The sequence below is a fragment of the Sphingobacterium sp. JUb56 genome, assembly GCF_014191365.1.
Taxonomy (GTDB): domain Bacteria; phylum Bacteroidota; class Bacteroidia; order Sphingobacteriales; family Sphingobacteriaceae; genus Sphingobacterium; species Sphingobacterium anhuiense.
The window spans coordinates 4440702-4498372 of sequence record NZ_JACHWL010000001.1 but is presented as its reverse complement, the minus strand read 5'-3'; the positions used below and the strand labels follow the sequence as shown (position 1 = coordinate 4498372).

Sequence of the window (57671 nt, the reverse complement as noted above, 5' to 3'; positions counted from 1 at the left end):
ATTCAAGAATTAAATGCAGTTGGAACTTTTTCTCTACAGAAAAATGTTGTGAGTGGCTGGCCTTTGTGGATTTTATGGGGTATTGAGGCGGCTACCATTATTATCTATCCTATGGTATTAGCCTTTTCGGGTAAGACAACTGAACCTTTTTCTGAGAGGGGTAATGAATGGATGAGAAAAAGGGAACTGGAAAAACAAATTGCTTATATCCAAGATAAGCAGATACTCGAACAGAATTTGCAAAAAAAAGATTTTACAAGCCTACAAACGTATCTTCAAAGTGATGATTTGGGTGCTACGTTTGCAACTGTCACGATTTATGAATCTGACGCTGATAATTATCAATATATTTCAGTGGTTAATCATAAATTGGGCACAAATAAAAAGGGCGATATTGTTGATAATAAGACGAATGTCCTCACATACTTCAAGATTCCTGAACGTAGTCTTTAAAAATAGAAAAAGCGGATTAATCCGCTTTTTCTATTTAATAAGCTGGCCATTCTTTTCTTTCCAATCTTTCATGGAACCACTATAATTTTTAATCTTTTTTATCCCTGCTCTATAAAGGAGTGAAGTGGCTATAGTAGCACGATCTCCTGACTGACAGTGTAAATAAAGTTCTTTGTTGGTGTCAATTTTATGAAGATTTTCGGTTAAAGTTCCCACGAATAAATGTGTTGCATTTGGAAGATGTGCAGTTTTAAATTCATTCTCATTGCGAACATCTAGAATTTGTGCATTAGGATTATTTAAAGCATTATTCATTTCTTCGAAATCAATAATTTTCTGCTTTTCAAGAGGTAAGCCAAGTGTCGTTATTGTTTCGGGAGTGATAAAACCAATCGCCTGATCAATACCTATGCGCATTAGTTTTCGTGTAACGTCTTCTAATTGGTCTTTTGAAACAATGAGTATAAAAGGGTTATTATAATCTAATATCCAGCCAGCCCAATTGCTGAATGCTTTGTTATTTTGAATGTTAATGCTATTTGGGATAAATCCTTTTGCAAACTCTATTTTATGGCGTGTATCAATAACTGTTACATTATTTTGATAATGCGATACAAATTCATTCGTCTCTAATTCTTTGTAATTGGGTACGGATGTTAATAATGGACGCTTGATTTTGTTGAGTTTTTTCATCATTGCAAAATACTTTGGTGGTTCTGGCTGCCCACTTAACAGTTCTTCTACAAATCCCACTTCATTATTTCCAAATTGTAATGCCCAGTTTCTTACTTTTTCATATCCGACAGTTGTACTTGGGACTGCGCCTAAAGCTTTTCCACACGCTGATCCTGCTCCATGTGCAGGCCATACTTGGACGAATTCGGGAAGGTTGGCAAATATTTTCAAGGATTCGAACATTTGATGTGCTCCAATTTCTTTTGTGCCAATAAGTCCTGCCGCATTTTCTAATAGATCTGGACGACCCACATCGCCAACGAAGACAAAATCTCCTGTAAATAACATGACGGGTTCGCTCGTTGCTGGAGTATCGGTTAATAGGAAACTGATACTTTCAGGCGTATGTCCTGGTGTATGTAGTACTTTGAAAATAAGATTCCCTAATTTTATTTCATCTTGATGCTTTAACCCGATATGATCAAAATCATACTGCCACTCTGGCCCTCCTTCATCAGATAGATAGAGTTGAGCTCCTGTTAGCGATGCTAATTCTAATGATCCCGAAAGATAGTCGGCATGAATGTGGGTTTCTGCGATATGAGTTATTTTTAAATTGTTTTTTTCTGCAATTGATAGGTATGTGTCTACATCTCTTTTAGGATCTATCACAATTGCTACGCCTTTGGCTTGACAGCCAATAAGGTAACTTGCATGTGCTAATGATGATTCGAAAATGTGTTGGAAAAACATAATTTATTTCTTTATAAATTTATAAACTGACTGATTTCGGTACCTGCTATGGCAATGCCTATTGCTCCAAGAAAGTATCCAAATACTACTTTTAAATTTTCTGGCTTTAATTTCGTTTTCAATTGGAATCCAATCATCAATCCAATCAGTGTGATTCCTGTAAAGATAATTAATATTGCCCAATTGATTTGATCTAAGTGTCTGAAATTGCTGAGTAGACCGAATGTGGCGTTAATGGTAATAATGAATAGGGATGCCGCCGTGGCTTGTTTAATGTTAATTTTCATTAATAATACGAGTGCGGGTACGATGATAAATCCTCCTCCGGCCCCCACCAATCCAGTTAATAATCCAGTGATAAATCCGAGGGTTATTAAATGAGCTATAGTATTGCGTACTCTTCCAGAATTATTATTATTATTATTATTATTATTATTATTATTATTATTTCTTTTAAGCATTACAAATGCCGAGACTAAAATCAGTACTGAAAAGAAACTCATAATAATCTGATCTTTCGAGATAGTACTCTGATTGATAGGGATACTATTGGGAATATTTGGAAGTATATATTGCTTCGTAATGTACACCGCTAGCAGCGATGGAAGAATAAATAATGTTGTTGTTTTAAAATCAATTTCTTTTTTGTACACGTGTCCAATGGAGCCTATTAGTGATATTATGCTAATGGTAAATAAAGAATAATCAAGTGCCTGGATGGGCTCTATATGAAATAAGTAAACAAATATAGGTAGTGTTAAAATACTGCCGCCACTGCCCATAATACCCATTGTGAGACCTACAGCTATTGCTAATGTGTATCCGAGAATGAGTGATAATTCCATCATATTATTCCTTTTTTTTCAAAGGTATGGCCTTATTAAATCATAAAAGGTAACATAAGTTACCTTTGAGTGTTTTATTTTATTCATTAAAGTAGCCGGATATTATTTCTTTGCAATAGAATCCTCCCTTGGTTTTCTAATGATTTTAATATGCGCGATACCACTACACGAGATGTATTGAGGTCATTGGCAATTACTTGGTGTGTAATATCAATGTCTTGTGATTGAATGATTGTTGCTTTTTCTTTTAAGTAGTTCATGATCCGAACGTCCATTTGCAAAAAAGCGATGTTGTCGACGGTTGTTAGCATCTCATTGAGTCGATTGGAGTAGCTCTCCAAAATAAAATTTCTCCAGGATTTATAATGCCCCATCCAGCCATCTAGATATTGATTGGGTATCATAGCAACTATAGTGTCGGTATCAGCAATTGCTCTGATTTCACTTTTTTTTGCCCCAACACAACAAGCTATAGACATGGCGCAAGTATCTCCTTTTTCTAAAAAGTATAATAACAGTTCACCTTCTTTTTTGTCTTCGCGAATAATCTTGATGACGCCATCTAATAGAAGTGGCATAAATTTAATATACTGACCAATGTCTATGATTACTTCGCCTGCTTTAAATTTTTTGACGATGGCAACTTGTTCGATTTCTACGATCAATTCTTTCTCAAAAATTCCAGAAAATGCTTGTTGAACTGTGATCATTTGTTAGTGTTTAATGAGGTAACTTATTTCTTAAAAGGCCATATAACCACGTTCCCAGGAGTGCAAATACCAGTACAATTCCCATCGTCCAATATCCTGCTCCTAGGAGTGTAAACATTGGTCCGGGACATGCGCCGGTGAGCGCCCAGCCTAACCCAAAGATTGTTCCTCCAAGAAGGTAGCGTGTGATACTCCTGTTTTTATCTATGAATTGAATATCTTGGCCACTCGTATCTTTGATATTCTTACTTTTGATTATTTGTACAATTATAATTGCTGTGATTAAAGCTGTACCAATTATTCCATACATGTGAAATGATCTGAATTGGAACATTTCATATATGCGGTACCAGGAGGCGGCCTCTGACTTATACATGATGATACCAAAGAGTATTCCAATTAATATAAATTTTAACTGTTTCATAAGGATTTAGAAAATAAGTGGGAATATAAATTGAACCATGATGATCCCGCCAATAAAAAAACCGATAACGGCAATCAATGAGGGCAATTGAAAGTTGCTCAATCCGGAGATGGCATGTCCTGACGAGCATCCTCCAGCATAACGGGTCCCAAAACCAATTAATAAGCCACCAATGCTTAAGAGTAAAAATTGAAAAAGTGAGCCATCAAATAGAAAAAGACGGTCGGGCATATATTTTTGTAGATTTTCTATAATACCTAACGATTGAAGGTCAAGGACACTTTTGCTGTTAATATCAGGTGTGCTCCCATCACTTAGATAGAAATGCGCTATGAATCCCCCGATTATAGTGCCTAGTACTACTAATAGATTCCAAATCTGTGATTTCCAGTCAAACCGGAAAAAAGAGCTTGTTTTACCTGCCCCTGCTATTGAACACATTGTTCTTAAATTATTGGACATCCCAAAATCTTTGCCCTGTTTTAGTAATAAAAACATGATAAGGGCAATCAATGGACCTGATATATACCAAGGCCATGGTTTTTGAATAATTTCATACATAATAATCAATCCTAATGTGACACAAAGTAAAGGAAGAAAAAAGAGAAAGATTGTAACTTTAGTTACAATCTTTCTCTTTTTATGTATTTGTTACATGTCGTAATATTCTATTTTAATGTCTTTTAGTGATTGACAGAGATTCTTGAGATCATCTTCCGATTCGAATAACTTATTTCTCCAAGCTCTGACGTGCGCTCCGGTTTTTAATTTAATGATGATAAGATTGCCTCCCGATCGTCTTAAATTACGCACATAGTCTATGGTATTGAGCGGTATGATTTTATGAGAAGTGGGATCTTCTATTGTTAGAGATTCACTGTCAATAGTCCAAACTGTTGGTTTTCTTGAGCATTTTACGGCAATATACAAGACAAGAGGCAATGAAAATAAGGAGCCCATTATTTTTACTACTTCGGATAAAGGCAGTCTCGATACGATGTAAACAAGAGCTAGGACAAATAGCATCATGAGCAACATATATCTGCCCCGGTGTAATGTTGCAATCTTAAAGCTCAATTTTTCCATGTTATATTTTTAATGCAAAGAAACAGAAACCTGAGCTAAAACAAAAATGAGACAAGTAATTGCCTCATTTTATTATTATTACTCTGTTTCCATCTTTTGGACGAATTTTCCTTTATGGTCGATATAAAAAAAATCTTCTCCATTTTCTGAGACTAAAGATAACCCAGAATCGAACGGAGCTGCGTACTGATATTTAATGGGCGTGACAGGTTTGCCTTTTAAATCAATGAATCCATATTTTTCGTTCTGCATACAAAGCCAGAGATTCTCCCCACCGTTTGTTATAAATTCGAAAGCTGCACTAAGTTTTTTCTCCTGATGGTCAACTAGGTAATATAGTTCTTCTTCTGATATGACAGCTGTTCCATTTTGAAATTCGTGAATGAGTTCAAATTTAGTAGGAATGATTATCTTCCCAGTCCTGTCAATGACACCTGATCCAGTTTTTGTTGTTACGATGGCATGTTCATTGTCGAATTCACGGGCATAGCTGTATAATGCAGGAATAATGATATGAGCATTCGTATCCATAAATCCGTATTGGTCATTTTTTGAAAATAATAATGGACCATCTTCCGTTCTTGCTAAGTGTTCATATTGACATGGTATAACTTCTTTGCCTTCAAGATTTAATAGACCATAGCTATTATTAGAATCTACAGCTACGGCATATCCTGCAATGTATTCTTGAATAATGCTATATTTAGCAGGTGTAACTTGATTGCCATCCTCATCGGAGATACCAATGTATCCGGTGTTTTCGTCAAAATAGGATACTCTGTTTTCATCTAATTGAGTAGGTTCAAATGTGAATTGTTCTTCAGCTTTTTCGATAAGTTCAAAATCAGCAGGGATTTCAAATAATGAAGGATTTATTTCTGATGCTGTAACTTTAAAAGCTTGAATTCCCATTTCATAGGCTGATATGGATAATGCCGCGCCGGGGATCTTCTCTAAATAACCATATTCTCCCCAGTACATTTTAGGGAGAGCTTTCGTATACCAGACTTCAATAATTGGATTTCCTTCTTCTGTTTCAATTGGAAGTGTGATGATGGCTTTGTTACAGTTGTAGCCTGCAATTGATTTGGATTCTCCTGTTATAAATTCAACCTGTAGATCAGCTGTTGAGATGGGGTCTTCAGTATCAGTGACAGTTAATTTTCCTGATAACAGCTCCTCCTCATAATAGTTTTCATTATCGTAATCTAATGTATAGGCTTTGTGTTTGTTAAAGTCAGATATCTGAACTGTTTTATCCATAAATTTATTTTCTACTCGTAGGAAGTCGCGAGTGGAATAAAGATCTGCTACAGATTCTGCCTCTGCAACTCCGCCCATATGGAGAGCAAATTGAATTTTATACATTTTCTCCTGTGCATTGGAGAAATTAACAAAAATTAATAGCAGGATAAGTGTTTGAAAGTGTTTACTTTTCATTGTTTTTTCTATGAACTGCGAAATTATGCATTTTCTAAATTCTTTTAAGGGGTAAAGTTTGTTGCTGTGATTTTTTCGTTACAGCATTTCTTCAAATTGCTGTTTTAAATCGTTTCTGTATATTTGAAATTCAACCAAAACTAATTCTTTTATAATTCATGAAGAAGACCGCATTATTAATAGTTCTCTGTGTAGCAAAGGTGCTCGCTTTTGCTCAACAAAAGCCAAATATTGTTATTATCATTTCGGATGATCATTCGTACCAGACAATTGGTGCCTATGGTTCTACCTTGGGACATACGCCAAATATTGACAGAATCGCAACAGCAGGTATCCGTTTTAACAAGGCTTATGTAACGAATTCGATCTGTGGACCGAGTAGAGCTACTTTATTAACGGGAAAATATAGTCATAAAAACGGCTTTAAGGATAATGAAACATCAAACTTTGATCATAGTCAAGATTTGTTTGTTAAAGACTTGCAAAAGGTAGGTTATAAAACGGCCTGGATTGGAAAACAGCACTTAGGTAATGAACCTCAGGGTTTTGATTATTTTAGCGTGTTGGTGGGGCAGGGACATTATTTTAATCCGACTTTTGTGAACGCAAATAATCAAAGAGAGACCGTTAATGGTTATGTGTCTGATATTGTTACGGATAAGGCAACTCACTGGTTGGATTCTTTAGATAAAAGTAATCCATTTTGTCTTGTTATAGGCCACAAGGCTACCCATCGTACCTGGATGCCTGATCCGCAAGATTTTGGCAAAAATGATGAAAAGGAATTTCCTCTTCCTGCAAATTTTTATGATGATTATGAGGGACGATTGCCTGCCGGGGGGCAAGAAATGTCAATTGACAAAGATATGCAGATGGGATATGATCTTAAAATGTACAACTCTGTAGCTGCAATGAAGAAGGAAGGCAATTTTTCCCGTATGAATGACGATCAGTGGCGTAAATACTTGGCCTATTATAAGCCTATCAAAGAGCAACTGGATATGAAGCAACTTTCTGGAAAAGCTTTGGCAGAATGGAAATATCGTCGTTATATGATTGATTATTTGAATACTGCTGAATCTATGGACCGTAATATTGGTCGCGTGCTGGATTATTTGAAGGAACATGACTTGGAGAAGAATACAATTGTTATTTATTTGTCGGATCAAGGTTTTTATATGGGCGAGCATGGATGGTTTGATAAACGATTTATGTATGAGGAGTCTTTCAGGACTCCAATGATTGCTAAATTTCCTGAAATGATTGCCAAAGGGACGGTATCCGACGCTCAGATTATGAATGTTGATATTGCTCCAACGTTGCTGCAGTTGGCAGGAGTGAAGAAACCCCAGGAGATGCAAGGTCAATCATTTGTTGATGTGCTCACTGGAAAAGATAAACGGGGACGTCAAAATTTGTACTATCATTATTATGAAAATGGAGAACATGCTGTTTCACCTCATTTTGGTGTGAGCGATGGACATTACAAACTGATCCGTTTTTATAAACGTTTCAATTCTTGGGAGTTATATGATCTTACTCAAGATCCATCTGAAATGAAAAATATTTATACTACTGCTCCCGCAAAGATTGTGAAGGATCTGAAAAAGAAATTAAAACGTGAAATCATGAAAGTGGAGGATCATGATGCATTAACTATCTTTAATAAAAAATTATAATGAAATTGGTAAACCACTATATTATTAGTCTGCTGACTTTAGTTGGCTCTGTTACTCAGGTAGCGGGACAGCAACAGAAACCTAATGTTGTTCTGATCTATGTTGATGATCTGGGATATGGCGACCTAGGAAGTTATGGCGCTACAAAATTAAATACCCCCAATCTGGATGCTTTGGCTTCGGAAGGAATCAGATTTACAAATGGTCATGCTACGGCAGCGACTTGTACGCCGTCTCGATATTCTCTAATGACGGGCAATTATCCATTCAGACAGACAGGTACAGGTATTTTACCAGGTGATGCTAAATTGATTATTCCTCAGGATAAAATAACGTTACCCAAAGTATTTAAAGATGCGGGTTATCAAACCGCTGTGATTGGGAAATGGCATTTAGGACTTGGAGATCAAGTGGATAAGGACTGGAATGGTAGTATCAAACCAGGTCCTTTGGAAGTTGGCTATGATTATTCCTTTATCTTTCCAGCTACTGCCGATCGTGTGCCAACTGTTTTCTTGGAAAATCATCATGTACTTGGTGTTAATAAGGCAGATCCGATAATGGTTTCTTATAACAAAAAAGTAGGTAGTGAGCCTACTGGTAAAGAAAATCCGGAGTTGCTGAAGATGAAAAATTCTCTTAATCATGGTCATGATAATACCATTGTGAATGGCATAGGTAGAATCGGATGGATGTCAGGTGGCAAAGAGGCTAAGTGGGTTGATGAAGAATTAACGTTAACATTTGCAGATAAAGCGATCCGTTTTATACAAGATCATTATCAAAAGCCTTTTTTCCTTACTTATAATGCCACCGAACCACATGTGCCTCGTATGCCTGCGACAATGTTTAAGGGTAAAAGTGGATTGGGTTATCGCGGAGATGCTATACTGCAACTGGATTATACTGTTGGACAACTGGTTAAAACATTAAAAGATAATAACGTATACGAGAATACGATTATTATTTTTTCTAGTGATAATGGACCTGTGCTGGATGATGGTTATGATGACGGTGCTGTTAGTCAGTTAAATGGACATAATCCATTTGGACCTTATAGTGGTGGGAAATATTCTGCATTTGAAGCGGGGACGCGTGTTCCTTTTATAATCAGCTGGCCAAAAATGATTAAAAAGGGTACTACATCGGATGCTTTAGTTTGTCAGGTTGATTTATTGAGCAGCTTTGCTTCTTTTCTGAATGTTAAATATCCTAAAGGGGAGGCTGTTGATAGTGAAAATACTTGGGAAAGCTATATGGGTAAAGATCTGGTAGGAAGACCTTATCTAATAAAAGCATCAGGTACTTTGAGTGTATTAAAGGATAATTACAAATATATTAAGGCTGGTAAGGGCGCAAAAAGAAATAGCCTAGTCAATATTGAGCTTGGAAACGACGAGGTTGATCAATTGTATGATCTGCGCACAGATAAAGGAGAAAAAATCAATATTGCAAAAAATAATCCTGAAATAGTCAATGAGTTGAAAGCGATTCTTGAAAAGGAAATGAATAAATAATTGACAGGGATTAATTTGATAGCTGGTATAAAAAAACGCATTTTTGCAGGATGTCATTTGCAAAAAAAATAATAGAATGGTATCATGATCATCAGCGTGATCTGCCTTGGCGAAATACAAGGGATGCTTATAAAATATGGTTGTCTGAAATTATTTTACAGCAAACCCGTGTAGAGCAGGGCATGCCTTATTACTTGCGGTTTGTGGATCGATATGCTGATGTTTTAGCTTTTGCTAACGCTTCTGAAGATGATATTTTGCATTTATGGCAGGGACTTGGGTATTATTCCCGTGGCCGAAATATGCATAAGGCTGCAGGAATTGTGCGTGATATGTATCAAGGTGAATTTCCTAAATCGTACGTAGAATTAATTAAACTGCCGGGAGTTGGGGAGTATACTGCAGCGGCGATTTCTTCTTTTTCGAATGATGAACAGCAAGCAGTGTTAGACGGAAATGTTTTTCGTGTTTTATCTCGTTATTTTGGTGTAGAGACGGCTATTAATACTCCTGCGGGTAAAAAAATCTTTACGCAATTGGCAAAGGATAATCTTGATCGAGACTATCCGGCATTGTATAACCAAGCGATTATGGATTTTGGTGCTCTACATTGTAAGCCAAAGGCTCCATTATGTGGTGAATGTGAATTGCAATTGGACTGTTTTGCCTATACGCATGGAATGGTGGCTGATTTACCTGTGAAAATTAAAGCTAAGAAAAGCAGAAATCGTTATTTTCACTACTTTATTATTCAAAAGGACGATGAAATTTTAATGTCTAAGCGTGGCGCATCTGATGTTTGGGAGAATTTGTATGAATTTCCTATGATTGAAACTTCTGAGGCTTTAGAAGGGTTGGAAATAACTGCTCATCCAGAGTTTTTAGCTTTATTTGGGCCAGAAGTTACAATAAGTTTGTTGCAACGGAATAAAAAACATGTTTTAAGCCATCAAAATATTTATGCGACTTTCTATAGCGTGTTAAGCTCTAGGGATTTGGAGCAAAAAAAAGTAAATTGGAATTATGTTTTATTAAAAGATTTGGATAAATTAGCTAAACATAAGCTCATATTTTCTTTTTTAGAAATAGCTAAATTATAACCAAATACCTTAAATATTATGTCAGGAGTCAACAAAGTTATTCTAGTAGGCCATTTAGGCAAAGATCCAGAAATTAGATATTTAGACAATAATGTCTCTGTTGCTAGTTTTCCATTAGCAACATCAGAAAATTTTAATCGAGATGGAAAACGTGTAGAGCAAACAGAGTGGCATACAGTTGTTCTTTGGCGTGGATTGGCGGATGTCGCAGCAAAGTATCTGACAAAAGGAAAGTTAGTCTATATTGAAGGACGCTTAAGAACGCGTTCATATGAAGATAAAGAGGGTATAAGACGTTATTCTACTGAAATTGTAGCTGAGAACTTCACCTTATTAGGACGGAAATCTGATTTTGAACCTCCTACAGCTCCCCCTGCTCAATCCCATGCAGATAAGATTGAGAATAAGGAGGTTGAAGTCGATTTTACAGAGAATGAAAATGATAGTGATCCATTACCGTTTTAGGTGCTGGAATATATTTCGAAAAAGAGCATCTTTTTTAATGATGCTCTTTTTTTGTGATTATTTTTTTGCTCTTGTTACATAAATTTGAACTTCACTTACGAAAACCCTTTATCTTTTATAATATTTTGGTGTATCTTTGAATAATTATGTTGCAAGATAAAATAACGCAGTATACTGAGGAAATTAAGCAATTTGCTCCAACTTCTTCAGCTGATGTAGAAAATTTCAGATTGAAATTTTTAGTTTCAAAAGGTATTGTTAAAAGTTTGTTTGATGAATTTAAAACTGTTTCTGTAGAAGAGAAGCGTGTTTTGGGTATGGTATTGAACGAGTTTAAACAATTTGCTGAAAAAACATACCAAGAGGCTCACGAAAAATTTGGTGCGAATAAATCACAGGCTCAAAAGAGTGAAGGTGATCTTACTTTACCTGGTCAGGGTTTAAAGTTGGGGTCCCGTCATCCACTGTCTTTGGTACGTAAAGAGATTGTTGAGATTTTTAAGAAATTGGGTTTTATCGTTTCTGAGGGACCTGAAATTGAAGATGACTGGCATAACTTTTCGGCTTTAAATTTTCCTCCGGAACATCCTGCTCGTGATATGCAGGATACTTTCTTTATTAAAAAACAAGAAGGGAATGATATTACATTGCGTACGCATACCTCATCGGTACAGGTTCGTTTAATGGAAGCTGGTAAGCCACCTTTCCGCGCTATTATGCCTGGTCGTGTTTATCGTAATGAAGCGATTTCTGCTCGTGCACACTGTTTCTTCCATCAAGTGGAGGGATTGTATGTGGATGAGAATGTTTCTTTTGCGGATTTGAAGCAAACATTGTTTCACTTTGTGCAGGAATTATATGGTGAAGGTACACAGGTGCGTTTCCGCCCTTCCTACTTTCCGTTTACAGAGCCATCTGCTGAGATGGATATTTCATGTACAATTTGTAAAGGTGCAGGTTGCCAATTGTGTAAATACTCCGGTTGGGTAGAGATCTTAGGTTGCGGTATGGTAGATCCAAACGTTTTAGATAACTGTGGTATCGATAGTAAAAAATACTCTGGCTTTGCTTTCGGTATGGGGATTGAGCGTGTCACCAATTTAAAATATGAGATTAAAGATTTACGATTGTTTTCTGAAAATGATGTGAGGTTCTTATCTCAATTTGAAAGCGAAATCATTTAATGATAGAACGAATAGATTATTTAATCACATTATCTATACTTTTAATCAAGAAATTGATTTTAAAAGGTATAGATAATGTGATTTCTTTTTTCATTAATGCAAATAAATATGTGTTTGATAATGAAATTTTATTGATGAATAATCGTATTTTAAACGTTGTGGTTGCTCGACGTTTGGTTCATGTACTTAAATTTTCAAGATAAATTTATGGAAGCAGATAAAATTATTGAATCTATCAAAAGATCTGCTCGAGAGCTATTTCGTAAGTACGGTTATAATAAAACCAGCGTTAATGAATTGGCAAAAAGAGCTAATATAGCAAAAGCGACATTCTATAAATATTTTGATAGTAAAGAGCTGATTCTTCACGCTATTTTAATGGAGTATATTCAAGAGAATGTGAAGGATATTCTGAAAAAGAACGTCGGAGAAGAGGATTTGGCAGTTTTTCTGGGAAATACAATTTTGAAAGTTAGCCGCCTTACTTATACAGTCTGTAATGAATTTGTAGGTTGGGAATTTATTCGTGAATCTGCTAATGCGCAGGAGTATTTAAAAACGCTCTCCGATGATTTAGAATTTTTATTGCTGAGTTCTTTTATTCAAAATGATACCATTGCAGCTTCTATCTCCGAAAAGAAGCTGACTTTCCTTATTAAGACGAGCAAAAACATTGTATTTTCATTTGCATTTACAGCGGTTACAGAAGCAGATGTGCGTAAAAATTTCATTTCTTTTCAAAAGGAAATTCTTCCTTATTTAGTTCACGCAACTATTCATTAAAATTCTGATCAAAAAAGCGTAATTTTGCGCCAATATGAGAAGAAGAAATTCACAAGAAAGATTAGTTTTCAACGATATCGCGATTATTGATATTGCAGAAGAAGGTAAGGGTGTTGGAAAAACAGATGATTTGGTATTGTTTGTTGAAAAGGCAATTCCAGGTGATGTGGTTGATATTGAATTGATGCGCAAAAAGAAAAGCTTTGGTGAAGGTCGTATTCAGACCTTGAAGAAAGCATCTGAATATCGTGTTGAACCTTTTTGTGAGCATTTTGGAGTATGCGGTGGTTGCAAATGGCAACATATGACCTATGATGCACAGCTGTTGTTTAAACAGCAGTCTGTAGAAAATGCGCTCACACGTATTGGCAAAGTTGATACTTCTTCAATGGAGCCTATATTGGCATCTGGGCAGACGGAATATTATAGGAATAAATTGGAGTACACTTTTTCTAATAAGAAATGGTTGACGACTTTGGATGATAATGTGGAAGATATGAATATGGATGCTCTAGGTTTCCACGTTCCGGGAAGATTCGATAAGATTCTTAATGTTAGTCATTGCTATTTGCAAGAAGATCCTTCTAATGTATTGCGTAATAGTGTTCGAGAATTTGCTGTCGCAAATGCGCTATCATTTTATGATTTACGTGATCATAGTGGCGTGTTACGTAATTTAATCATTCGTATTTCTTCAACAGGAGAATTGATGGTGATCGTGGTGTTCGCTTATCCAGAAGAAGGACAAGTTGAGCTATTAATGTCTTTCATTAAGGATAAGTTTCCGTCAATAACTTCTCTTCTTTATATTATTAATCAGAAAAAGAATGATACGATTTTTGATCAGGAAATAGAGATTTATAATGGACGCGATTTCATTTATGAGGAAATGGAAGGTCTTAAATTTAAGGTTGGACCAAAGTCATTTTATCAAACGAACTCTGCGCAAGCTTATGAACTGTATAAAATAACCCGAGATTTTGCAGGCTTGTCTGGTGATGAACTTGTATATGATTTGTATACAGGCGCTGGTACAATTGCAAATTTTGTTGCTAAATATGCTAAGGAGGTTATTGGTGTTGAATATGTGCCATCGGCAATTGAAGATGCGAAAATCAATTCGGAAATTAATGGCGTGAAAAACACGAAATTTTATGCAGGAGATATGAAAGATGTGCTAACGGCAAGCTTTATTGCTAAACATGGCAAACCTGATGTAGTCATTACAGATCCCCCTCGTGCTGGTATGCATACCGATGTTGTTGCACGACTATTAGAAATGGAATCTCCAAAAATTGTTTATGTAAGTTGTAATGCGGCGACTCAGGCACGTGATTTGACTTTATTGGCTGAAAAATATGATGTGGTTCGTATTAAACCTGTTGATATGTTTCCGCATACACAACATGTTGAAAATGTTGTTTTATTAAAATTAAAGGGATAATTATGGAAATAGAAGAGTGGTTTGGGGCATCGAAAAATAATGAAGATGATAGCCAAAAATCTAGTCCCCTAAAGAGTTTAAAGATCGATTTAGATTATTATAGTGATTCGATTAAGGAGATATCTTTAGAAATTATGGCTGAGGGCTTATCTGCGTATCCAATTTTTATAGCGCACCAACATGTTGTTAATGTCGGTGAATTGATTTTAGATCATGTCGAGCTAAAAACAAACTGGAGTATTAACGCTTCTACATTTGAAGAGCTTGTTGAATCAAATATTATTAAAGAGGATAGGAAAGACGCGTTTATCAAAAAGTTTAAGCGTGCACAGGATTTTATGTGTTTGTTAGTTATTGTTCCTGAAGGTGCAAATTTTGTCTTTTATCCTTATAAATAGGAATTCTTAAATATTTAAACTTTTTTAACAATTGATGTGTCAAACTATTATTACTTTTATTTAAATATGTATAGAAAAATAATTTGCCATATCAGTTTGCTTAGCTTCGTGTTCCTGTTTTTTTTAGGCACAAATGTTCAGGCACAACAAATACAGCGTATCTCTGGGATGGTGTTCGAAAAAGGAACTTCATTGCGTCTTCCTGAGGTGAATGTTCGTAATTTGAGGACAAATAAATCTGTTGTGTCCAATTCATTTGGTGTATTTGTAATTGAAGCATCTATTGGAGATAGTTTATCTTTTTCTAAAATTGGTTACGCTGAGGCGAAAACTTTAATTAGTGATCTTAAAGATTTCTATGTTGAATTGCAATCAGGAATTCGACTAGAGACCGTTATTATAGAACGTAAAACTAAGGAAGCGGAATTAAATGAAGCTATGCGTGACTACGGAAAGAAGGGCGTTTATAATGGTGGTAGTAATAAGTTTGGAACCTACTTGGCTAGCCCGGCCACTGCTCTTTATAACCTTTTTGGGCGTGAGGCTAAAAATGCAAAGCGTTTCAGTCGTTTTCTAGACAGTGAAAAAGAACAGTTGCAAGTGGATAAGGTTTTTTCTAAGGACGCTGTCCGAGAAATAACAAAATTGGATGATAAAGATTTAGATTCTTTTATGCGCATTTATAGGCCATCTCCGAATATGGTTGCAAATTGGCAACATTATGATTTTTTGGAGTATGTACAACGTTCTCTTGCTGATTTTAATAAAAATGGCCGTCCAGAGGGGCTTACTCTTCCAGATATTGAAGTAAAAACACAAGAGAAATAATCCATTCAATTTTCTATCTGTTTACTATTGTCATATTTTTGTTACTAAAATTGGTCTTTATCGGCTATTATTTATTTTTTGGCATTCGGTTTGTTTCATATAGCTGTGGAATCACACTGGAAATATTATTTAAGATATTATAATTATGAAAATGAATAAGAAGTTAGCTGTTTTTGGTCTTACAGTGGCTACATCAGCAATGTTATTTGGGAGTTGTTCAACAATTCAAAATACAAATAATACCACAAAAGGTGGCGTAATTGGTGGGGTTGCAGGAGGTGCATTAGGAGCTTTAATAGGCAACAAGGCTGGTAGTACCGCTATTGGTACTATTGCTGGTGCTGCTATCGGTGGTGCTGCAGGTGTCTTAATTGGTAAGAAGATGGACAAACAAGCCGCCGAGATCGCTAAAACTGTTGAGGGTGCTGAAGTTACTCAAGCGGGTGAAGGTATCGTGGTTAAATTTGATTCAGGTATTTTATTTGATTTTAATAAATCTGATTTGAAAGCTTCTGCGAGAGAAAATATTAAAAACTTAGTCGCGACTTTAAATAAAGAGCAAGGTACTGATATTTTGGTTATCGGTCATACGGATAACGTTGGATCTTTAGATGCCAATCAAAAAGTTTCTGAAAACCGTGCTAATGCGGTTCGTGCATTTGCAGTTTCTCAAGGTTTAGCTTCTTCTCGTATCCGTACGGAAGGACGAAATTTCTCTGAGCCTTTGGAGAGTAATGATACTGAAGCAGGTCGTGCAGCAAACCGTCGTGTAGAAATTGTTATCGTTGCTGGTAATCAAATGAAACAAGAAGCTAAGAGCCAAGCTCAATAGGTCTGAAAAATATTTTATATTTAAAAAAGCGCTGATGTATCATCAGCGCTTTTTTGTTGGTTTTTATATTCATTTAGGTGCAATATTAATATGACAAACTGTCATCAATTCAATATTTATTCCTAACTTTGTAGTCTTTGAATTTTGAGCTATGTTAGATTTTGCGCATACAACTAAGGAACACGACGAGACGCGTCAAGGTGAAGCCTTATTGATTGAAAATAATGTTTCCAAAGGTAATGGACGTAAGTTATATATTGAGAGTTATGGTTGTCAAATGAACTTTTCTGATAGTGAAATAGTTGCTTCTATTTTATTGGAGACAGGATTTGAAACAACGAAAAATTATCAAGAGGCAGACGTTGTCTTTATCAATACATGTTCCATTCGTGAGAATGCTGAGCAACGTGTACGTAATCGTTTGAAAGAATTTGAATTTGCTAAGAAAAGCAACCCTGGTATGATCGTGGGTGTGTTGGGATGTATGGCAGAACGATTGAAAGCTAAATTTTTGGAAGAAGAAAAGTTAGTTGATGTTGTTGTTGGTCCTGATGCTTATCGTGATTTGCCAAATTTAATTTCACAGGTGGACGATGGAAATCGTTCTGTTAATGTATTGCTTTCTCGTGAAGAAACATATGCTGATATAAGTCCTGTTCGTTTAAACTCGAACGGTATCACAGCGTTTATTTCGATTATGCGCGGATGCGATAATATGTGTTCGTTCTGTGTTGTTCCATTTACCAGAGGTAGGGAACGCAGTCGTGATGCGGCATCTATTGTGAAGGAAGCGCATGATTTGTTCAATGCAGGATATCGTGAGGTCACTTTGTTGGGACAAAACGTTGATTCATATAAATATACTGCCCCTACAATTGAAGGGCAAGAAGCAAGTGCTCCTGTTAATTTTGCGAACTTATTAGCATTGGTGGCTGAAGTGAACCCGTTATTACGTGTTCGATTCTCGACATCTCATCCAAAAGATATTACTGATGAGGTGCTGCATACAATGGCAAGCTATGATAACATCTGTAAATACATTCATTTACCTGTACAGTCTGGAAATTCTAGAGTATTAGAATTAATGAACCGTACTTATGATAGAGATTGGTATATCAATCGTATTGATGCAATCAACCGGATTATTCCGGGTTGTGGTATTTCAACAGATATCATTACTGGTTTTTGTACAGAAACGGAAGAAGAGCATCAAGATACAGTGAGCATGATGGATTACGTGAAGTATGATTATGCGTTTATGTTTGCGTATTCGGAACGTCCGGGTACATTAGCTGCTAAACGTTATGCTGATGATATTCCAGAAGAAATTAAGAAAAGTCGTTTAACAGAAATTGTTGCGAAACAAAGAGCACATAGTTTTGAACGTTTACAGCAATTTGTAGGTAAAAACCAACGTGTTTTAATTGAGGGTTTTTCAAAACGCTCGGATAAAGATTTTGCTGGTCGTAATGATCAAAATGCAATGGCTATTTTTCCTGTAGATGAACGTTATCAGGCTGGTGATTACGTTACTGTAATGATCGAGTCTTGTACTTCGGCTACTTTACTGGGTAAAATAGTTGATTAATTAGAATATAATAGAGGTCTTTATTCTTAAATTTAGAGGATGGATAATCAAGATATTAAGAATCGATTTGGGATTATAGGTAACTCACCTTTACTTAATAGGGCTATAGATATTGCCCGTCAAGTGGCTCCTACTGATATTTCAGTTTTGATCCAAGGGGAGAGTGGTAGTGGTAAGGAGGTGTTTTCACATATTATTCATCAATTAAGCGCGCGTAAACACGGTGCTTTTATTGCTGTGAACTGTGGGGCTATTCCTGAAGGAACAATTGATTCGGAATTGTTTGGTCATGAGAAAGGTTCTTTTACTGGGGCACATGAAGCAAGAAAGGGATATTTTGAGGTTGTCGATGGTGGTACTATTTTTTTAGATGAGGTAGGGGAGTTACCTTTAGGTACACAGGCTCGTTTGCTACGTGTTTTAGAGTCTGGTGAATACATCCGTGTGGGTTCTTCTAAGGTTCAGAAAACTAATGTTCGCGTAGTTGCAGCGACAAATGTTGATGTTTTTAATGCTGTACAAAATGGTAAATTTCGAGAAGATCTTTATTACAGATTGAACACTGTTCCCCTTCGGATTCCATCATTACGTGAACGTGCGGAAGACATTTATTTGTTATTTAGAAAGTTTGTTGTCGATTTTTCTGATAAATACCGCTCACCAAGCATACAGCTGACTGACGATGCACAACAACTATTGAAGACATACAGCTGGCCAGGAAATGTGCGCCAGTTGAAAAATATTGCGGAACAAATTGCCGTTCTTGAGAAAGAACGAGTTGTGGATGCGCGAATTTTACAAAATTATCTTCCTTCTGAAAGCCGTTCTACTTTACCAGCAGTAGTTGCTAATCAAAGTGGAAAGGATGATTTTTCAGAGCGCGATCTTTTATATAAGGTTCTTTTTGATATGAAGAAAGATATGGTTGATTTGAAAAAATTGGTTGTTGAATTGATTCAAAATGGAGTTAATCCTTCCACGTTTGATGAAAATTCTCCCTATATTAATCGATTGTATCAAGAGGTTGAACCTAGTGCTGATCGGCTTCAAGATCATTTGGCCGCTTCACAGACATTGACTATACATCAACCTAATGTGCTGAAAAGTAACCCGGGTCAAGATGGATATTTAAATTATGATACACAAGATGCCGAAGAAGTTGAAGAATCGTTATCTTTAACAGAGAAAGAATCCGATTTGATTAAAAAAGCGCTTAAGAAGCATCGTGGTAAACGTAAAGCGGCAGCGCAGGAGTTGGGTATCTCCGAAAGAACTTTGTACAGAAAAATTAAAGACTTAAATTTAGATTTATAATCTCGTTTATGAAGAAGCTTAGATCAAGTTTGCTACCGGGTTTTATCATGATAGCGATGTTGTTTTTTACAACAAGCTGTGGTGTAAAATATGGTTTTACCGGTGGATCTATTCCTGATGGGATGAAAACAGTGAGCGTATTGTACTTTGAGAATATTGCATCAATGGTTTATCCAACCTTAAGTCAGAATTTTACAGAAGCCTTAAAAGAGCGTATACGTAATCAATCGCGGTTGAGTCAGGTTAATGATAATGCTGATGCAACTTTTGAGGGTTTTATCACGGATTATACGATTAGTCCCGCTGCTGTTGAGGCAGGAACGGATCGTGCTGCATTAAATCGCCTTTCAATAACGATTAAAGTAAATTATCATAATAAAATCGTTGAGAAGGATAATTTTGAACAATCTTTCACAAGGTTTAAAGATTTTTCTGGTCAATTGCAATCGGCTCAAGAGGAAACATTAAATAAAGAAATTATTCTAATGTTGACAGAAGATGTTTACAATAAAGCATTTGCTAATTGGTAGTGGTTTGAGATATGGAAAATAGACGAATTTCAGACGATATAAACTTGTTTCATCAAGCGATCAACAATCCGTTATCTCTTTCGGAATCTGATTTGTTGTCCTTGATTGCCAAATTTCCATATGCGCAGTCTCTTCGTTTTGCTTATGAAAGACACCTCTACTTGCTAAATAGGGAAGTTCATAATATTTCTTCGACATTGCTCTATGCTGCTAATCCAAATTGGTTATATGAGTATCTGCATAAAGCTGTTCCTGTTGAATTACCTATTGAAGTTGAATCGGATGATTATATTGCTTTCGAAGATACAATTGATGATGTACAGGAGGATTCAACTGCAGATCTTGATAATGGAAGAGAGGAACTAAATGCTTTGATTCAATCCGGTGTAGCGCATGATTTTTTTCGATTGGAAAAAACCGATGATATTCTGGAGGAGATTAAAGATGATATTTCTAATGAACCAATGTTATCTGTGGAGTCGACCTTTGTCATAGGTCCTGTGGATGAAGAAGTGCGTGAGGAAGAGCGGATCAGTGTGTATGACGATGAGCTGATGCCTTATAGTTTTTTATGGTGGTTACATAAAACTCGTTTAGAGCATGCAGATACGTACCAGCCATTTTTGAAGGCCCCAAATTATCATGCTCATTCTGCAGAACAGCATGTGACTCGGTTTAAACAGACGATTGATGCTCAAGTTTTGGATCAACAGATTAAGGAGAATATTTTTCATCTACAGTCTCCTGAGGTTAAGTTAAGCGAGGAATTTAAAAATACGGTACCATTTCAGGTAGAGAAGAAAAATACGGATCATCTGATCGAACGATTTATCAAAGAGGATCCGCAGATAAAACCTCCTCCAGCTGATAAGATTAATCTGGAAAATAAAGCAAGGAAAAGTTCGGAAGATCAGTATTCGCTGGTGACTGAAACTTTGGCCCGAATTTATATCGAACAAGGATTATATCCTAAGGCTATAGAGGTTTACAAAAAATTAGTTTTGAAATATCCAGAAAAAAATGCGTACTTTGCGTCGGAAATTTTAAATTTAGAAAAGAAATTAACTTAATACATATAGAGAAATGCAAGGAATATTAATTGCTCTTATAATTTTGGCAAGTATTTTATTATCATTTTTAGTTTTAATACAAAATCCAAAAGGAGGTGGTTTATCATCAGGATTTGCTGGTGGAACTAATATTATGGGTGTAAAACGTACAGGTGACTTTTTAGAAAAAGGTTCTTGGGGATTAGTGATTGCGATCATGGTTTTTTGTTTAGCATTTAATATCGTAGCTCCAACTACAACAGCTACTGTGGGTGGTGGTTTGGGTAATCAAATTGAAACTCCTGCACAAACTAGTCCATTGAATTTAAATAATACACAACAACCTGCTCCAGCTCAACAAGCTCCGGCACAGAAAACTGTAACAGATTCAACTAAATAGGTTGTTGTATAGAAATTGAAAGCCCCCAAGTAATTGGGGGCTTTTTTTGTATTGTCAGTTTTGTAGCGTGACAGCCTGACAGAATGTGAATGAAATCTGCCAGTGCCTTGTTTTTTCGATGCAAATTTGTCTCAAAAGTCTGCTCTTGGCTCTTTGGCATAATTGCTGATGACATTTAGATATAATTGAAATAGAACTAAAAATAAAATATATTATGGCATTAAACATTAAACCTATCGGTGACAGAGTAGTAGTTGAAGCTGCTCAGGCAGAAGAAAAAACAGCTTCAGGATTATACATCCCTGATACAGCAAAAGAAAAACCATCACAAGGAATCGTTGTAGCAGTTGGAACGGGTAAAGTTGACGAACCTTTGACTGTTAAAGTTGGTGATAAAGTTTTATATGGTAAATATGCTGGAACTGAAATTACTGTTGAAGGTAAAGAGTATTTAATTATGCGTGAGGCTGATATTTACGCGGTTATTTAATTTTTTTATATAGTATCCAAATGTAAATAAATTTGGTCTCTTCTGGGATCAGGTGAAAATTTCAAAAATTTAAAGATAATGGCAAAACAAGTAAAATATAACGTTGAAGCTCGTGAAGCACTTAAAAAGGGTGTTGACACATTGGCAAATGCAGTAAAGGTAACTTTGGGTCCTAAAGGACGTAATGTAATCATTGAAAAAAAATTCGGTTCTCCGGTTATCACTAAAGATGGTGTTACTGTTGCTAAAGAAATCGAATTGAAAGATGCCTTAGAAAATATGGGCGCTCAGATGGTGAAAGAAGTTGCTTCTAAAACTGCTGATCAAGCAGGTGACGGTACAACTACTGCAACTGTTTTGGCTCAGGCTATCGTAGCTCCAGGTATTAAATCTGTAGCAGCAGGTGCTAATCCAATGGATTTGAAACGTGGTATTGATAAAGCTGTAGCAGCAGTTGTTGCGAATTTAAAATCGCAATCTCAAACTGTTGGTCAAGACAATAATAAAATCAAACAAGTAGCATCAATTTCTGCAAATAATGACGAAGTTATCGGAGCTTTAATTGCGCAAGCAATGGAAAAAGTAGGTAATGATGGTGTTATTACTGTAGAAGAAGCAAAAGGTACTGAAACTGAAGTTAAAACAGTAGAAGGTATGCAATTTGACCGTGGTTACTTATCTCCATATTTTGTTACAAACTCTGATAAAATGGAAGCGGAACTTGAAAATCCGTACATTTTAATCTATGACAAAAAAATCAGTAACATGAAAGAGTTGTTGCCGATTTTAGAAAAACAAGTACAAACTGGCAAACCATTAATCATTATTGCAGAAGATTTAGATGGTGAGGCATTAGCTACTTTAGTTGTTAATAAAATCCGTGGTTCACTGAAAGTTGCAGCAGTGAAAGCTCCAGGGTTTGGTGACCGTCGTAAAGCAATGTTAGAGGATATTGCTATCTTAACTGGTGGTACAGTGATTTCTGAAGAAAGAGGTTTCAAATTAGAAAATGCTGAATTATCTTACTTAGGTCAAGCAGAAAAAGTTGTTGTTGATAAAGATAATACAACAATCATTAATGGTGCCGGTAATGCTGAAGATATTAAATCTCGTGTTGCTCAAATCCGTTCTCAAATCGAAACAACTACTTCTGATTATGATCGTGAGAAATTACAAGAGCGTTTAGCTAAATTATCAGGTGGTGTTGCTGTTCTTTATGTAGGTGCTACTACTGAAGTAGAAATGAAAGAGAAGAAAGATCGCGTTGATGATGCTTTACATGCAACTCGTGCAGCTGTTGAAGAAGGTATCGTTGCAGGTGGTGGTGTTGCTTTCATTCGTGCTACTGACGCTTTAAAAGGATTAAAAGGTGCTAATGAAGATGAGACTATCGGTATCGAGATCATCAGACGTGCTATCGAGGAACCTTTACGTCAGATCTGTTTCAATGCTGGTATTGAAGGTGCTGTTATCGTTCAGAAAGTGAAAGAAGGTACAGGGGATTTCGGTTACAATGCTCGTACTGATGTATTCGAAAACCTAATTGGTGCTGGTGTTATCGATCCAACTAAAGTTTCTCGTGTAGCTTTAGAGAATGCAGCTTCTATCGCTTCTATGTTGTTAACAACTGAATGTGTATTAGCTGATGAGCCAGAAGAAAATAATGGTGCTGGTGCTCCTCCAATGGGTGGTGGCATGGGCGGAATGATGTAAGATCATTCTTCTTTACTAAATATAATAAAAAAGCCCTGTTGCAATTTTGCAACAGGGCTTTTTTGTTTATTTAATTAATGACGGCGTCTATACTTCTCGTAATATCCATCGTAATCAGATGGTGAATAGTTTCTTTTTATTCCCCATTCTTGAAGTTCATTGTTGAAAAAGTATAGCCAGTAGATTCTATATCCTGAAGTTGAATCTGCCGCATTTTCTAATTGTGCAGTGCCATATTCATAAATCTCTAATATACCGTCTTGATATTTTTTTGAGGCTACTACGGCATCCGGCTTTCCTAGTTGCTGAATAACCTTCTCTTTGGTCATGCCAACTTGTATTTTTGTAAAGTCAGGACCTTTTAGCATGCTGCAGCTCACGATTAAAGTGGCAAAAAATAGCATCATCATTGTTCTGCTGATTGGATACGTATAATTTTTAATCATAAAATCAGTGTTTGTTATATAGAGCTGATATGTTTGTATAAGTTTAATTGTTTTAAAAATAATCTATACTATTTAAAATTTAATATACTAAAAACCTGAAGCGGTATCATCACCCCTCGGATCGGCACCTGTCTGGAGTTTTCCGTTGGGTAATATTATGATATTTTCCACTCTGCCTATATTACCTCTAGGTGATATTTTGTACCCTGCATTTTCTAGACTTTTTCTTACTTCGGGAGTTATTGCATTTTTTTCTACATCAATCTGATCGGGTAGCCATTGATGATGAAAACGCGGGGATGAAACGGATTGCTGTGCATTTTGTTGATAGTCAATTACGTTGACTATCGTTTGGAAGACGGAGGTCATAATTGTTGATCCCCCTGGTGTTCCTACTACCATAAATAGCTTTCCATCCTTTTCCACAATAGTTGGTGTCATTGAACTTAACATACGTTTGTTTGGCTCGATGGCATTCGCTTTTCCGCCAACGAGGCCATAGATATTTGGAACTCCTGGTTTAACTGAGAAGTCATCCATTTCATCATTTAATATAAAGCCTGCGCCAGATACAAAGACACGTGATCCATATGAATTATTAAGTGTTGTCGTAATAGAAACGGCATTGCCTTCGGAATCGACGATATTAAAGTGTGTTGTTTCTTCTGATTCATATCCTGGAAATTTCGCAGCCTTTACATCGCTGCTTGCGGTTGCTTTGGTTAAGTTTACGGCTTTTAATCTTTCACTGTTGAAAATAGAGTCTGTCAATTCTTTGACAGGTACTCTTATGAAGTCTGGATCACCTAAATACTTTGCTCTATCTGCATAAATACGACGTTCGGCTTCAACCATTACACGTACAGCGGAATCACTTTGGAATCCCCATTTTCCTAATGTATATTGTGCTACTGATTGTAATAGTGCAACTAAGGCTGGTCCACCACTAGATGGAGGTGCCATACATATGATCTTATGTCCACGGTAATATCCTGTAACGGGTTGTCGCCATACTGCTTTATAATTCTCAAGATCATTATAACTGATAATGCCATTGCCTTTATGCATTTCTTTAACAATTAGGTCAGCTGTTATGCCTTTGTAGAAGCCATCACGACCATGATCAGCAATTCTTCTAATTGTGTTAGCCAGTTCCTGTTGCTGGAATAAATCGCCTTTTTTCCAGCTGGTGGTTTTCAGTATAGGGGCGCCACTTGGGTTATATTTTTGAAAGCTTTCTTTATATTCGTTGAATTCTTCTGCCTGTTGTTTTGTAATCGGAAAGCCTTTTTCAGCTAATGCTATAGCAGGATTTAATAAAGTTTTCCAATATAATTTGCCATACTTTTTGTGAGCTTCAACCATTCCGTCAACTGATCCTGGTACTCCTGCGGATAAATGGCCATATACACTTAGATCTTCTATTACATTTCCCTGCTTGTCTAGGTACATATTAGCATGTCCTTTTTCTGGTGATTTTTCTCTAAAGTCTAAAGCATTGATTTCACCTTTACTACTTCTGTAGACCATAAACCCACCACCACCTATGTTTCCAGCATTAGGGTAAACTACTGCTAATGCAAATTGTACTGCGACAGCGGCATCAATGGCGTTGCCCCCCATTTTTAGGATATCTACACCAACTTTTGAAGCTAAGGGATGCGCGGTAACAACCGCCGCCTTATTGAAGGTCTTGGGTTTTTTATCAAGTTCTAACGAAACTGTGCACGATTGTACTGACAGCGCCGCCGTAATAATAAACAAATAGAATTTGCTTTTTTTCATAATCTTAATTAGGTAGTTGTTCTATTTTTTCAAAATTTCCATCTACATGGTCAATTTTTATTTTGTATCGCTTAATGTTTGAAGGTGCTGATCCCACTCCAATTCCAATCATTCCACCTCCATATCCAAAACCTGATCCTATGCCTGCTGATATCGAGAAGCTCGTACTGTTTTCTTCTGCTAAACCATAGAAATAGTATTCGTCATTTTCCATTACAAGTGGATAATATCCAAAACTTGTGGAGACATAGGTTTCGTCATTATCTACCACGGCATATATCTGTGAATCTTTTAATTTTACTTTTTTCCCTTTTTCATTGGTGTAATAATAGTATTTGATTTTGCCTTTTTTATCTTTCTCATCAACTAGCGGATAATCTGGTTTTTGGTTTTTTAGAGTTTCATAGCTCATATAAATCCCGTCCACGAGATGTTCTGCGGCATATAATGGTAATTTCTCTTTTTCCTTGTAATCAATGTTTTGGATATCATGTAAGGTTAATGATTCGGACGATATGTCTTTTACTTTTAAATTTTTACGAATGAATGAATCTATAATGAGGCTTCCTTTTTTTAATAATTTGTTGGAGACATCGATTCCTGAAACTTGAAAGCTACTGTCGATATGATTTAATGGGAAATAATTGTTCCCTTTTTTTTGATATAGATTTGCTCTGAAATCAAAAAAGCCCTTTTCTTTGATTCCACCACCAATTTCAGAAAATGATAATCTTCGAATTTGCAAAAGCAATGTATCTCTCTGCGTATTTCCATTACTGATTGTTTCTAGATATTTCTGCAATTGATCTTCAAGAGCTGGATTTGCAACTACAGTAGCGGATTTTCCTAAGAAACCTTTTTGTATGATTCCGTAATGAGTCGTGTCTTTTCTTGAATCCAGGATCTGGATCTTTTGGTATTGGCTACCATTAACGATTTCCTGAGGGTCATATTGAAAGGTAAATTCTTTATTTCTATCTTGTGCTGAAGCGTGTGTTAATCCTGTAAGTAAGATTGCTAAAAGCACATAGTGTTTTAATGTATGGACGTAATGTGTTAAATTCATTTCCAGAGGGAATTAATGATCTGCATTAAAGATAAAGAAATTAAAAGGCTGTATCAAGTTTCTTGATACAGCCCTTCAACAGTTTGCATGCAAACTGTATTAAAATTAATTTGATACTTATATAACGAACTAAATTATAGTAATGTTGTATTACTTTAATTTTTCATTGTTTTTATGTCGATCGGCGTCACGGATTGATTTTTTCTCTAAATTTTTTTCTAGCGCATCTGTTAAATCAATACCGGTTTGATTGGCCAGGCACATTAATACAAAGAGAACATCGGCCATTTCATCCGCTAAATTTACTTCTTTATCAGATTTTTTAAATGATTGTTCGCCATACTGTCTTGCCATAATTCTAGCAACTTCTCCAACTTCTTCCATTAGCATTGCTGTGTTTGTTAATTCATTAAAATAGCGAATACCTGTTGTATTGATCCATTTATCAATGGTCTCCTGTGCTTCTTTTATTGTCATAGTATTAGAAATTATCTTTATCCTGTGTATTCATTATGATGGTAACGGGCCCATCATTTAATAAATCAATTTTCATATCTGCACCAAATATTCCCATTTGCACTTCGCTGTTTATTAAAGTGCTAAGATAGTGGGCCATTTGTATGTACATTGGCTGTGCTTTATCTGGTTTGGCTGCACGGATAAAAGAGGGGCGATTTCCTTTTTTTGTTTGTGCGAATAATGTGAATTGGGATATAAGTAATATTTCACCACGTATGTCTAGCACCGATCTATTCATTAAACCGTTTTCATCATTAAATATTCGAAGATTGACGAATTTTTGTGCCATCCATTTCATATCTTCAATTGTATCTTCCTCTTCGATCCCAATAAGGATTAGTAAGCCGTCTTTAATCTGACCTGTTATTTTGCTATCGACCGAACAGCTCGCCCTGGAAACTCGTTGTATTACTGCACGCATAGGACAATATTAAGAAAAAAATGCCAACTATTGAGTTTGATCTGATTAAGTATTGTTGACGTCATGGATCTTGAAAATGCTGTAAAACAACTTGCGCCTTAAAATAATGTTGAAGGCGCAAGTTGTTTTATTAGAATTTTACGTTTAGGCTTAACATAAAATTTGTTGTAGCCTGTGGATAGTAAAAATTAAAATATTTTCGAGATGTACCGTCCATATAACCCCAAGTATATCCGTTGGTTTGATATTTTTCATTTAGGATATTGTTGACAGTAAGTCCAAGGTCTATATTTTTCAAACCTAATATGGAGAAATTATAAATAGCTCTAATATTGTTTACAAATGAAGGGTCTATACTTCTTACTTTGGCTGAACTATTGTCCAGATATTGTCTTGAAATATATTTTGATAATAGTGCAATTTCTACTGAACGAAGAGGGCGATAAGTGAACTCGCTTGATAAAATAGTTGCCGGAGAAAGTGCAATATCTGTTTTTTTAATGAATTCTCCACTCGTTTCATCCGTGTAATTTTTGATTTTGTTCTGACTTAGTCCCGCTGTTGCTTTCCAACCAAAGTACGCTGAAATTTTCCATGCGGCATCTACTTCTAAGCCTATTCTATAGCTATTTGGGATATTCATTCTCAATGGAGAACCTACATTATTAAGTGCTCCGGTCGGAATAAGTTGATCTTTATAGAACATACCATAAAAGTTCGTACCGATGTTAAATGTTTCATTATTGAAGCGGTAGCCAGCTTCGATATCTTGCATTTTCTCTGGTTTGGGATTGTTTCCTTTTAGATCAACAAAGTCATTTCTGACAGGTTCTTTACTAGCATAGGCATATGAGGCGTATAAATTTGAATTTTCATTGATGAGGTAAGTAATTCCTAATTTTGGATTTACAAAATTGAATTTTCTTTTAAAATCCATTCCTTTGATTTTATCGTCATCACCTTTTACTTGGTAATTAATATTACGATACTGTATATCCGCAAATAATAACCATTTTTCGAATGTAAAGTCTGCTTTCAGAAATGTGCTGATGTCATCTTTTTTAGCATCATTGAGATAGTATTTATCCCCTAAGTTGCTAGCGGAAGCATATTTTGCCCAGATTATTTCACCGTAATGATCTCCCTTATATTGATTTGTAGCTCCACCCCATGTCAATTTTATTGTCTGTGAAGGATTATAGTTGAAGGAAAAGGTAGTCCCATAGAAGTAATTATCTAACCATCTTCTCCTTACCAAATCGGTTTGTTTGATGGTATCGGTTCCTGAAATGACTGGTGGTAAATTGTATTTTGAAAAGTCGTCTTCAGGTCGGAATTCTTCGTAATAGCCTGCACCTCTGGTGTAATGTAATGCCGCATTAAAAATTAGTTTTTCATTGATAAAATTGGTGTAATGTAACTGGTGATGTGTTTGCGTGTAGTTGTCTGTTTGGTTTTTATATAGGTATTTGTTGTAAGTGCGACCAGAATTTAATAGATTTTCTGTTTCTAGCTGTGTATAGCCATCATTGACGGCATAATCTTTCATCCCCTCTACATCATTGTTTAATCTTGGCTCTGGTGTTCCGTACCAAGATTGATATGTTTTTTCCTTGCCAGAGAATACAATGGCCTTTAAAATATGTTTGTCACTATAATAACCTCCATCTACATAAAAAGACTTTAAATCGGAAGATGCTCGGTCGATATAACCATCGCTCAAGATACGTGAGAGGCGAACATTAAAGGCAAATTTATTATTTAGTAGTCCTGAACCTACTTTCAAAGTATTTTTCCAAGAATTATAGGAGCCGAAAGAGTTGTTGAATTCTACGTACGGCTCTTTTTCGAGTGTATTGGATTGTATGTTTAGTGATGCCCCGAATGATCCCGCCCCGTTTGTAGAAGTTCCAATTCCTCTTTGAATCTGGATACTCTCGGTAGAGGATGCAAAATCGGGAAGATTGACGAAGAATGAGCCCATACTTTCCGCGTCATTCAACGGAATTCCATTCAATGTTACATTTATGCGGGCATTATCAGATCCTCTTATTTTCATATTTGTATATCCTATACCTGCTCCTGCGTCCGATCCTATGACGACAGATGGTGTTTGATCTAGTAGGTATGGAATATCTTGTCCGAAATTGTTTTTAGCGATATCTTGTTTGCTAATATTTTTATAGGTTGTAGAAGAGTTGTTTTTGGCACGTGTTGCCATGACCAGGACTTCTTCTGTTTTTATAGCACGTGGTTTTAGAAAGATTTCAAGATCAGTATTTTGTACCAGATCAATCTGCTTCTTTTCTGTACTATAGCCTATGTAAGAGATTGTTATGGCGTATTGTCCATCAGGTAATCCTGAAAACTTTGAAGTACCATTTCGATCAGTTGTTAAATTCTTACTCTGATTTTTTGTCAGAACGATACTTGCGCCCTGTAACGATTTTTTTGTTTCATTGTCTAAGACTTTGATGGATAAAGCGTTTTGAGCTGATACGGATAATGTTATTCCTAGAAATAGCACTGTGCTGATTAAATTTTTAATCATGTTTTTTAATTGAATTTTGAGTTAAACAAACTATTGCTAGGGGTTACAACAGTTTTTCACTTATTTAACTAACCTTTTCCCTCCGCCAGCATTATCTGGATCAGGTGCACAACACATAAATGTATTGTTGGGTATAATCTCAGCCTTTATTCGTGTTCGTAGAACAAGGCACCCCTTATTGATAATGCGAAGGTATTAAATAAAATCTGTACTAAAAATATAATGTAAAAATGGATGTTGAGGAATTGAGTTTTGGAATATCAATTTGTTTTGCTCGTAAAAATAAGTGGAATAGATTTTCGTTTATAGGATTGTATTATGATGAATGTTGTGTTGCTTTATCTTTAGCTTCTTTCGGATTTTAAAGTAGCTGTATTGATCCGGTTTCTTTTTTTAATAACTAAAAGGATGTCCATTTATAATTCCATGATTTATTGATGCTTCACTGACATAACGTCATTGAATCGCTACAAAAATGAATAAAATTGTGGTTTTTAGATAATATATTGGCTGAATTTAAACTTATTCCCTACCTTCAAAAAATATGCTAAAATTCAAACTTTTAGCTCATGTTAATTATTTTTAGCAACAAGGGAGTTTTTATTAAGGTTTAAATTTATGTTACATTCTTATAAGTTAATTTATCTAAAAGTCTTTGATTTTTATCACGATTAAATAATTAAACTAATTGTGTAAATTTGTTTTTTTTAATGGTAATATTTTTTTTACTAAATTTTGGCACGAATTTTAACGTTAATAACCACAGTTCCTTTGCGTTGACCTGAATGCTAAGTAACTATTAAAGTTTTTATAATAATGAAATATTTTAGCGCTACCTATATCTTACCAATTACATCTTTACCTATTAAAGATGGAGTGGTAAAAGTTAATGATGATGGTGAAATCCTTGGGATTTATGAAAGTAAAGACGTAGAATTGAGCGGCCAGCATATTGAAAAATTTGAAGGAGTTATTGTTCCTGGATTTATTAATGCGCATTGTCACTTAGAATTGTCCCATATGAAGGGTACGATTCCGCAAAAAACTGGATTACCAGCTTTTCTTTCTTCGGTTATGACAAGTCGTGGCACTTCTTTAAAAGTGATTGATAAAGCGATGGCTGCTGCTGATGAAGAAATGTACAATAATGGTATTGTGGCAGTTGGAGATCACGTGAATTCTGATAACACATCTAACATTAAGGAGTCTAGTAAGATTCTTTACCACACTTTTGTCGAAGTCTTCGGAGTAGAGCCGGATGAAGCTGATGGTCGATTGCAGGAGGCTAAGGATTTGATTCATGAATTTGATCCAGCACATTCTTCAATTACACCACATGCTCCTTATTCTTGTTCGAAAATACTTCTGAAGAAATTTAAAAAAGCAGTTTCTGATGTTAATATTATCAGTATTCATAATCAAGAGAGTGATGAAGAAAATAGATTGTTTCGTTATAAAACGGGAGGATTTATCGATTTCTTTAAAGTAATAGGGAAAAATCCTGATTTGTTTAAAGCTCAGGCTAGAAATTCAATTCAGTCATATTTACCATATTTACCTCATCCTAATAAGTTGATCTTGGTTCACAATACGTATACGTCATTGAAAGACCTTGATTTTGTGGACCGAATGGGCCGTGATATCGTATGGTGTTTATGTCCGAAGGCGAATCTTTATATTGAAGGTCAATTGCCAAAAGTAATGAACTTTGTAAACGATAATCAAAAAATTGTAATCGGTACAGATAGTTTAGCATCCAATGATAAGCTTTCAATTTTAGATGAATTAAAAGTGTTACATAAACATTTTGATAATTTAGATTTTCAGCAATCTATCCAGTGGGCTACTATTAATGGGGCACAGGCTTTAAATATCGATGATAAATTTGGTTCAATTGAAGTTGGTAAAAAACCAGGTCTTGTTCTATTAAAAAATATGGAACATTTTAGATTATCTGATAAAGTTACGGTGCAAAGATTAGCATAGTAAAATACTCAAAATCTTCTGTACTTTTGTTGATATGAAACATGTTAATATTTCTATCAAAGGAAAAGTACAGGGGGTTTATTTTAGGTTATCTACCAAAGCAGTTGCCGACCAATTGGGTATTAAAGGGTTTGTTAGAAATTTAGCGGATGGTTCTGTTTATATTGAGGCAGAGGGTGATGATTTTGCTCTAGATTGTTTAAAAGAATTCTGTGAAGAGGGACCTGAGCGCGCAGTAGTGGAAGAAGTGATTTGTGAAGAGGGCGTCTGGGAAGATTTTAAGAATTTTGAAGTGCTAAAAAAATCGTCTAAATAAATCTTAATATCTTGTCTGTTTTTAAGAAATTTGCTGGTCAAACCTTGATCTACGGTCTCAGTACTATCATCTCTAGATTACTGAATTTTGTTTTAACGCCAATTTTCGTTCGTAAATTTGAAGCTTCCACCTATGGAATATTTACGAATATGTATTCTTGGGCAGCTATGATCAATGCATTCCTAGCTTTTGGGATGGAAACAACCTATTTTAGATATTTACAGAAAGTTGAGGAGAAGGATAAATCTAAAGTATTCAATAATAGCTTTGTTGTCACCATTTTTACTTCTTTAATTTTTCTATTAACTATTCTTATTTTTTCTAATGACATTGCGCATTGGTTTGCAAAAGAAAATATTGACTCTGTAGGTCAATATAAAAGCTATATTTACTTTGTTGGACTTACTTTAGTCGTTGATGCACTTGCTGTTGTTCCTTTTGCCAAAGTTCGTGCTAATGGTCGGCCATTGCGCTACGGCGTATTGAAGTTAGTCAATATCATCACATTTGTTATTTTAAACTTGACATTCATTGTCTTCATACCTTATTTACTTCAACATTTTCCGGATACTGAACCATATTTTTCTAGCTGGTATATAAACTCATGGTTGGGTTATGTGTTTATTTCTAATTTTGTAGCGAGTGCAGTGACATTGTTGATGCTGTTGCCCGAGATTAGAACATTTAATTTTAAAATTGATCGGGTGTTATTAGGTGATATGTTTCGATATAGCTTTCCTATTTTGATCGCTAATATTTCATTTATCATAAACGAAAACCTAGATAAGATTTTAATGCCTGAATTATTACCGAAAAGTATTGCTGACCGAGATGTTGGTATATATGGTGCTATTGCAAAGATTGCTGTTTTCTTAAGCATTTTCGTGCAGGCATTTCGTTTAGGAGCCGAACCTTTTTTCTTCTCCTATGCCAAAAATGATAATTCGAAAAAGGTTTATGCAATGATCATGGAATATTTTGTGATTGCTATGATGGTTGTCATGATCGGATTGTCTGTCAATATTGAATGGCTTAAGTATTTTATTCAAGGAGGATCTGCTTCAGAGAGTGCAGAATATTGGTCGGGTCTATTTATTATTCCTGTTATTTTATTCAACTATGTGATGCTTGGGATATATATGAACCTTTCTGTGTGGTATAAACTTTCTGATCAAACACGATACGGTCTCTATATTTCAGGTATTGGGGCTTTAATTACAATTATATTGTGTTATATCCTGATTCCGCGCTACAGCTATGTCGGTGCAATTTATGTGACGACCATAACTTATGGTGTAATGGTATTTTTATCCTATTTTTGGGGACAAAAGAATTATCCAATTCCTTATAAGATCTTTAAAATTGGGGCTTATATGTTGGTTGGTACTATGATCGTTTATATCCATTACATAGTATTTGACCGGAATTTTTGGATTGGCAATATGATGTTGATTGCTTACTTATTGGGAACCGTTTTTGTCGAGAGGAAAACGGTAATGAAGATGTTGAAGTCTAAAAGTTAGAAGAAGCTATTTTTAATAAATAGCTTCTTCTGCAAAGTTATGTTGTATTTCGTCTAACACTTCTTGGATCTCTTCGAATGTCTGAAGACTGACTAATCGCATTCTGTATTCTTTAAAGTCTGGTATACCTTTAAAGTAGTTTGAATAATGACGACGCATTTCGAAAATACCTGTTTTAGGTCCTTTCCATTCAATTGATTTAATCAAATGTGTTCTGCACACATCTACACGTTCAGCAATTGTTGGACCGGCTAAACGTTCTCCTGTGTTGAAAAAGTGTTTTATTTCTCTAAATATCCAAGGATATCCAATTGAGGCGCGACCAATCATAATACCATCAACTTCATATTCCTGGCGCCATGCAATTGCTTTTTCTAAAGAATCTACATCGCCGTTTCCAAAAATTGGAATTTTAATGCGTGGATTACGCTTAATATCACGAATCATAGACCAATCTGCTTGCCCTTTATACATTTGTGCGCGTGTACGTCCATGTATTGATAAAGCTTTAATACCGATATCCTGTAAACGTTCTGCCACTTCATAAACATTTTTGGTATCATCGTCCCAGCCAAGGCGGGTCTTCACAGTAACTGGTAGATGTGTTCCTTCCACGACTGCTTTTGTCATTGCGACCATACGATCGATATCTTGCAATAAACTAGCACCTGCTCCACGGCAAGCAACGTTTTTAACTGGACAACCGTAATTAATATCGATTAGATCTGGATTTGCTAATGTGCAGATTTCGGATGACTGTCTCATGTGTTCGATTTCGGAACCGAAGATTTGTATACCTATTGGTCTTTCATACTCGAAGATATCTAACTTTTTACGTGATTTTGCTGCGTCTCGAATTAATCCTTCTGAAGAGATAAATTCCGTATACATCATATCTACCCCATTTTGCTTACAAACAAAACGGAATGGCGGATCACTTACATCCTCCATTGGAGCTAGCAATAATGGAAAGTCTCCTAAATCTATATTTTCGCCAATCTTAACAGACATATTTGATTTTTTTACAAAGATAACAATTTTGAGATAGTTCTATTTATGGTGTTTTTGATATGAATGTCATATGATGATTTAGGAAATTAATGTTTTATTGTTTATTAATATGCAGGGCAGGTTTCTTGCTAAAATGTGCTTCTTCGTAAAGAGATTAATTAGTAAGGATATATGTTCTGAAGTTTTCAAAGTTGTTCGTATTTACAACGCTCGAATAAGTATAAATAGAAAACAGCTATCAATTTCTTTTGATAGCTGTTTTCTATTTATACTGGTGTGGAATATCACCTTTGCATCGTGTTGATTTTTATAATCTATTTTTGATATCTTCCGAACCTGTTGAGCGTTCTTTTGCTCTGTTATCTGAACCTCCAAATCGGTAATTGAATGATAAAATTGCTGTTCTGCTATCGGGATTTGATTTTCCTATTAATCTCACTGGATTGGATACTGTTTCATATCGACGGTTATTGGTATGAAATATGTCGTTAACGACCAGCTTAATCGTTGCTTTTTTACTTAAAATGCTCTTTTGTATTCCACTGTAAATAAGTCCGTAACTTTTGATATTCGTTAAACCAATGGTCAGACCAGAATTATAATTTCCTCCAATCTCTACAGACCAATCTTTGGGTAGTTTGAAAGTATTTTGTGTATTTAATGATAACGTATTGCCTGATCTTTTGATTAGTTCATTTTCTTGTGGAATCTCATATTCGTTTCTGTAATAGTTTGCAAAATGTGTAGCTGTCCACCAGGAAAATAATTGTGTAGGAGCCATGAATGATACGCCAAAATTTTTGAATGAACCGATATTTTCGGGTCTTTCAAAAGTGATTTGTTTGTTTGTAGGATCTAATCCTATGATATCATTTACGACATTAGATCTGTCTGCATAATTTAACGTAAATATATATTTGTTAGCTAGTGTATAGTTAGCTTCATAAGAGTGCTCGTAAGCAGGATCTAGTTTTGAATTCCCTTCTGAATAGGAGAAGGGGTCTGTATAGACGCGGAATGGGTTTAGACTCCAGAAGGATGGACGCTCGATGCGATAGCTATAGCTTAGTTGTACTTTATGATTGTTATTGATGCTATAAGATAAAAATGCTGATGGGAAAAACTTTAAATAATCTTTAGAGAAATGTTCATTTAAAGTTATTTGATTACCATCGGTAGATGTGTGCTCTGCTCGTAATCCTACTTGTGTTGAAAATTTGCTCCAAGTTTTTGATAGATTGACATAACCTGCTTGTATCGTTTCTTTATAAATGAAGTGATTACTTGTCGATAGATCTGGAACATAACTCTCATTTAGCAATGTATCATACCGCAAATCGTTTTCTGTCCGGATATGACTTGCTTTCCAACCAGTTTCTAGCTTAAAAGTTTCATTAAAAGGGAGGGTATAATCAATTTTTGCAACATAAACCTTACTGTCTGAGGGAATATCGCCAGTGCGTGATGATAAGGGGCGTATATTATTTTGATTTTCATTACTGTATTTAGTATTTAGTGTTTGATCCATTTTGGAATAATGGTCAATCATATCAAAATCCACTTTTAGTTCATGTCCATTTTCGTTGAACTTCAGGTTATAATTGATGTTATATAACATGTCTTCCCATCTTTCTTTTCCTTCGGTTATGGTTGAAGCCGACCAGATGAGATCTTTTGTCGCATAGTTTCTAAAATGATTGGTGGTTGGTTCATATTTTGGATATTTACCAAAGCCTCCATTTACTAGAAATCCCAAAGTCTGTTTTGAACTTAAATAAAAATCCATACCAACTCTGAAATTATTTGAACGCAGTTTCGGTTGAATTTTGTTTTCCTGTTGGGAGTAGGTTTCTGGTTCTGCTTGCGTATCTTTATAAAAGTAGCGTGTTAATGAATTGTAATACTCTAAATTTTGAAAGTATTGATTGTAATTTCCGAAGATATTTACTTTTTCCGTTCTGTAATTTAGGTCTAAACTACCGCCTAGGTGTAATCCGCGACCTGCTCCCATATTTCCGGAAACAGCTCCGTTCAACCCTTGCTTCAATCCTTTTTTTAATACGATATTGATTATCCCTGATGTTCCTGCCGCATCTTGCTTGACATTAGGATTAGTCATAACTTCAATTTTTGTTATATCGTTTGAGGATGTGCTTCTTAACAAATTGGCTAGCTGATCTGCGGAGAGGTAGGTAAGTTTTCCGTTAATCATGATAGAAGCACCAGATTTTCCTTTTAAACTGAAGGTTCCATTATCATCTAGACTTATACCTGGAATTTTGGTCAAAAGTTCTAATCCACTGTTACCATCTGCTAATGCAGAGTTTTCTATGTTGAAAATGGTTTTATCTTGATGTTGTTCTATAAATTGCTTGCGTTTATTGATGACAACCTCACTCAGATAAGCATTGTTTTGAAGCAATACAATTTTCCCAAAATCATATGCATTCACGTGCTCGCTTAATATGAATTGAGATGTTTTAAAATCTTCGTGTGTCATATTTTTTATATGCACATAGTAATTTCCATATGGTGCATTAGGGAAAATAAAATTCCCTATGCTATCGGCAGTAATAATTTTTGCGACAGTTCCATCATGAACGCGATGTAAAGTTACTTGTGCATGGGGTACAGGTTCGTTCTGTTCATCTAGGACACGGCCCATGATTTTAGCAGAATTTTGAGCACTGGCAACAAATAAAGTAAAAACTAGAAATAAACTAAGTAAGTAGCTGCTATGATGAAACATGTCTGCAAGATTAAGATGTTATTGGATGAATAGATTTTGATTTTTTTACTGTTTTTTTCTTTTTCCCCCACCAGATATAGAAACCAGTAATCGGTAATGTTGCGCAAATAAGTGATGCTAAAAAATATATTATTTTAGTAGTCATTCCCCCAATGAATCCTGTATGTAAGGCATAATTTGCGCGCATTAGCCATTCTGTGGTATTGGCATCATCAATGGGACCTTGTTTTCTGCCTGTTAATTCTAGCGTATTACGATCAAAATTTAAGTCACGCCATATACCGTTTTCCATATCTGTACATGCATATACGGATTTATCCTCGGCTTCAGGGTAGTGGACGATAACGGCTTCTTTGTTATGGCGAGCATATTCATGGCGCACTTTATACCAGATTTGATCAGCAACAACCAATGCATCATTCAAGGGCTGATCATCAGGTATTTCTTTTTCAACTTGTTCTACTTTAGGTTTATTCGGGTATCCTCCGCTGAGCCAAACTACTGATTTGCGCATCCACGGGAAGCTCATGATTAACCCTGTAAGGCACATAACTAAGGCTATGGTTAGTCCGTAAAATCCTAATACATTGTGCAGGTCATAATTTACTCGTTTGAACCGCGCTTTCCATTTGATGGTAAAACTCTGCTCACGAGATCTTTTGTTCCATTTTTTTGGCCACCATAAAATAAGACCAGTGATTAGTAGTGAAAAGAATATAAAAGTACTCCAGCCGACTACTTGACGGCCGATCTTGTTCGGCATCCATAGATGACGGTGCCCCTCATCCATGAAATGAAAGAAATCTTCATGATTAACAACAGCTAGGATCTCAGCTGTATAAGGATTGACATAGACTAAACTATCGGAGTGGTCTAAACTTACTTTAACTGATTTATCTAAACCATAATACCAGGAACTAGCTATTTCTTTGTCTGGAATGGCTGTCTTTACAGCTTTGTAGATTGCAGATGGAGGAAGCTGATCTTCTGATCTTTGTGCTTCTACGCGAATATAATTTGTAGTGAATTCTTTGATGTCATGTTCGAAGACAAGTACACAGCCGGTTATACTTAGGATAACAACAGGTATGCCTGCCGCTAGTCCTAACCAAAGATGTAGCCATGCATTAATTTTGCTGAGCATAATAATTTAAAGCGCTATTTATAAAGTGATAAAATTTATTCTGTCAAAGTATTTCTTTGACAGAATAAATGGATTTTTATTTTTAGTAATTGATTTTACTCATGGACGAAACACCAGATACACCGACAAATTTTAAACCTCTTTTGGCTGTTGCATTATTGATGTCAATTGTATAGGTATAATATTGTTTGTCTTCTAAACTCTGACATGCATAGTAAGCTTTACTGCCATCTTTTTCAACAAATACGACGTCCTTATATCCTTGTTGTTCATGGGCAGGAATTTCTTTGATTTCAGTCATCTTTTTTGTCTGAATATCGACGATGTATAATTTTACTAATCCACCTCCTACACCTTCAGCTTGTTCGCCTTTATTATAAACTGTCATTAAGAATTTATCATCTTTAAGATAACTTCCTCTTGCAATTTTGCCATTTCCTAATGATTCAATATCAAAATAATAGTCTTTATCAAATTCATCCGTTCCTTTCTTAATTCGAAGAAATCCTGATTTGTTTTTAGAAGCTAAAGATGCTTCATTTGCTGAAAACCAAACGTATGCATCACCTTTGTTGTCTACAGCAAGACCTTGTTGTGCCCACCAATTTCCAATATGTGAACCACGTCCATCTCTAATTGTTTTTTCGAATTTTAGCTCAGGATAAGAGAAGATACCGATGTAAGTAGTGTCGGTGGTTGTGAAATTACCGCCCCAGTTGTTTGATCCGTCTCCAGATTGAAAAGGTACATATATTTTATTTCCGACTTGAAACACGCCGGTCCAGATGGCCATTCTTTTTCCGCCTAAAACTTTGGATAGATCAACGGTGTTTTTATTTGCTATAGAGAAATTTTGAGCATCGTAATTTCTTAGGGTTGCCACTGGATTAACAATACTTCTATTTGTGGTACCTAATATAATATTTTTGTCTCCAAAATGTCCATAAATACCTGATGTCTCAGCATTTACTTGTTCATCTTTAAGTCTCTGGAACTCACCTTTACTGTCAATGTTGTACGGGGTTATCGGTCCTTGACCACCATATGTTAGTCCAAAGATATAGTTGTTCTGATTGATAAAGGATTGTTCTGTCGCTGGCATACCGTTACCTACAATACTGAGTGTTCCATCGCTTACATTATCTGTTGACAGGATATAATTACCTGAAGTTCCAGCTTCTCCACTACCTTGTCCATTTACGATAAAAACAAATTTTTCTCTTTTTCCGGAATTTCCGGTATCACTTCCTCCATCAGAAGGATTGTCTTTTGAACATGCAGTGATGGCTAAAACGCCACATGCTAGGGTCAGCATTTTTAAAGTGTTTAACTTTTTCATTGTATTTATTTATTGAATTGTGATTGTTATTTTGTACGTATAAAGTATCTGAACTTAATATTGAAAGATCTACTTGGTTTTTGCATTTCGAAATTGTCGAAACGTGTTGCATCGGTTAGATTATTACATTCTAAAGCGATATTATATTTTCCAGATGCTAAAGAATAGATGATGTTGACATCATGTGACACTTGAGTTGGGATTCTATATCTTTGAGATGGGGTCGCTAAACTTGGCCAATCTAAAAAGAACTCATGTATATATTGAAGATTATATCCTACCGTTAAAGTATTATTCTGTTTACCGACGTTGTGAAAATAGTAAGCCGCGTCAGCATTACCATATAAATAGGGCATATTTGGCATTCTATCTTTGTAGATACTACTTTGTATAATTTGCGAAGGTTCAACTTTAGTCGTGTTGATCAGGTTTTGGTAGGTCATATTTCCTCCAACTGAAAACAGGTTCTTGAAATAATATTTTAAGTTGATATCAACACTATTGTTTCGTACACTTCTTAGATTAGCACTTTTAAGTTCTCTCTTATTATTGCTGCTTAATGGTCCTACATACTGGCGTATAAAATCTTTAGCATTGCGGAAAATGTAATTGGCATCTATGATAATTTGTTGGTTTTTTTGTAATTTTAAAGCATATGATAAACCTAAGTTGATATTATCACTACTCTCGGGTCTTAGACCAGGATTACCACTAATATTGATGGCATCACCAAATAATTCGGTATTATCGGGAAGTCGGTATGCTTTCTCATAGGAAGCTTTTAGTTGAATGTCTGGATTCAGGAAATAGGAAGTTGCTAAGCCATATCCGATTTTATTGATTGATATTTCCACATTCTCATAAATTTCCTTCTCAAGTTCATTGAAGTATTTTCCATTTTGATTGTAGTTTTTTAGAAAAATATTAGCATCCCAACGATCACGTATGGAGGTTCTATATCCGATTCCTGTAATGTTTTTTATTGTTTTGCGTGGGAGCTTATTAACTTCTAAATCTGGATAGTAATGATCTTTTCCTTTTCTGTCAAATGTTGTCAACAAATGATTGATCATAATGCTATTATTCTTGTTAATTGCATAAGAGATGTTGGCCGTAAGATTGCCATTGTTGTTTTTGTAGCGGTAATCTGTTAAGTCGTTTTCACCTCCTGGAGCATTTGGATCTTTTGGATTTTTAGGTATACTTTCTCCTGTCCAAGTGAATCTTCTTGGGACGGTATCCAAACTTCTTTCCGTACCGAAATTGTATCGAGCGTTTATCGTTACATCTAAACCTGCTGTCAATAAATTTCTCTTGATGTATTTAAAAGTGGGCTGTACAATGTTTCCTTGGCTTTCTCGACCTCCAAATACATCTTCCATAGTATTACCTGTCTGGATTTCTTTCTTATTCTGACCAAGGGTAATACCAAAAAGGAGCTGATCTGCGTATTTTTTATTAGAAACGCCCATATTATATACTAATGTTTCATTTCTGTATGCATCGTGGAAACGTTTCCTTCTTTCGGCGGGGTAAAATTTTCCGGTTTCAAAATTGTATGATCTTACATTTACCAAGTAATTGTTGTCCGAATAATTTTGAAAAGCAGAAAGCATCATTGTAAAACCGTTGTTAGCAATGTATCCGGCATTAACTGAAGTTTTGTGGGTGTTAAATGAGCCATATGAATATGAAGCATCTAAATATTTTCCCGGCTGGTTTTTGGTTACAATGTTGACTGCTCCACCTAATGCATCGCCTCCTAACCATACTGGAACGACACCTTTGTAGACTTCAACTCGTTCTGCAAAATTGATTGGTATGTTGTTTAACTGAAAGGACGATCCGAAATTATCCATAGGAATTCCATCAACGAATAATTTAACCTGATTGCCCGAAAAACCATTTAAGCTAAAATTCATGTTTGACCCTACACCACCCGACTCTCGCAGTCTAACGCCCGAAACACGATTTAATGCCTGACCAATATCCATTGTTGTATTGTACAATTTCTTCGCATCGATTGCTGTAACATTAAATGGTTGCTTTTGTATTTCTTTTGCTTCGGATCTTGCAACGATCTCGACTTCATCCATTGTTGTCTGTTGTGAAGCCAATTTTATAGATAGCACTTCAGTGTTTTTCTGGCTAATAAGAAAAGTTCTGTCCTTGGCTTTGAATCCAACAGCAGATACTCGTATAGTATAGTTGGCAAAAGCGATATTTTTTATTGAAAATAAACCGCTTTTATCAGCTTGGGTCACTTGATTTGTTTCAAGAATTGTAATAGTTGCACCCTCAATAGGTGTATTTGAGGTGGTACTTATTCTTCCTTTTATTTCTCCTCTCTGTTGTGCGTAAGCAGTAAACGATATGATTAAATATAGACTTAACCATATTATTTTTAAATTCGACATCCCTTTATTTAGATTAATTATACATAGAGATGTTGCGTAACTCTAAATATACCGAAGGTCAGAGTGAGAAAAAGATTATAAAATGTGCTATTTACTTAATTTTTAGGCTAATAAAATTTATACATCTAAATTTATTTAGTTTTTAGGCTACTCATTTTTGGAATAGATTTATGATGATAATGTCAAATTGAAATATCATCATTGATTAGGCCATAAAAAGATAGATAGCGAATTATGGAGTTAGCAAGAAGAAGAGAAAGGTTTAATACTGTTGTATGGAGACAATATTTCTTGGTCGAAGAGGTTTCAAAACAAAAATCAAGTTGATTTTAAATTGATTTATTTAACAATATTCAAATGACAAGTGGTAAGATATTCGGAGCGAATTATTTTCAGCTATAAAAACTAATTTAGTTTGTCTATACGGACAATGAAATCTGTCTCTTTGTCTAATTTTAGTCCGGTACTTATCTTTTTAGTTTGGATATTGTATATCCAAACTTGATGATTATCATCTTTATCGTCAATGGTAATATATGCCTTACCATTCTCCACAAGAACAGATTCTTTGCGAGTTCCTTTATCGTAGGGTAGGGTTAGCTTTGTTGCTGTTTGTTTTAATAAATCTACAACATAATATTCAAATTGATAAGTTGAATGATGATCGCTGAAATCGTTATAAAGGTCTTTTCTTTCACTACGAATGATTGCTTCATTATTCCCTAAGTACCACATGCCATAGGCATGATTTTGATTTGTAGCGGTAAGATTAAAGAAATAGCTTGAATCTACTGTTGTTGTATTATTTGGTATTTTAAATATTGCGGTAGGTTTACTGAGATTGTTTCCTAGAGCAATTCCTGGGCAACTCATAAAATAGAAATTTCCTCTCTCATCATGAAAACTATAAGACTGTACTGTATTGACTCCTCCTGGGTAGGTGGATCGGTTATCTTTTTGTATGCTTTTTATCTTTAGCGTTTGTGGGTCTAATGTTGCAAAATACATGGTGTCAATAGTCGTAAAATCTGTTTCGTTGATTACTTTGTTGTATGTATATCCCAGTATGAGATTATTCTGATGTAAAGTGCTGAATCCTATTGAAACTATCGGAAATTTAATTGGAGCAACTGGTAAATGTATTTCTTCTTTTTGTATGATCTCGAATTTCTTTACATCTATTTTATAGTAGTGCAGTTTACTATATGTTTTATTGTCAAGCGTAAAAAGTAATAACGTATCTTTTCCTTGCCAATTCATATTTTCTATATGTTGATTGGACATCGGAATCGCAGCTATTTCTGTTAATGCACTTTCCTGCATTTCGAATTTTATGAATTTTCCACTTTTTATATGATAGAAAAAGCCATTATGTACGATGATGCTTCGATCAAAATATTGTGTTGGTAAGTCGATACCATCTTTAAGAATATTTATTGTCCCCGAATCTATAGAATTGGTTGTTACGATGGTATTTCCCAAATTCTTATTCATAATATACAAGCTGTAGTTTTTGGAACTACTGTTGCTTTGGTCTCTACTCGAACAACCAATAAAGAAAACCATTAATAAAAGTAGAATAGTTTTAGAAATAGGTTTTAATTGCATGGAAATTGAAGTTATTAATAGAGGCTTGTTATATAATGTTAAACTGTAATTTAAGCTGATTCTGTATTGTAGGTGCTAAAAAAGTGAGTTCCGATTGGGAGAGAATAATTTGCTTGCCTGTATTTTTGGAGTTTAGAATGAAATAAGTTTCTCCATTTTTTAATTCCTTTTTTTCTCTAGTTCCAGTAAAACTAAACTCGAAATCTTTCTTTGGAATAATAACCATTGTACCCATTGAAAAAAACTCTCCAGTTTCTACATTAATTTTTGCTATAGCATGCTTTCCTAAAATTAGTTCATAACTATTTTTTTCAAAATACTTTGAATTTGCACTTGTGCTATTATCAAAAATGGCATAACTAACTTCTTTGTCTATATTGTTTTTACAGATAAAGAGGCCGAATAAAATTACGATTGAAGCAGCGATACTTATGTAACGTATTAGTCTTTTTCTATTATTATCAACTTTAATTGGGGCTGGTTCAATTATATTAGCTGCAATGTTTTCCCAGATCTGTGATTGGATATGGGACTTGTCAATTTGAGGAAGTGATAGTGGAGAAAAGTCCAAATTATCATCTACAAGCCATTCCTCCACAAGAATTCTTTCTTCTGGGGTGCATTGGTTTAAATGATATTTCTCTATCAACTTTTGATCAACTTTCATCGGCTTATATCCTTAATAGCAAAAATACAGGATTTCTTTTTTATTTAATTAATATATTCGGTTAATTCGGTTTTTAGCGTTTTTAAAGCTTTGGAAATGTGATATTCTACAGCTCGCTCTGATATATATAATTTATGGGCTATTTCTTTATTTGTTAAACCTTGATCTCTGCTCATTTGAAAAACATTTTTACATTGAGCGGGTAATTTATTGACTAATGATGAAATCTTCTCCGATAGTTCTTGAGCAATTAAGGGATGCTCTACATAGTGGTTTTCCGCTGTATTAATTATGTTTTCTAAATGATGTTGGCGCGTAACTTTATTACGTATATATTCAAAGGTTTTGAGTTTAACAGCTCTGATTAAGTATCGCTCAACTTCTAGAAGACGAAGATCATCACGCCGTTCCCATAATGATTTAAAAACTTCTTGAACGATTTCTTTTGCAACTTCTTCATCTTGGATATTTTTGATACAAAATGCAAACATACCTTCCCAATATTGAAGGTATATTTGCTCAAAGCTATCTTTATTTATGATAAAAATTTTTGTGTCCAAAATAAGAAGCGGCTACTTAATCTGTGATTTTAAGAAGCAAATATACTCTTATTTAGATTGGATTTAAATAGTTTTTATATTTCTTTTACAAATTCCAATAATGCTTTCCCCGGGTCAGTTGTTTTCATAAAATTTTCGCCAATAAGAAATGAATTATAACCAATGCTTTTTAATTCACGGATTGTTTGAGGGTCTGAAATTCCACTTTCTGAAACTTTAATATAAGTATCTGGAATTTTATTGACTAAGTCGTAAGAGTGCGCTAATGATACGGAGAAGTCTTTCAGATTACGGTTGTTTACGCCAATGGCATCAACTGTATCAAATAGGTTTCCTTTTAATTCTTCTTCGTTATGAACCTCCAAAAGTACATTCAGACCCAAAGTTTTAGCGTAATTGGAGAGTTCGCTTACCTCTTCATTGGTCAAACATGCCGCTATTAGTAAAATAATATCAGCACCATAGGCTTTTGCTTCAGCGATCTGATATTTATCGATTATAAATTCTTTACGAAGTAAAGGTATGGTTAATACTGATCGGGCTTCTTCCAGATCCTTTAAACTTCCTTGAAAAAAATCAGCATCTGTTAATACTGATATTGCAGAAGCGCCTGCATTTTGATATCCTTTGACAACTTCTGATACCGTGTTAATGTTGTTGATGACGCCTTTGGAAGGGGAGGCGCGTTTGTATTCTGAGATTATCCCCGTACGTTGTGGATCAAGAACGGATTCTTTTAGCGAATAACAAGTTCTACTAAAGAGCGGATATTCACTAAGTTCTTCGATAGAAACTTTTGCTTGAGCTTCAGAGACTTCTACTCGTTTTCGTTCAACTATTTTATCTAAAATTGTCATTTCTATTTTTTTAACCAGTTTTCAATTAGTTTTTTCCCATTCTCTGTCAAAACAGATTCTGGATGAAATTGTAATCCTTTTACGTCAAGGGTCCTATGGGACAGTGCCATGATAACACCATCTTCATCTGTTGCGGTTACTTTTAAGGTTTCAGGAAGAGATGAAGTTTCGACAGCCCAGGAATGATAACGTGCAATTTTACTGTGACTAGCGTAATCTTCAAATAGTTTTTCTGAATGATCTATAATAATTAGATCTGTTGCCACTCCATGTAGCGGTCTCGGCATATTATAAAGTTTAGCTCCAAAAACTTCGGCAATGGCTTGTTGGCCAAGGCAAATGCCTAATATACTTTTTGTATCCGCATATGTGCGGATGACATCTAATAACAGACCGGCTTCTTCGGGAATACCTGGACCTGGCGACAATAAAATTTTATCAAAAGCAGCTACCTCTTCTAATTTGAATTTATCATTTCTCCATACTGTATATTCTTGATCACATTCTTGTAATAGATGAACCAAATTGTAGGTGAACGAATCGTAATTGTCGATTACTAATATTTTATGATTGCTCATGGAAAATTTCTGTTTCTTTATTAATGAAGTGATTGATGATTGATTGGAATACACTTTCTACGAGTTTTCCTTCAATTTTAAAATTAGTTGCCCAATCATTTCTTTGCTCGAACATGTTAATTACTCTTTGTTCCGCTTTAACTTCTTCTAATGAAGATTTATATTGAGCGGCTTGTTGTACATATTGCGCCCGTTGTGCAATAAGTTCAATGATTCTATAGTCGATACAGTCAATTGAACTACGAATGTGTGATAGATTGTCACAATATTCTAAAGGTCTAATCATAACGTTTCTGCTAATTCTAATGCTTTTCTCAAAGCTGCTATTTTATTATTTACTTCTTGTAATTCCATCTCTGGATCTGAATCTAATACAATTCCTCCTCCTGCTTGGTAATTCAATAGATTTTGTTTACTTAAAAATGAACGAATCATAATAGCATGATTAAAATCGCCATTAAAACCCATATATCCAATTGCACCGCTATAGAATGATCTTTGTTGGCCTTCATAACGATCTATTAAAGTAAGCGCCATATGTTTAGGGGCACCACTCAGTGTTCCTGCCGGATAAGTATCACCCACAACATCAAAAGGATTGACTCCTGGTTTTAATTTGCCTGAAACTTTTGAAACTAAGTGGATTACATGGGAATAGTATTGTGCTTCCTTATAAGATTTTACCTCAACTTGGTTACAATGTCTGCTTAAATCGTTTCTTGCAAGATCTACGAGCATGACATGTTCAGCGGATTCTTTAGGGTCATTTTTAAGTTCTTCGGCTATTTTAATATCCTCCTCCATATTACCGCTCCGTTTAAAAGTACCTGCAATTGGATAAATTGTTGCTTCTCCATTTTTAATGGTCAATTGTGCTTCTGGAGAAGACCCAAATAGTTTGAAATTTCCGTAGTCAAAGTAGAATAAGTAGGGGGAGGGGTTGATGGAACGTAAAGCACGATATACATTGAACTCATCGCCTAGAAAAGGCGTTGAAAATGCGCGTGATGGAACAATTTGAAAAACATCACCTCTTTGAATATGTTCTTTTACTTTTTTGACCAATTCGCGATGTTCTTCATCTGATCTATTGGACGCCTCTTCTCCAGTTCTACGAAATGTATATTCGGGAAAGTTCTTATTCTGTATTAAATACTGTAGTTTATCTAATTCGGATTCTTCATCATTTAATAAATGTTCAAATACAAATAGTTCATTTCTAAAATGGTCTATTGCTATCACGTATTTATAAACATGATACTGTAAATGTGGAATATCCAGTTTTGGACTTGGAGCCGTAGTTAACTTGATATCTTCGAAATGTTCGATAGCATCAAATGTGAAATAACCAAAAAGACCATTTGAAATAATGTTACGTTCTGTTGAAATGGGTTCGCCAAATGCTTTTCTGAATGTAGCAACCTCCTCTTTTAAATTAATTTCTTCCTTATTTTTAAGGATGACTTTTTCGTTCGGATATGCAATTTCTAATTGCGTATTATCAAGTTTGATATGCGCAATGGACTGGCAACAGATGTAACTTATATTGTTGTCTCTGCTGTGGTAATCCGAACTTTCTAGTAAAATGCTATTTGGAAAGACGTCACGTAATCTGAGATAGATGCTAACCGGAGTTGTCGTATCAGCGAGCAATTTTTTGAGATTTGTTTTAAACGTGTATTTCATTTTATTCTTAATTTTTTAAACATAAAAAAACCCGATACTGAGTCGCATCGGGTTTGAACTTCCATAAATGGTTTTGGTTGATTATGAAATATTTTGACAATACCAATTAGTCCCCGATGCTTATTGCTTCAGGCCACCACCAATTTGTATATGTTCTAACTGTCGTCATTGTATCACAAATTTATAAAAAAAAATGATTAAGCAAACTTTTTATGATAAATAATCAATAAAATCTGAAATTTATTAGTCATTTAATAAATCTGGTCTTCTTTCTCGGGTGCGGATAAGCTGCTGTTCGTCTCTCCATTGCAATATTTTAGCTTCATGTCCACTAAGTAATACATCCGGAACTTTATGTCCTTTCCAGTCTGCAGGACGCGTATAAATGGGCGCATCAAGTAATCCGTCTTGAAAAGAATCGGATAAAGCGGAAGTTTCATCTGATAAAACTCCAGGTATTAATCTTATAATGGCATCTGTTAAAATTGCCGCTGGTAATTCTCCTCCAGATAAAACATAATCACCCACAGAAATTTCTTTTGTAACATAGATATCTCTAATTCGTTGATCAATACCTTTGTAGTGGCCACAAAGAATCATCATGTTACCTTTTGTAGATAAATTATTCACGATTTCTTGATTGAGTGTTTCGCCATCAGGAGACATGAAGATAATTTCATCATACGTGCGTTCTGCTTGTAGTTTTTCTATACAAGCCGCAAAGGGCTCGATCTGCATAACCATACCAGAACCTCCTCCATAGGGATAATCATCAACACTTTTCTGCTTATTTGTCGCGTAATCACGTAGATTGTGTACAACAATTTCTGCTAAACCTTTTTTTTGTGCCCGTTGCAAAATAGAATGTGCAAAAGGACTATCTAATAGACTTGGAAGTACGGTAATTATATCAAATCGCATGAGGCAAAGATACACAAAATTGAAAATTACTATTATTATTTCTTTTATAGGAAATGATATTCAATTATCAATAAAGATATATGCTGAAAATTATTGACCATAATTCTTGTTTTTTCTTGTAGTTGTTAGGTATAATCATCCATAAAAATGGTGGGTACTATATTTATAAGATTGATTCGCTTATCTTTGCGGAAAATATAAGCGAATAAAAGTGATTAACGTAAATAATATTTCAGTTTCCTTCGGAGGAACAACTCTTTTTAGTGATGTGTCATTTTCAATCAATGAAAATGATAAAATTGCTTTAATGGGAAAAAATGGTGCAGGTAAATCAACATTATTGAAGATTATTGCTGGTGCAGGTAAACCTACAACAGGTAATGTTTCGGGACCTAAAGATGCAGTTATTGCATACTTACCCCAACATTTATTAACAGAAGATAATGTTACTGTTTTTGAAGAGACATCTAAAGCATTTGGAGAAGTTTATCAGATGCGGGATGAATTAGAGGAACTAAATGAACAACTTAATGTAAGAACAGACTACGAAACTGATGATTACATGAAGCTGATTGAAAGAGTGTCTGAACTAAGTGAAAAGTTTTATTCAATTGAAGAGGTTAATTACGATGCTGAAGTCGAGAAGGTACTAAAAGGATTGGGATTTGAACGCACAGATTTTACTCGTCAAACTTCTGAATTTTCTGGAGGATGGCGCATGCGAATTGAACTGGCGAAGATTCTCTTGAAAAAACCAGATTTAATTTTATTGGATGAGCCGACCAATCATATGGATATTGAGAGTATTCAATGGCTAGAGGATTTCTTGATGAATTCTGCAAAAGCTGTCATTGTTATTTCTCACGATAGAGCTTTTGTCGATAACATTACAAATCGAACAATTGAAGTAACGATGGGTCGTATCTATGATTATAAGGCTAAGTACAGTCATTATCTTGAGTTACGTAAAGATCGTCGTCTACACCAATTAAAGGCTTATGAAGAGCAACAAAGATTTATTGCTGATAATCAAGAATTCATAGACCGTTTTAGAGGAACTTATTCAAAGACGCTCCAAGTACAATCACGTGTTAAAATGTTAGAGAAATTGGAAGTAATTGAGATCGATGAGGTTGATACATCTGCTTTGAGATTAAAATTTCCACCTTCACCTCGTTCAGGACAATATCCTGTTATGGTTGAGGAGCTTACAAAAAAATATGATGAACATGTTGTTTTTCAAAAAGCAGATATGGTTATTGAACGTGGCGAAAAAGTTGCTTTTGTGGGTAAAAATGGAGAAGGAAAATCAACTATGATTAAAGCAATTATGGGAGAGATTGATTACGAAGGAAGTTTGAAAATTGGTCACAATGCTAAGATTGGCTATTTTGCACAAAATCAGGCCGCGTTATTGGATGGAGAACTTACTGTTTTCGACACGATTGATCAGATTGCAGTAGGTGATGTCCGCGTGAAAATTAAAGATTTGCTCGGCGCTTTCATGTTTAGTGGAGATGATACTACAAAAAAAGTAAAAGTCTTGTCAGGAGGTGAAAAAACTCGTTTGGCCATGATTAAATTGCTATTAGAACCTGTAAATGTTCTTATACTAGATGAGCCTACCAATCACTTGGATATGAAGACTAAAGATATTATTAAAGATGCTCTTCAAGATTTTGATGGAACATTGATCTTGGTGTCTCACGATCGAGATTTCTTAGATGGATTAGCTCATAAAGTCTTTGAATTTGGAAATAAACGTGTTCGTGAACACTTTACAGATATTAAAGGTTTCCTAGAATATAAAAAGATGAATAGCTTAAAAGATATCGAAAAATAATTTTTCTAATCTTTTAATCGCTAATTGAGAGGTAAGTATCCAAGATACTTACCTCTTTTTTTTGAATGTATTGATATCGAGTAGCCTTCGTTGCGATATTTTATTTATGAAGAATATTAAATGTTTTTTGGTTCAAATTAAAATACTAAATTTAGTTTATGTCAAGAATTTTTAAAAAAATTATTTTCACAGTTCTTACCCTTGTATTAATTCATGGGCCCTCATTTTCTTTTGCTCAATATGGCATTGAAGATCTTCCTAATCCTAAAATTAAGGGACAAAATTATTTTGTTTCAAATCCGGATCAAATTATTTCTAATCATGTAGTAGCAGAACTAGATGCTATTTCTTGGCAGATCGATTCGATCACAAAATGTGAATTTGCGATTGTAATAGTTAATGACTATATCGGAGATAGTGATTTTGATTTTGCATTAAATTTATTTAATGCTTGGGGAATTGGTAAAAAAGAGAGTAATAATGGATTACTTCTTTTTATTGCTAAAAACAGACATGAGTATCGATTTATATCTGGATATGGTATGGAGGGTATATTGCCGGATGCCTATCTTAAGCGGATAGGTGAAAAGTTTTTAGTTCCCAATTTTAAAGCGGAGGATTATGATCGTGGCGTTTTAGAATGTTCACGATTTATCCAGACTATCCTGACTGCTCCAGATGCACGAACAGAATTGGATCGCTTAATGCCAGAAACAATACCTTTCTGGAATTTTAAAAATCCACATTTAAAAAATTCATTACTAGTTCTTTTTGCTTTTGTAATCTTATATGTTTGGATATCAGTTGTGACTAAAATGACAAAGGGAAAGATTACAAAAAAAAGTAGTTATTTTCCTCCGTTAGTAAGCGGTTGTGGGTGTATGGGTATGCTGATGTTTTTTACATCTTTTATTTTTGCATTTGTTTTTGAAAATTTTGAACAAGTTTATCAAGTTAGGAATTTACCTTATTTCATTCTCGTGTTCGGTATCATAACTCTTGCTATGAAGTATAATGCGGGTGTAACGACTGTTATGAATTCTTATAAGGATGAAGAAAATATTCAGCAAGCAATTCGTAAATTTTTGAGATGGAACTTTTTTCCAATATTAGTAAGTCCTTTGGCTTGGATAGATTTTGGCAAGTCAAATAAAAGATTATATAAATATGAAGGACGGTTATTACCCCCAGATAATTCTGATAATTGGTTGCGTATAAATAGAGATAATGCGGATTCAAAAATGAGAAATTACCTGGATGCAGGTCAATTAATGGAAGAGAAAATTAATAGCCGTGATTATGAAGTCTGGGTTAATAGTAAAACTAATGAGACTAAATTGATTCCCTGGGATGAAAATAAAACTATCGAACTATGTCCACAATGCCATTATAAAACATTTGAAAAAGATTTACGTAAAACTATTACAAAGGCGACCTATAGTTCTGGTGGATTGGAAGAAAAGTATGATCTATGTAAATATTGTGGTTATATAATCTCTCATGGAACTCAGAGTACTCCGAGATTGGTGAGGTCATCATCAAGCAGTTCAAGTGGTGGATCGGGCAGGTCTAGTGGTTCGGGTGGTGGAAGTTTTGGTGGAGGATCTTCTGGAGGTGGAGGCGCGGGAGGGCGATGGTAAAGCATTGTCCATTAATGTGATAGATGAATTTAGTATTTCATTAAATAAAAGGGATTTCCTAAAATATAGATCTATAAGTCTATATTATTGTTACAATTATCCAATTTTTCAAATTAAATTTCAAAGCTCTTTATTGTGCTCTAAGAGTATAAAACATCATTTCTTTCTGATTTTTTATTTTATGCTTTAGCATTTGTTTAATTTTAAAATATATTGTCTGATCTTTATTTTAAATTAACGTAATTTTATTTATTTTAAACTTATAATTTTATGAAGAAATTGATTTTATCTGCTGCGGCTGCGGTGATTATTTTTGCGTCATGTAATAATACGGATAGCAAAAAAGTAGAAGTAAAAGATACAACTACTCAAGTTAACACTGATAATGGTGTTGCGACAACAACTACTACAGAGACTACTTCGACAACTACAGTACCTAAATTTAGTTCTCCGGAAGTACAGCAATTGGCTGATGATTATACAAAATTTGTGAATGAGTATGTTGCCGCCGCTAAAGGTGGTGATGCGACTAAGCTTCAAGAATTAGCAACTAAACAACAAGAGTGGGCTACTAAAACAGCTACCGCTGCTAGTAAGTTTACAGCTGATGATGCTAAATTGTGGGCTGAATATACTCAAAAATTGGCTACTGAAATTACTGGAGCAGCGACTAAGTAAATCTTACAGCAATAAAATAGAAGAGGCATTCATTTTAATGATTGCCTCTTTTATCTTATGAAGATAGAATAATCTTAATCTTTATTATGTTACCGATTTTATTTCTTACTGATAGCATTGATTATGCCCTGTAAGTTTTCATTAAATTCCAATAATTGAGCAAACATTTTATCATCTTTACCTAGAGCACCATGCTTATTGTCTTTTTGAAAAACCTTTTTGATTGCTTCCCAGCGCTCTTTTTCCTCTTTTGTTAAGATATCTGCTAACTCTTTAAGCTTTAATAAATTTGATTCTGTATCTGCAGTAAGCGTTTGTGATTCACTTTCATAATGTGTTAAAATAAGCTGATTAATTTCTTGATCGTTCATCATAGGAACGACTTGGGCGACCAGTTTGCTCATATTTCGATAAGAACCCTGTAATTTAAAGGGAGGCTCTGTTCGATAATTATCTTGCATAGCAGCACTGTTGATGTAGCTTTGATTTACTTTTATGACGATATTACGAATCTTAAGAAGATGCTGCGAGACTGCAAGGAAGTCATCAACGTCTTGCTTCAAATAGTTTCCTTCTAACTCTGGTAATTGTTCTTCTCTATTTTCTATATACCGTATGAGCGCGTAAAAATCGTTGAAACTTTTACCTGCAATTTTGTCAATTGCAGGATTTTCAACAGCAGCATTTTCAATTAAGCTTAAATTGAATAAGTAATCTGTATCTCCTATAACATCTCCTAAGTTGTATACATCAGCGCGATTGGCTAGCATATCAGGGATTCTAAATTTTGAGCCACTCTCTGTATAAGGATTTCCCGCCATTACGATACAAAATCGATTTCCGCGAAGATCGTAAGTCTTGCTTTCTCCTTCAAAAATACCGTCAATCTTTCTTTGTCCATCGGCTAGTGATATGAATTTTTGAAGAAACTCAGGATTGAGATGTTGGATGTCATCCAGGTACAGCATCACATTGTCTGCCATTTCAAAGGCTAGATTAATTTTTTTAAGCTCCTCTCGTTCACCAGATGTTTTAGCTTCAGAAGGATCGATCGATGTAATGGTGTGACCGATTGTGGGACCATTGATTTTCACAAAGTGTAGCCCCATTGTTTTTGCTAAATACTCCATCAATGTTGTTTTACCATACCCGGGAGGAGAAATGAGAAGAAGCATTCCCATTTTTGCTGTACGTTTATTTTCTCCAGCCACACCTAATTGCTTCGCAAAATTTGTTCCTATTAAAGGAAAGTAAACATCATTAATCAATTTATTTCGAACAAACGAACTCAATACTTTTGGTTCGAATTCGTTTATTTTTAGTTCTTTTTTATAGGCTGTGCTTAATTTTTCTTTTAATATGTTAAATGACTCGAAACGAGGTATATCTATATCGTGAAATTTTTCTAATTTTTGAATGAAAGAGTGAAAATCTATTTGATAACTTTCATTTGTGATCACTGGATGACTTCCTTTCAAATTCGCTACTGAAAGTTGATCCTTGGCTATAATAAGTTCGTAATCAATCTGATCAAACAAGATTAATGTTGCGGTTTCATTAATGTATTTTTCAAATTTAATTAAATGATCATTGCTCTCAATAAAAGCATATAGCCAGTTCTGAATTAAATAATAACGATCTATAAGACTGAAACCTTCATTGTTTATATCTCCTTCAAAATCTTTTAAGGTCTTTCTATCATGTAGGTAACGCGTAAACTCTTGTTTTAAATGATCGGCAAAGTCGGACAATGATAATTTATTGAATTTGCTAAATGTTTTAAAAAGGTATTTTGCAATGTTCTCTTTGATTATTTGCGATAGATCCAGGTGTGTTTCCCAACGATTGACCTCATCATTCATTTCCTTTAGTATACTTTCGTATCGATTTGAATTTGGAAAATTCTTAAGGATTTGATTAGATGATCGGATAAGAGCTATTAATTTAGAACGAACGGCTTGGTCCAATTGCTGCCAAAAAAAATGGGCTAATGTTCTTGTTTCAGGATCAAACTTTAATACATCTAATTTTTCCCCTAGGGTGTGAAGTTGTTCGTAGATCTGAAGGGCATCAAAATTGTGAACACCTTTGATATAAGATTCTACATAGTTTTGTTCTACAGCTTGATTAATGAATTTCTCTGCATTAAAATTGCTTTTAGATTGTGATGCTAGGAAAGTTTTATAAGCTAAATATTCGGCACGATACACAAGTTTATTCTCAGAAATAATTTCTTGTTCCCAAATATCTTTATAAATATTGATCTCTTGGGCGGTCACTTTTTGATAGAAACTAGTTCCTGTCAAATGATAATATAGTTCGTCTTGACGCCGTATTAATGTTAAACCTAAGCGTTGGTTATTAACTGTGAATTTGTTTTTGCCAAGTTTAATTATATTTTCACCTTCAACATATAGTTCGGACTTATCTCTTAAAACTCTTAACGCATCTTCTTGTGATTTCTTAAGTAAATTCTCAAGGCTTTCGGCTTTAGATACATCTTGTATTGTTTTCAGTTCTGAAATAATATGACGAATCTTGTCGATCATTAAGTCGGTCGAGTAAAAACTTAAAATCTCTTCTTTCGTGAGTAAAGATTTTGCCTTATTTTCGATGTTTTTAAGGACACGCAGTGCTATCTGTTCAAGAGAAGAGGCGCGTTTATTGATTTGTTCAATAATATATTCGCGTTTCCCGTTGAAAGCTTTAATGATTTCATCGCGCTTATCAGCGATTTTTAAAGCAAATTCGTCAAATTCAGAAAACTTGCTTTCGAGTTCTTCTAAGTTTACAACAATCTTAGTATAATACTCGTCAACTTTTTCTGCCGAAGTTGATAATTCCAGGTAGTTAACAATTGATTGCTCTAACAAAGTGAGTTGAGCCGAAAATTCTGCAATGGCTTCAGAACTTTTTAGTGTATTTAATTTACGTGTTAATTGGGCTCGAACCTCATTTAATGAAGCGAAAATAACTGATATTTTTTCAATTATCTTTGTTGTATGTGTTGTGTCATCAATCTTTAAGCTATGAAGTATATCAATTAATAATTCCAAATCACTAGAAATAGCTTTACATCCATCCTCTATGGCTTTGGCATCGATAGCTTTTGTTACTTTGTCGACTTCATTCTTTTGGATGACAACCTTCTGTTCATATGATGTAAGTGCAGCTTCCTGTAATAAGAACTGTATTGTTTTCTCAGAAAGATTAGTCGCTATGTGGTGAAGCTGTTCCTCTAGTTCATTTATCCGATTGTTTTCAATATACTTTACATTGCGCAAGTCAATGACCTCACCTTGTAATTTACGTGTATGTGATAAATTATGTACCAGTTGATCTAACTGTTCATAAATCGAACTATTGACTTTAAAAACAAGATCTTCTATTTTTTTTTCTATTGCTGTTAGAATCTCTTCCGCATGTTTACGCTGAATCTGTACCTTAACGAACTCGTCGATCGCTGTGTTCGCAATTTCTTTTATATGTTGTAATGGTGTACCAAGATTTTGAAGAGCCTCATCATGGACCCAGAAGTACGAATCAATGATGGAATTTGATTTTTTTAGAATATCCTCATATAGGCCTTCATAGGAATCTTCTTTGTTAATCAGTTGAATGACTTCTTGAACTTCAGACATCGCTTGGACAATATCTTTA

Annotated in this window: 51 protein-coding genes and 1 riboswitch (2 of these 52 cut by a window edge); of the genes, 24 read left to right on the top strand and 27 right to left on the bottom strand. The window is 34.9% G+C overall.

What is annotated here, in order from left to right:
- A protein-coding gene (locus tag FHR29_RS19185) for a hypothetical protein (protein ID WP_183916313.1) crosses the window boundary here: on the top strand, positions 1-453 show its 3' portion. Its footprint begins 408 nt before the window's first position; the window shows 453 of its 861 coding nt (coding positions 409-861); its start codon lies off the left edge, out of view; the stop codon is at positions 451-453.
- Positions 454-483: 30 nt separating this feature from the next.
- Here the strand turns inward: FHR29_RS19185 and FHR29_RS19180 are convergent, their stop codons facing one another.
- The 7 genes from FHR29_RS19180 to FHR29_RS19150 form a co-directional block, all read right to left on the bottom strand.
- Positions 484-1881 carry a rhodanese-like domain-containing protein gene (locus FHR29_RS19180; protein ID WP_021192213.1) on the bottom strand — a complete coding sequence of 466 codons (1398 nt, stop codon included), beginning with the start codon at positions 1879-1881 and terminating at the stop codon, positions 484-486.
- A gap of 11 nt (positions 1882-1892) precedes the next feature.
- Positions 1893-2729 (bottom strand): sulfite exporter TauE/SafE family protein, encoded by an 837-nt coding sequence (locus FHR29_RS19175; RefSeq protein WP_183916311.1) that lies wholly within the window; start codon positions 2727-2729, stop codon positions 1893-1895.
- Positions 2730-2812: 83 nt separating this feature from the next.
- Positions 2813-3436, bottom strand: a complete 624-nt coding sequence (locus tag FHR29_RS19170; RefSeq protein ID WP_021192211.1) for a Crp/Fnr family transcriptional regulator — start codon at positions 3434-3436, stop codon at positions 2813-2815.
- Between the two features lie 10 nt (positions 3437-3446).
- Positions 3447-3860, bottom strand: coding sequence for a DUF6691 family protein (locus FHR29_RS19165; protein WP_183916309.1), 414 nt, complete (start codon positions 3858-3860; stop codon positions 3447-3449).
- Between the two features lie 6 nt (positions 3861-3866).
- Positions 3867-4421: a YeeE/YedE family protein gene (locus FHR29_RS19160; RefSeq protein WP_183916308.1), complete on the bottom strand. Its 555-nt coding sequence runs from the start codon at positions 4419-4421 to the stop codon at positions 3867-3869.
- A gap of 90 nt (positions 4422-4511) precedes the next feature.
- Positions 4512-4946, bottom strand: coding sequence for a hypothetical protein (locus FHR29_RS19155; RefSeq protein ID WP_183916306.1), 435 nt, complete (start codon positions 4944-4946; stop codon positions 4512-4514).
- A gap of 78 nt (positions 4947-5024) precedes the next feature.
- On the bottom strand, positions 5025-6386 hold the full coding sequence (locus FHR29_RS19150) for a WG repeat-containing protein (protein ID WP_132771594.1): 1362 nt from the start codon (positions 6384-6386) through the stop codon (positions 5025-5027).
- A gap of 158 nt (positions 6387-6544) precedes the next feature.
- Between FHR29_RS19150 and FHR29_RS19145 the strand changes: the two genes are divergently transcribed.
- The 17 genes from FHR29_RS19145 to groL all read left to right on the top strand — a co-directional run bounded on the left by FHR29_RS19145 (position 6545) and on the right by groL (position 23700).
- The gene (locus FHR29_RS19145; protein ID WP_168127911.1) at positions 6545-8065 is read left to right on the top strand and encodes a sulfatase; all 1521 of its coding nucleotides are present in this window, start codon (positions 6545-6547) and stop codon (positions 8063-8065) included.
- Positions 8065-9582: an arylsulfatase gene (locus tag FHR29_RS19140; protein WP_183916304.1), complete on the top strand. Its 1518-nt coding sequence runs from the start codon at positions 8065-8067 to the stop codon at positions 9580-9582. The genes FHR29_RS19145 and FHR29_RS19140 overlap by 1 nt, the downstream gene beginning before the upstream one ends.
- Positions 9583-9632: 50 nt before the next feature.
- Positions 9633-10682, top strand: coding sequence for an A/G-specific adenine glycosylase (gene mutY / locus FHR29_RS19135; protein ID WP_183916302.1), 1050 nt, complete (start codon positions 9633-9635; stop codon positions 10680-10682).
- Between the two features lie 18 nt (positions 10683-10700).
- Complete coding sequence (locus tag FHR29_RS19130) at positions 10701-11147, top strand: single-stranded DNA-binding protein (RefSeq protein ID WP_021192203.1); 447 nt, start codon at positions 10701-10703, stop codon at positions 11145-11147.
- Positions 11148-11293: 146 nt separating this feature from the next.
- Positions 11294-12331 (top strand): phenylalanine--tRNA ligase subunit alpha, encoded by a 1038-nt coding sequence (pheS, locus tag FHR29_RS19125; RefSeq protein ID WP_132771591.1) that lies wholly within the window; start codon positions 11294-11296, stop codon positions 12329-12331.
- Between the two features lie 207 nt (positions 12332-12538).
- Positions 12539-13114, top strand: coding sequence for a TetR/AcrR family transcriptional regulator (locus FHR29_RS19120; protein WP_031289705.1), 576 nt, complete (start codon positions 12539-12541; stop codon positions 13112-13114).
- A gap of 34 nt (positions 13115-13148) precedes the next feature.
- Entirely contained in the window at positions 13149-14558 is a 1410-nt protein-coding gene (gene rlmD / locus FHR29_RS19115; RefSeq protein ID WP_183916300.1) for a 23S rRNA (uracil(1939)-C(5))-methyltransferase RlmD, read from the top strand.
- 2 nt (positions 14559-14560) lie between these two features.
- On the top strand, positions 14561-14956 hold the full coding sequence (locus FHR29_RS19110) for a hypothetical protein (protein ID WP_021192201.1): 396 nt from the start codon (positions 14561-14563) through the stop codon (positions 14954-14956).
- 66 nt (positions 14957-15022) lie between these two features.
- Positions 15023-15784 (top strand): hypothetical protein, encoded by a 762-nt coding sequence (locus FHR29_RS19105; RefSeq protein WP_132771589.1) that lies wholly within the window; start codon positions 15023-15025, stop codon positions 15782-15784.
- Between the two features lie 151 nt (positions 15785-15935).
- Complete coding sequence (locus tag FHR29_RS19100) at positions 15936-16616, top strand: OmpA family protein (RefSeq protein WP_231577295.1); 681 nt, start codon at positions 15936-15938, stop codon at positions 16614-16616.
- A 151-nt stretch (positions 16617-16767) separates the two neighbouring features.
- Entirely contained in the window at positions 16768-18204 is a 1437-nt protein-coding gene (gene miaB / locus FHR29_RS19095) for a tRNA (N6-isopentenyl adenosine(37)-C2)-methylthiotransferase MiaB (RefSeq protein ID WP_021192198.1), read from the top strand.
- A gap of 39 nt (positions 18205-18243) precedes the next feature.
- Complete coding sequence (locus FHR29_RS19090; protein WP_021192197.1) at positions 18244-19518, top strand: sigma-54-dependent Fis family transcriptional regulator; 1275 nt, start codon at positions 18244-18246, stop codon at positions 19516-19518.
- Between the two features lie 8 nt (positions 19519-19526).
- The gene (locus FHR29_RS19085) at positions 19527-20048 is read left to right on the top strand and encodes an LptE family protein (protein WP_132771586.1); all 522 of its coding nucleotides are present in this window, start codon (positions 19527-19529) and stop codon (positions 20046-20048) included.
- A gap of 11 nt (positions 20049-20059) precedes the next feature.
- A complete protein-coding gene (locus tag FHR29_RS19080) occupies positions 20060-21118 on the top strand; it encodes a tetratricopeptide repeat protein (protein WP_132771585.1) in 1059 nt (352 codons plus the stop codon).
- A gap of 13 nt (positions 21119-21131) precedes the next feature.
- On the top strand, positions 21132-21497 hold the full coding sequence (secG, locus tag FHR29_RS19075; protein ID WP_132771584.1) for a preprotein translocase subunit SecG: 366 nt from the start codon (positions 21132-21134) through the stop codon (positions 21495-21497).
- Between the two features lie 214 nt (positions 21498-21711).
- Positions 21712-21987, top strand: coding sequence for a co-chaperone GroES (gene groES / locus FHR29_RS19070; RefSeq protein WP_021192191.1), 276 nt, complete (start codon positions 21712-21714; stop codon positions 21985-21987).
- Positions 21988-22062: 75 nt separating this feature from the next.
- Positions 22063-23700 carry a chaperonin GroEL gene (gene groL / locus FHR29_RS19065; RefSeq protein ID WP_207898652.1) on the top strand — a complete coding sequence of 546 codons (1638 nt, stop codon included), beginning with the start codon at positions 22063-22065 and terminating at the stop codon, positions 23698-23700.
- Between the two features lie 74 nt (positions 23701-23774).
- Here the strand turns inward: groL and FHR29_RS19060 are convergent, their stop codons facing one another.
- The 6 genes from FHR29_RS19060 to FHR29_RS19035 form a co-directional block, all read right to left on the bottom strand.
- Entirely contained in the window at positions 23775-24146 is a 372-nt protein-coding gene (locus tag FHR29_RS19060) for a DUF3192 domain-containing protein (protein WP_132843526.1), read from the bottom strand.
- An 87-nt stretch (positions 24147-24233) separates the two neighbouring features.
- Positions 24234-25931 carry a gamma-glutamyltransferase gene (gene ggt, locus FHR29_RS19055; RefSeq protein WP_183916298.1) on the bottom strand — a complete coding sequence of 566 codons (1698 nt, stop codon included), beginning with the start codon at positions 25929-25931 and terminating at the stop codon, positions 24234-24236.
- Positions 25932-25935: 4 nt separating this feature from the next.
- A complete protein-coding gene (locus tag FHR29_RS19050; protein ID WP_183916296.1) occupies positions 25936-26997 on the bottom strand; it encodes a hypothetical protein in 1062 nt (353 codons plus the stop codon).
- 150 nt (positions 26998-27147) lie between these two features.
- Complete coding sequence (locus FHR29_RS19045) at positions 27148-27474, bottom strand: nucleotide pyrophosphohydrolase (protein ID WP_021192353.1); 327 nt, start codon at positions 27472-27474, stop codon at positions 27148-27150.
- Between the two features lie 4 nt (positions 27475-27478).
- Positions 27479-27937, bottom strand: coding sequence for a D-aminoacyl-tRNA deacylase (gene dtd, locus FHR29_RS19040; protein WP_132771580.1), 459 nt, complete (start codon positions 27935-27937; stop codon positions 27479-27481).
- A 130-nt stretch (positions 27938-28067) separates the two neighbouring features.
- On the bottom strand, positions 28068-30488 hold the full coding sequence (locus FHR29_RS19035; RefSeq protein WP_183916294.1) for a TonB-dependent receptor: 2421 nt from the start codon (positions 30486-30488) through the stop codon (positions 28068-28070).
- 60 nt (positions 30489-30548) lie between these two features.
- A riboswitch (TPP riboswitch) is annotated at positions 30549-30674 on the bottom strand.
- Between the two features lie 630 nt (positions 30675-31304).
- On the opposite strand from FHR29_RS19035, the gene FHR29_RS19030 reads away from it, so the two are divergent.
- From FHR29_RS19030 to FHR29_RS19020, 3 genes are read left to right on the top strand one after another with little or no spacing between them, the layout of a single operon-like run.
- Positions 31305-32474 carry an amidohydrolase family protein gene (locus FHR29_RS19030; protein ID WP_206368607.1) on the top strand — a complete coding sequence of 390 codons (1170 nt, stop codon included), beginning with the start codon at positions 31305-31307 and terminating at the stop codon, positions 32472-32474.
- Positions 32475-32508: 34 nt separating this feature from the next.
- Positions 32509-32790 (top strand): acylphosphatase, encoded by a 282-nt coding sequence (locus FHR29_RS19025; RefSeq protein ID WP_021192356.1) that lies wholly within the window; start codon positions 32509-32511, stop codon positions 32788-32790.
- Between the two features lie 11 nt (positions 32791-32801).
- Positions 32802-34313 carry an oligosaccharide flippase family protein gene (locus FHR29_RS19020; protein WP_132843534.1) on the top strand — a complete coding sequence of 504 codons (1512 nt, stop codon included), beginning with the start codon at positions 32802-32804 and terminating at the stop codon, positions 34311-34313.
- A gap of 12 nt (positions 34314-34325) precedes the next feature.
- Here FHR29_RS19020 and dusB read toward each other — a convergent pair whose 3' ends face one another.
- From dusB to trmD, 13 genes are all read right to left on the bottom strand, one after another.
- Positions 34326-35324, bottom strand: a complete 999-nt coding sequence (dusB, locus tag FHR29_RS19015; protein ID WP_021192357.1) for a tRNA dihydrouridine synthase DusB — start codon at positions 35322-35324, stop codon at positions 34326-34328.
- Positions 35325-35631: 307 nt separating this feature from the next.
- Entirely contained in the window at positions 35632-38073 is a 2442-nt protein-coding gene (locus FHR29_RS19010; protein ID WP_183916293.1) for an outer membrane beta-barrel family protein, read from the bottom strand.
- Between the two features lie 10 nt (positions 38074-38083).
- Entirely contained in the window at positions 38084-39217 is a 1134-nt protein-coding gene (locus FHR29_RS19005; protein ID WP_132843537.1) for a PepSY domain-containing protein, read from the bottom strand.
- Between the two features lie 82 nt (positions 39218-39299).
- Positions 39300-40556, bottom strand: coding sequence for a DUF4374 domain-containing protein (locus FHR29_RS19000; RefSeq protein WP_132771573.1), 1257 nt, complete (start codon positions 40554-40556; stop codon positions 39300-39302).
- 26 nt (positions 40557-40582) lie between these two features.
- Positions 40583-42973 (bottom strand): TonB-dependent receptor, encoded by a 2391-nt coding sequence (locus FHR29_RS18995; protein WP_183916292.1) that lies wholly within the window; start codon positions 42971-42973, stop codon positions 40583-40585.
- A gap of 405 nt (positions 42974-43378) precedes the next feature.
- Positions 43379-44467 (bottom strand): hypothetical protein, encoded by a 1089-nt coding sequence (locus tag FHR29_RS18990; protein ID WP_260292226.1) that lies wholly within the window; start codon positions 44465-44467, stop codon positions 43379-43381.
- A gap of 142 nt (positions 44468-44609) precedes the next feature.
- Positions 44610-45248, bottom strand: a complete 639-nt coding sequence (locus tag FHR29_RS18985) for a hypothetical protein (protein ID WP_183916290.1) — start codon at positions 45246-45248, stop codon at positions 44610-44612.
- Between the two features lie 44 nt (positions 45249-45292).
- Positions 45293-45808 carry an RNA polymerase sigma-70 factor gene (locus FHR29_RS18980; RefSeq protein WP_021192365.1) on the bottom strand — a complete coding sequence of 172 codons (516 nt, stop codon included), beginning with the start codon at positions 45806-45808 and terminating at the stop codon, positions 45293-45295.
- 74 nt (positions 45809-45882) lie between these two features.
- The gene (gene trpC, locus FHR29_RS18975) at positions 45883-46665 is read right to left on the bottom strand and encodes an indole-3-glycerol phosphate synthase TrpC (RefSeq protein WP_168127904.1); all 783 of its coding nucleotides are present in this window, start codon (positions 46663-46665) and stop codon (positions 45883-45885) included.
- A gap of 2 nt (positions 46666-46667) precedes the next feature.
- Complete coding sequence (locus FHR29_RS18970; protein ID WP_168127903.1) at positions 46668-47243, bottom strand: aminodeoxychorismate/anthranilate synthase component II; 576 nt, start codon at positions 47241-47243, stop codon at positions 46668-46670.
- The gene (locus tag FHR29_RS18965; protein WP_021192368.1) at positions 47230-47529 is read right to left on the bottom strand and encodes a chorismate mutase; all 300 of its coding nucleotides are present in this window, start codon (positions 47527-47529) and stop codon (positions 47230-47232) included. The genes FHR29_RS18970 and FHR29_RS18965 overlap by 14 nt, the downstream gene beginning before the upstream one ends.
- A complete protein-coding gene (locus FHR29_RS18960; protein ID WP_183916289.1) occupies positions 47526-48929 on the bottom strand; it encodes an anthranilate synthase component I family protein in 1404 nt (467 codons plus the stop codon). The genes FHR29_RS18965 and FHR29_RS18960 overlap by 4 nt, the downstream gene beginning before the upstream one ends.
- Positions 48930-49172: 243 nt before the next feature.
- On the bottom strand, positions 49173-49850 hold the full coding sequence (trmD, locus tag FHR29_RS18955; RefSeq protein WP_183916288.1) for a tRNA (guanosine(37)-N1)-methyltransferase TrmD: 678 nt from the start codon (positions 49848-49850) through the stop codon (positions 49173-49175).
- Positions 49851-50061: 211 nt separating this feature from the next.
- Between trmD and FHR29_RS18950 the strand changes: the two genes are divergently transcribed.
- The 3 genes from FHR29_RS18950 to FHR29_RS18940 all read left to right on the top strand — a co-directional run bounded on the left by FHR29_RS18950 (position 50062) and on the right by FHR29_RS18940 (position 54011).
- Positions 50062-51693 carry an ABC-F family ATP-binding cassette domain-containing protein gene (locus FHR29_RS18950; protein ID WP_132771568.1) on the top strand — a complete coding sequence of 544 codons (1632 nt, stop codon included), beginning with the start codon at positions 50062-50064 and terminating at the stop codon, positions 51691-51693.
- A 158-nt stretch (positions 51694-51851) separates the two neighbouring features.
- Positions 51852-53333 carry a YgcG family protein gene (locus FHR29_RS18945; protein WP_183916286.1) on the top strand — a complete coding sequence of 494 codons (1482 nt, stop codon included), beginning with the start codon at positions 51852-51854 and terminating at the stop codon, positions 53331-53333.
- Positions 53334-53603: 270 nt separating this feature from the next.
- Positions 53604-54011, top strand: coding sequence for a hypothetical protein (locus tag FHR29_RS18940; RefSeq protein WP_132771566.1), 408 nt, complete (start codon positions 53604-53606; stop codon positions 54009-54011).
- 98 nt (positions 54012-54109) lie between these two features.
- On the opposite strand, the gene FHR29_RS18935 is transcribed toward FHR29_RS18940, so the two are convergent.
- Positions 54110-57671: the 3' portion of a DNA repair ATPase gene (locus FHR29_RS18935; protein WP_183916284.1), read on the bottom strand. Its footprint extends 1271 nt past the window's final position; only the last 3562 of its 4833 coding nucleotides appear in the window; the start codon falls outside the window, past its right edge — the gene reads right to left on this strand; its stop codon occupies positions 54110-54112.

What these genes read in the sequence shown, in the direction of transcription:
- mutY (WP_183916302.1), top strand. Translation starts at nt 9,633, where the DNA reads ATGTCATTTGCAAAAAAAATAATAGAATGGTATCATGATCATCAGCGT.
- FHR29_RS19060 (WP_132843526.1), bottom strand. Translation starts at nt 24,146, where the DNA reads ATGATTAAAAATTATACGTATCCAATCAGCAGAACAATGATGATGCTA.
- FHR29_RS18960 (WP_183916289.1), bottom strand. Translation starts at nt 48,929, where the DNA reads ATGAAATACACGTTTAAAACAAATCTCAAAAAATTGCTCGCTGATACG.
- FHR29_RS19130 (WP_021192203.1), top strand. Translation starts at nt 10,701, where the DNA reads ATGTCAGGAGTCAACAAAGTTATTCTAGTAGGCCATTTAGGCAAAGAT.
- dusB (WP_021192357.1), bottom strand. Translation starts at nt 35,324, where the DNA reads ATGTCTGTTAAGATTGGCGAAAATATAGATTTAGGAGACTTTCCATTA.
- ggt (WP_183916298.1), bottom strand. Translation starts at nt 25,931, where the DNA reads ATGAAAAAAAGCAAATTCTATTTGTTTATTATTACGGCGGCGCTGTCA.
- FHR29_RS19120 (WP_031289705.1), top strand. Translation starts at nt 12,539, where the DNA reads ATGGAAGCAGATAAAATTATTGAATCTATCAAAAGATCTGCTCGAGAG.
- FHR29_RS19180 (WP_021192213.1), bottom strand. Translation starts at nt 1,881, where the DNA reads ATGTTTTTCCAACACATTTTCGAATCATCATTAGCACATGCAAGTTAC.
- FHR29_RS19010 (WP_183916293.1), bottom strand. Translation starts at nt 38,073, where the DNA reads ATGTTTCATCATAGCAGCTACTTACTTAGTTTATTTCTAGTTTTTACT.
- FHR29_RS19160 (WP_183916308.1), bottom strand. Translation starts at nt 4,421, where the DNA reads ATGTATGAAATTATTCAAAAACCATGGCCTTGGTATATATCAGGTCCA.
- FHR29_RS18985 (WP_183916290.1), bottom strand. Translation starts at nt 45,248, where the DNA reads ATGAAAGTTGATCAAAAGTTGATAGAGAAATATCATTTAAACCAATGC.
- miaB (WP_021192198.1), top strand. Translation starts at nt 16,768, where the DNA reads ATGTTAGATTTTGCGCATACAACTAAGGAACACGACGAGACGCGTCAA.
- dtd (WP_132771580.1), bottom strand. Translation starts at nt 27,937, where the DNA reads ATGCGTGCAGTAATACAACGAGTTTCCAGGGCGAGCTGTTCGGTCGAT.
- FHR29_RS18945 (WP_183916286.1), top strand. Translation starts at nt 51,852, where the DNA reads ATGTCAAGAATTTTTAAAAAAATTATTTTCACAGTTCTTACCCTTGTA.
- FHR29_RS19145 (WP_168127911.1), top strand. Translation starts at nt 6,545, where the DNA reads ATGAAGAAGACCGCATTATTAATAGTTCTCTGTGTAGCAAAGGTGCTC.
- FHR29_RS19030 (WP_206368607.1), top strand. Translation starts at nt 31,305, where the DNA reads ATGAAATATTTTAGCGCTACCTATATCTTACCAATTACATCTTTACCT.
- trpC (WP_168127904.1), bottom strand. Translation starts at nt 46,665, where the DNA reads ATGACAATTTTAGATAAAATAGTTGAACGAAAACGAGTAGAAGTCTCT.
- FHR29_RS18995 (WP_183916292.1), bottom strand. Translation starts at nt 42,973, where the DNA reads ATGTCGAATTTAAAAATAATATGGTTAAGTCTATATTTAATCATATCG.
- FHR29_RS19085 (WP_132771586.1), top strand. Translation starts at nt 19,527, where the DNA reads ATGAAGAAGCTTAGATCAAGTTTGCTACCGGGTTTTATCATGATAGCG.
- FHR29_RS19090 (WP_021192197.1), top strand. Translation starts at nt 18,244, where the DNA reads ATGGATAATCAAGATATTAAGAATCGATTTGGGATTATAGGTAACTCA.
- FHR29_RS19110 (WP_021192201.1), top strand. Translation starts at nt 14,561, where the DNA reads ATGGAAATAGAAGAGTGGTTTGGGGCATCGAAAAATAATGAAGATGAT.
- FHR29_RS19100 (WP_231577295.1), top strand. Translation starts at nt 15,936, where the DNA reads ATGAATAAGAAGTTAGCTGTTTTTGGTCTTACAGTGGCTACATCAGCA.
- FHR29_RS19155 (WP_183916306.1), bottom strand. Translation starts at nt 4,946, where the DNA reads ATGGAAAAATTGAGCTTTAAGATTGCAACATTACACCGGGGCAGATAT.
- FHR29_RS19175 (WP_183916311.1), bottom strand. Translation starts at nt 2,729, where the DNA reads ATGATGGAATTATCACTCATTCTCGGATACACATTAGCAATAGCTGTA.
- secG (WP_132771584.1), top strand. Translation starts at nt 21,132, where the DNA reads ATGCAAGGAATATTAATTGCTCTTATAATTTTGGCAAGTATTTTATTA.
- FHR29_RS19035 (WP_183916294.1), bottom strand. Translation starts at nt 30,488, where the DNA reads ATGATTAAAAATTTAATCAGCACAGTGCTATTTCTAGGAATAACATTA.
- FHR29_RS19170 (WP_021192211.1), bottom strand. Translation starts at nt 3,436, where the DNA reads ATGATCACAGTTCAACAAGCATTTTCTGGAATTTTTGAGAAAGAATTG.
- FHR29_RS19165 (WP_183916309.1), bottom strand. Translation starts at nt 3,860, where the DNA reads ATGAAACAGTTAAAATTTATATTAATTGGAATACTCTTTGGTATCATC.
- trmD (WP_183916288.1), bottom strand. Translation starts at nt 49,850, where the DNA reads ATGCGATTTGATATAATTACCGTACTTCCAAGTCTATTAGATAGTCCT.
- FHR29_RS19005 (WP_132843537.1), bottom strand. Translation starts at nt 39,217, where the DNA reads ATGCTCAGCAAAATTAATGCATGGCTACATCTTTGGTTAGGACTAGCG.
- FHR29_RS19000 (WP_132771573.1), bottom strand. Translation starts at nt 40,556, where the DNA reads ATGAAAAAGTTAAACACTTTAAAAATGCTGACCCTAGCATGTGGCGTT.
- groES (WP_021192191.1), top strand. Translation starts at nt 21,712, where the DNA reads ATGGCATTAAACATTAAACCTATCGGTGACAGAGTAGTAGTTGAAGCT.
- FHR29_RS19140 (WP_183916304.1), top strand. Translation starts at nt 8,065, where the DNA reads ATGAAATTGGTAAACCACTATATTATTAGTCTGCTGACTTTAGTTGGC.
- FHR29_RS18940 (WP_132771566.1), top strand. Translation starts at nt 53,604, where the DNA reads ATGAAGAAATTGATTTTATCTGCTGCGGCTGCGGTGATTATTTTTGCG.
- FHR29_RS19045 (WP_021192353.1), bottom strand. Translation starts at nt 27,474, where the DNA reads ATGACAATAAAAGAAGCACAGGAGACCATTGATAAATGGATCAATACA.
- FHR29_RS18965 (WP_021192368.1), bottom strand. Translation starts at nt 47,529, where the DNA reads ATGATTAGACCTTTAGAATATTGTGACAATCTATCACACATTCGTAGT.
- FHR29_RS19050 (WP_183916296.1), bottom strand. Translation starts at nt 26,997, where the DNA reads ATGAATTTAACACATTACGTCCATACATTAAAACACTATGTGCTTTTA.
- FHR29_RS19025 (WP_021192356.1), top strand. Translation starts at nt 32,509, where the DNA reads ATGAAACATGTTAATATTTCTATCAAAGGAAAAGTACAGGGGGTTTAT.
- pheS (WP_132771591.1), top strand. Translation starts at nt 11,294, where the DNA reads ATGTTGCAAGATAAAATAACGCAGTATACTGAGGAAATTAAGCAATTT.
- FHR29_RS19080 (WP_132771585.1), top strand. Translation starts at nt 20,060, where the DNA reads ATGGAAAATAGACGAATTTCAGACGATATAAACTTGTTTCATCAAGCG.
- FHR29_RS18990 (WP_260292226.1), bottom strand. Translation starts at nt 44,467, where the DNA reads ATGAATAAGAATTTGGGAAATACCATCGTAACAACCAATTCTATAGAT.
- FHR29_RS19150 (WP_132771594.1), bottom strand. Translation starts at nt 6,386, where the DNA reads ATGAAAAGTAAACACTTTCAAACACTTATCCTGCTATTAATTTTTGTT.
- rlmD (WP_183916300.1), top strand. Translation starts at nt 13,149, where the DNA reads ATGAGAAGAAGAAATTCACAAGAAAGATTAGTTTTCAACGATATCGCG.
- FHR29_RS18970 (WP_168127903.1), bottom strand. Translation starts at nt 47,243, where the DNA reads ATGAGCAATCATAAAATATTAGTAATCGACAATTACGATTCGTTCACC.
- FHR29_RS19105 (WP_132771589.1), top strand. Translation starts at nt 15,023, where the DNA reads ATGTATAGAAAAATAATTTGCCATATCAGTTTGCTTAGCTTCGTGTTC.